Source organism: Pseudomonas sp. SWRI50 (genome assembly GCF_014269095.1).
GTDB classification, from domain to species: domain Bacteria; phylum Pseudomonadota; class Gammaproteobacteria; order Pseudomonadales; family Pseudomonadaceae; genus Aquipseudomonas; species Aquipseudomonas kermanshahensis.
Window position 1 is genome coordinate 1 of record NZ_JABWRW010000026.1, and the last position, 57671, is coordinate 57671.

The following is a 57671-nucleotide window of genomic DNA, read 5'->3' on the forward strand; positions in this document are numbered from 1 at the left end:
GATCGTGCTTCGAACTATGCTTCTTCATGGTCTCGCCCTCGCTGCCGTTGGCTTCTTTGAACGCCACCGTGGCACTGTGATGCCTCGGCGGGGGCGAGTCCATCGATTACAGGGAGTGAGGCCAGTGCCTTAGGCGCGCTGTGGCACGCCCTTCTGGCCCGGCCGGCGGTTCGGCGCCATGCCGTTGGCCAGCAAGGTTTCCTCGACGGATGCGTACTGCTCGCCGATCCGGTAGATCGCCCGGGCTGTCCGACGGCGCCAGTGCTTGCGTGTTGATGAACGCGCGCCTGGCCGAGCAGCGCAACCTCAGGCCGCTGGGCCTGTACCGGGGCATCGCCGTGGCCGGCCTGGCGCCGGAAGAGATGGGCATCGGCCCGGTGTACGCGGTGCCGCGCCTGCTCAGGCAGCATGGGCTGAACGTCGACGATATCGGCCTGTGGGAGCTGAACGAAGCGTTCGCCTGCCAGGTGTTGTATTGCCGCGACACCCTGGGCATCGACCCTGAGCGCCTGAACGTCAACGGCGGCGCCATCGCCATTGGCCACCCCTATGGCATGAGCGGCGCGCGAATGGTTGGGCATGCGCTGCTCGAAGGTAAACGGCGCCGGGTGCGCTATGTGGTGGTGACCATGTGCGTGGGCGGTGGCATGGGGGCGGCGGGCCTGTTTGAAGTGCTGTGAACACAACCGGACCGCAAGGGCTCTCACCCCTGCCCACTCACTGAAAGATGAGGAACGCTCCATGCTAGCAACCCCTTTTTCCCTGGCCGGCAAGACCGTTTTGGTAACCGGCGCTTCCAGCGGCCTGGGTGCCCACTTCGCACGCTTGGCCCAGGCCGCTGGCGCCCGTGTGGTGCTGGCGGCGCGGCGGGTCGAGCGCTTGCAGGCGCTGGTCGAGCAACTTGAAACCCACGGCGGCGAAGCGTTGGCCGTGGCGCTCGACGTCACTCAACGCGACAGTGTCGAACAGGCCTTCGACAAGGCCGAGGCCCGCTTCGGTGTGGTCGATGTGGTCATCAACAACGCCGGCATCGGCGACCCTGGGCGCTTTCTCGAACTGAGCGGGCAGGACTGGCAGCGCATGCTCTCGACCAACCTCGATGGCGTGTTTCATGTCGCCCAATGCGCTGGCCAGCGCCTGGTCAAGGCCGGCCGCGCCGGGAGCATCGTCAACATCGCCTCGATCCTGGGCCTGCGCGTAGGGGCCGGGCTGAGCCACTACTGCACGGCCAAGGCCGGTGTGGTGCAGTTGACCAAGGCCATGGCGCTGGAGCTGGCCCGCTACCGGATCCGCGTCAATGCCATCGCCCCCGGTTACTTCAAGACCGAGATGAACGAGGCCTACTTCGACAGCGAGGCCGGCCAGGGATACATCAAGGACCACGTGCCGATGCGCCGCCTGGGCCAATTGAGCGAGCTCGACGGCCCACTGCTATTGCTGGCCAGTGACGCCGGGGCGTTCATGACCGGCAGCGTCCTCGCCGTGGATGGCGGGCACTTGGTCAACCCGTTGTAACAAGGAGCCTGCATGCCCACCGCCGCTTACCGGCCCCGCGTGGTCGCGCTGGTCACCCACTTGCGCTGCCCTGGAGCACCCAGCCCCATGGCCCGGCTGATCGAGCAGGTCAGCGCCGACTACCGGCAGCAGGCCCATGTCGAGGTGATTGAAACCACCCTCGGCAAGCTGCTGCCGCTGGCGCGCGAGCTGGAGAGGCGCCAGCAGGCCGACGTCATCCTGTGTTCCGGGGCCGCCGCCGACTACTTGCGCCAGCACCTGTCGACCTCGGTGCAGGCCCTGCACCTGGGCGAGCACGACCTGATCCGCGCCCTCGCCCTGGCCCACACGCGCACCCGGCGCGTCGGCGTGCTCAGCTTTGGCCAGCCCCACCCCGGGCTGGCGGCGATGCAAGCGTTGCTCAACCTCAAGGTCCACGAGCACACCTATACCCGCCTGGAACAGGCCCGGGCGCAGGTCGCGCAGCTGGTCGCGGACGGCGTCCAGGTCATCATCGGGTCGCCGACGGTGTGCCAGCTGGCCGACGCGGCCGGTGCTCAGGGCGTGCTGGCCCTGGACAGCGACAGCCTGTGCCATGCGTTCGACAACCTGCGCATTCAGCCCCGGCGCAGCCGCAAGCCGCCTGCCGCGCAGCCGTTCACGACGCGCTATCGTTTCGATCAGTTGCTGGGTGATGCCCCGGCGTTCCGCGCGACCGTGCAGCTGGCGCAGCGCTACGCCGCGACCGACGCGACGGTACTGATCACCGGCGAAAGCGGCACGGGCAAGGAGTTGCTCGCACAAAGCCTGCACCACGCCAGCGCCCGCCAGCAGGGGCCGTTCGTGGCGATCAACTGCGCGGCCCTGCCGGAGCCGCTGCTCGAGAGCGAGCTGTTTGGCTTTGAAGACGGCGCGTTCACCGGCTCGCGCAAAGGGGGCAAACCCGGCCTGATCGAGCTGGCGCACGGTGGCACATTGTTCCTCGACGAAGTCGGCGACATGCCCGCGCCGCTGCAAACCCGTTTACTGCGTGTGTTGCAGGAGCGCGAGGTGCTGCGCCTGGGTGGCTGCGCGCCAACACCGGTGGACATCCGCGTAATTGCCGCCACCCATTGCGACTTGCCAGCGCGCATCGCCAACGGGCAGTTTCGCGCCGACCTGTTCTACCGCCTGAACATCCTGCGCCTTGCCGTGCCGCCCCTGCGCGATCGGCTCCAAGACATCCTGCCCCTGTTCGAGGCGCTGCTCGCACGGCACGGTGCAACACCGCTCGTCACACCGCAGTTGCAACCCCTGCTGCCCCTGCTGCTGCGCCACCGCTGGCCAGGGAACATCCGCGAGCTCGACAACATCGCCGAGCGCGCCGCGCTGTGCGCCCAAGCCTTGGTGGGTGCCGATGGCATCGGCCTGGCCACGCTCTTCCCTGAATTTTTCGAGCATGTGCAGGCCGCCGCACAGCCGCTACCCGCTAGCGAGAACCTGCGCAGCCTGGGCAAGGCCGCCGAGGCGGCGCACGCCCGGCGCATGCTGGACAGCTGCGACGGCAACATGGACCAGGCTGCGCGTTGCCTGGGTGTCAGCCGCAGCACCCTGTGGCGGCGTTTGCGCGCATCCTACGGATGACTTATCGCGAGGCGCCCGATACCCTTGGCCTCTGGTGGCCTGACGGTTTTGGGCCCAATCCTTTTTGCGCAGACGAGCATGTCATGAAAACCGCCGCAGGTTTGCTGCTGTCGGCCATCGAGCTGGACCGTGCCAGTGCCATCCCCCTGTACCGCCAGCTGTACCTGCAGATTCGCAAGCAGATACTCAATGGCAGGATCCAGGGTGGCGTGCGCCTGCCCTCGACCCGCACCTTGAGCAACGAGTTGGGGTTGTCGCGGATCACCATTCTCAATGCGTTCGATCAATTGATTGCCGAAGGCTTCCTGGCCTCGCGCACCGGCGCCGGCACCTATGTCGGCACGGAATGGGAAAGCCGCGGCAGCGAGCCCGAGCAGCCCCAGCCGCCGCCGCGCCTGTCCGACCTGAGCCAGTCGATGCTGTCGCTGCGCAGCGATCATTTTCGCGGCGTCTCCTACACCGACTGGGACCCGGCCACCCCGACCTCGTTCCTGCCCAGCCACAGCACCTACGAAGCCTTCCCCCAGGCGATATGGCGGCGGCTGATGAACCAGCACCTGCTGAAGCCCACCAAGGCGATGCTGGGCTACGGCGAGCTGCAAGGTTTGCAGGCCTTGCGCAGCGCCATTGCCGAGTATGTGTTCGATGCCCGTGGCATCGACTGCGATGCCGGGCAGGTGGTGATCGTGTCTGGCGCCCAGCAAGCGTTCAACTTGCTGGGCATGTTGCTGCTCAACCCCCAGGACAGTGTATGGATGGAAGACCCGGGGCATATCGCCGCGCGCATTGCCTTGCAGGCGCAAGGGGCGCGGGTGACCGCGTTGCGTGTCGATGAACACGGGATCGACGTGGAGCAAGGCCTGCGCGAATGCCCTGAGGCCCGGTTGGTGTTCTGCACCCCTCGCGCCAGCACCCGCTGGGCGTCACCTTGAGTTACGCGCGGCGCCAGGCCTTGATCGACTGGGCCGCGCAACAACAAAGCTGGATCATCGAAGACGATTGCGACAGCGAGTTCCGCTACAGTGGCCGTCTGCTGCCCGCCCTGTATGCCCTGGACCAGATGGCCCGGGTGATCTATGTCGGCACCTTCAGCAAAGTGCTGTTTCCGTCACTCCGGCTGGGCTACGTGATCCTGCCGCCAGCGCTGGTCGAACCCTTCTGCACCCTGCGTGCGGTCATGGACCGCAGCCCGCCCACGCTGCTGCAGGCCACCACCGCTAATTTCATGGCGCAAGGCCATTTCATTGGCCACATCCGCCGCATGCGCGCGTTGTACAAGGCACGCCAGCAGGCCTTGATCGCACAGCTCGAACAGCACATGGGCGGCTTCTTCACCCTCACCCCGGCCGATGCGGGCATGCACCTGATCGCCTGGCTGCCTCCTGAGCTCAACGATGCCGACGTCGCCCGGCAACTGGCTGAGCACGGCATCCACACCTACCCCTTGAGCGACTACAGCATCCAGCATGCGCAACCGCCTGCGCTGCTGATCGGCTTTGCCGGCACGCCGGAAAACCAGGCCGCGGCACGCGTCCAGGCACTGGCCCAGGCCTTGCGCACACTGGGGTACCTGCCCGCAAACACCTGAGGCCAGGCAAGTGGTCCTATCGATTGGCGGATAATGGATCTATCGAACGTTCCTCACTGGCGCGATAAAGGTTGCGCCGGTAGACCCCGGCGTCTGAACCAGGAACGACGCTAATGAACAATAAGATCCAGGAACGTTTCAACGCCTTGCTGAGCCACAACGTGGTGGAACAGGCGCCAGCCCCCGTGCTGACCCAGGCACTGGCCCAGCGCTTGCTCGAACGCCTCGGGCAACTGCGCCTTTTTGCCCATGCCTACCCGCTGCTGACCAACCTCACCCACGGCCGGGTCACCCCCGCCGACCTGCTCGACTTCGCCTATCGCCATGAGTTGCAAGGCCTGAGCCTGCACGTGCTCTACGGCGAGCAGAACAGCCTGAGCCAGATGACACCCGCCCAGCTTCAGGCATTTGCCGACAAGGCCAAGGCGCTGGGGCTGGACGTGCATGTGAAAATCAGCAGCACGCTGAAAAAAGACGTCGACCAGGTGATCGCCATCGCCAAGGCCCTGGGGGTGTGCAACATCCGCGTCTACTCGCGTTACGAGGGCCCACTGTCGCGGGTCATGGACATCATCGAGAGCGACCTGCACTACCTGGCGCAACAGGCCGACGCCCACAACCTGTACTTTGACTTCGAGCAACACGAAGAGCTCAAGAGCGACGAGATCGCCCAGTTGCTCAAGCGCCTCGACCACCCTCGCCTGCATGCCCTGTTCGACTTTGGCAACATGATCAATGCCTGCGAACAACCCCTGCAGGCCCTGCGCAACCTGGCGCCACACATCCGCCAAAGCCACCTCAAGGGTGTGCGCATCGTGGCCGAACACAACGGCTTCGGCCATTACGGCGTGCTGCAAGGCAGCGCCGATGACGACCTGCCCAGTGCCCGCATGCTGTTCGAGCTGCTGATGCTGGGCGACACCGCCCCGCAGGTGATCGCCTTCATCCTCGAGCAGGAAAACCACTACGTGGCTCCGGCCTTCCGCCAACAGCAGGAAGCGGCCGACCCCTTCATCGCGTATCGGGAAATGAGCGACACCCCCCTGCCGGCCGGCTTCACCCTGGAGCGCATGCTGGCTGACGAACACCGTTGGGCGAACAACCAGGTGGCCTACGTGCGCGGCCTGCTGAACGAGTTTCGCACCCTGGCCAAGCTGACCTTGGCCAACGCTTGAACCTGGCGACCCGACTCCCTGCGGAGAACAACAATGACAGCCCAGAACAAAGCCAAATGGCTCCGATTCCTGATCCTGGTCCTTGGCGGCGGTACCGTCTACAAGCTGGCGAACCTCAAGGATGCCTTCTACGTCCCCATGCAGGAATTCATGGGCCTGAGCCACACTGAAATCGGCCTGCTACTTAGCGCCAACGCGATCATCGCCACCGCACTGTTCGTGGTCGGCGGCATGCTCGCCGACCGCTTCGAGACGCGCAGGCTCATCCCCCTGGGCCTGATCGGCACCGGCTGCCTGGGTGTGTACCTGGCCACCTTCCCGCCGTTCAGCAGCTTGCTGATCGTGTTCAGCCTGCTGGCCGTGTGTGCTGACTGCCTGTTCTGGCCATCGCTGCTCAAGGCCATCCGCAACCTGGGTAACGACCAGGAACAAGGGCGCCTGTTCGGCCTGCTCGAAGGCGGGCGTGGCGTGGTCGATACGCTGGTCGCGTTTGCCGCGCTGGGGGTGTTCGTGGCGATGGGCTCGGGCGAAAGCGGCTTGAAGTCAGCGATCCTGTTCTACTCGGTCATCGACCTGCTGGCCGGCACCCTCACCTGGTTCCTGCTCAAGGGCGACAGCGCGCCGTCGCTGGCCAAGCCGAAAAATGGCCTGGCTAACCTGATGGAGGCGATCAAGGTGCCGGGTATCTGGCTGGTCAGCCTGAACGTGTTCATGGTCTACATCGTCTATTGCGGCCTGACCTACTTCATCCCCTACCTCAAGGAGATGTACGGCTTGCCGGTGGCGCTGGTGGGTGCCTACGGCATCATCAACCAGTATTTCCTGAAGATTCTGGGCGGGCCTGCCGGTGGGTTCATTGCCGACAAGCAGTTCAAGAGCACCAGCCGCTACCTGAAGTGGGCCTTTCTGGCACTGTTGCCGCTGATGGCGGTGATCATGTTGATTCCGAAAAGCCCGACCTTCATCTATGCCGGCATGGCCGCCACCCTGTCCTTTGCGCTGATCGTGTTCTCCATGCGCGGCGTGTTCTGGGCGCCGATGGGCGAAGTCGGTATTCCCCAGCACATCACCGGTTCCGCCTTCGGTATCGGCTGCCTGATCGGTTACGCGCCGGGCATGTTTGCCTACGTCATCTACGGTGCGATCCTCGACCACTTCCCCGGCCAGCAGGGGTACAACTGGGTCTTCACCTTGATGAGTATCCTGGCCGTTGCAGGGTTCATGGTGTCCAGCCTGCTGTACCGGGCCGTTAGAAAGAATGCCCTGACTGCAGGCGGGATGAGTGCGGCGCAAGCATGAAGCATGAACACCCTCGGCCAGCTTCGACGGTGGAGGCTGGCCTAGGGTTCCCTAGGGGTAAGGTTTGCATGTCGGTCTGGCGCCTGACGCCCGCACGGGGTACAACTGGACCTTTTAGGAGGCCACCATGCTCCGTGTGTTTGAACGACGGCTAGACCCCTTCCCACCCGACGAGGCCCCGCCGCCACCGGTCGGCCTGCTGCGTTTTCTGTGGGCCTGCACGCGCGGCGCGCGTGGTTACGTACTGGCGCTGGCGCTGCTCAGCGCCGGTGTATCGATCTACGAAGCCTGGCTGTTTTCCTTTCTCGGCCAGGTTGTCGATTTGCTCTCGACCTGGCAAACGGGCGGCGCTGAAGCGGCTCAGGAAAGCCGCGTGCTGTGGGGCATTGGCATCGTACTGCTGACCAGCATTGGGCTGGTGGCGCTGCGCACGATGGTGCAGCACCAGGTACTGGCGATCAATTTGCCGCTGCGGCTGCGCTGGGACTTCCATCGGCTGATGCTGCGGCAAAGCCTTTCTTTCTTTTCTGACGAGTTTTCCGGCCGTGTCACCACCAAGGTGATGCAGACCGCACTGGCCGTGCGCGAAGTGCTGTTCACCCTGATCGAAATCGCCCCCGGCATCGGCGTGTACTTCATCGCCATTATCGCCCTAGCGGGCGGTTTTGCCTTGAAGCTGATGCTGCCGTTCATTGCCTGGGTCGCGCTGTTTGGGCTGGCCTTGCTGTACTTCGTGCCGCGCCTGGGCAAAGTCGGCCAGGAACAGGCCCATGCGCGCTCATCGATGACCGGGCGCATCTCGGACGCCTACACCAACATCACCACCGTGAAGCTGTTTTCGCATTCCAAACGCGAAGCGCACTTTGCGCGGGCGGCGATGGAGGATTTCAAACAGACCGGCTTTCGCCAGATGCGCCTGGTCAGCCAGTTCGAAATCGTCAATCAGGCCTTGGTGGTCGGGTTGATCATCGGCGCTGGCGGCTATGCCCTGTGGTTGTGGCACCAAGGCGAAGTCGGCACCGGTGCGGTGGCGGCGATTACCGCCATGGCCTTGCGCATCAACGGCATGTCGCACTGGATCATGTGGCAGATGACCTCACTGTTCGAGAACATCGGCACCGTGCAGGACGGCATGGCCACCTTGACCCGCGGCCCCAAGGTGCAAGATGCGCCGAATGCCGGGGTGTTGGTGACGTCGGGCGGCGCGGTGAGCTTCGACAAAGTCAGCTTCAACTACAACGGTGAGCGGCAGGTGCTCGATGGCCTGAGCCTGAACATTCGCGCCGGTGAGAAAGTCGGCCTGGTGGGGCGGTCCGGTGCGGGCAAGTCGACGCTGATCAACCTGCTGCTGCGCTTTTACGACGTTGACCACGGCGCCATTCGCATTGATGGGCAAAACATTGCCCAGGTGACCCAGGACAGCCTGCGCAGCGCCATCGGCATGGTCACGCAGGACACCTCGCTGCTGCACCGCTCGATTCGCGACAACATCGCCTACGGCCGCCCCGACGCGAGCGACGCGCAAATCCGCGAGGCCGCCGCCAACGCCCAGGCTGACGGGTTCATCAACCAGCTGAGCGACCGCCAAGGCCACAGCGGCTACGACACGCTGGTGGGTGAGCGCGGCATCAAGCTGTCCGGTGGCCAACGTCAGCGCATTGCCATCGCCCGGGTGATGCTCAAGAACGCCCCGATCCTGCTGCTCGACGAGGCGACCAGCGCGCTGGACTCCGAGGTCGAAGTCGCCATCCAAGAAAGCCTCAATGAGATGATGCACGGCAAGACCGTCATCGCCATCGCCCATCGGCTGTCGACAATCGCTGCCATGGACCGCCTGATCGTCATGGATGAAGGGCGCATCATCGAACAAGGCACCCATGCCGAACTGCTGGCCCGCAACGGCACCTATGCACGGCTTTGGCAGCACCAGAGTGGCGGCTTCTTGGGTGAAGACCAAGGCGTAGCGGAGGCCATGGAGTGAGCCTGCGGGGTGGCAGCCGGTTGCGGCTGCCACCTGCCCTGCGCTGTTTGCATCGGGTCAGCATCGGTTATACTTCTTAATCATTTTTTTACCCTTACCGTCGCTGACACACGAGATCGCATGAACACATCCCCTGCACTGCAACCGGGCGCCGACAGCAGCGAGGCCACTGCGCCGACCGACCTGAATGATCTGGTTGGCTACGCCTTGCGCCGCGTGCAGATGAAGGTGTTTCAGCACCTTGTCGAGTGCCTGACGCCCTACGACCTGCGGCCTGCACAGTTTTCTGCGTTGGCCATCATCGCGCAAAACCCAGGCCCTACGCAGGCCGAGCTGGCCAAGGCGTTGAACATTGAGCCGCCCCAAGTGGTGCCGCTGCTCAACAAGCTTGAAGAAGCGGGCCTGGCCCTGCGCGTGCGCAGCAAGGCAGACAAGCGCTCTTATGGCCTGTACCTGAGCAAAGCGGGTGAGAAGCTGCTGAAAACGCTGTATGGGGTAGCTGAAGAGAGTGACCGTGCCGCTACGGCCAATTTGGATGATGACGAGCGGCGGCAGTTGCTTGCCCTGCTGCGCAAGGTCTATTGAGCACCTAAGGATCCTTCGATCAACTTGCCGCGCAGCGGCGGCAAGTCGTAGTTCCCCCGTCACACAGCGCTATTTGTCGAAAAAATCGGCCACACTGGCGGCGGTGCCATGGACGTAATGAACCAGACCGGACTCCGCATCAACGCCAACATGAACCTTCATCCCGAAGCAATATTGGTAGTGATCGGAACTAGGGTTATGTGTCATACCTCTTTCATTGTGGGTATGACACATGACTTACAACATCCCCTTTCTCTATGACGGCAGAGAGAGTGTGACATTTATCCCGCTAGGGATGGCATCGCAAAACCGATTGAATTCCTCAGTAGTCAATGCATTAAGATCTTTAGTAGGCCTTAGCCCAAACTCAGCGCTTGATGCATATCCACCATCATCAATGGCAGCTATAAAAGACAAATTCAAAAAACTCCCCGACTTCATCTCCTTAATAATATCAGTTATATCATCGACATTTTGCCTGTGCACAGACAAAACCAGATTCCAACCTTTTCGAGCCGCACCAATTTGACTGTCTTTCCACGCCATGTTAATAACTCCACTTTGTTTGGTGAGTCATACAAAAGCGCCAGATGCTACCTGTCCAACCGGCATAGCATTCTAGTTAACAAAAATCGTAAGCAAGCGCCTTCGCTAGTGTGGTGTTTCAGAAGTACCACTGGGTATTTGAGCTAGGGATCCTCCGATCCTTAACCGCAACCTGCAACATCTCCCACCCCAATAATCCAAAAACGGCTTATTGATTGCAACTAGCAAAAATGATAGTGCTCACGATTTGACCGAATGACAATGCTGAGCTACTGAACGCACCTTCTTGGCGGACACATTACCTAGCGTCGCTGGAAAGCCATACAAATCCATGGCGGCATACTTTTTGAATGATGGGAACGTACTCAGTCTAGGGTCCAGACCTTTAAATACCGAATGAGGACCAGGAGAATCGCGCTGTCTAAAATGAAACCTAAGTCCATACAGGCGTAATGGGTTGCCCACACTACCGGCCCCGACTTAACGGTAGGACAATGAATCGAGCCTCGGCAACCCCACCGTTAGCGCGTCATCCCCAGTTCGGCATCATCCATCAGCGCCTTGGCCAAGGCGCTTAGATAATGTGAGGCCCAGATAAGCTGCGGGTTGTCGTCCATTACCCCTGCGATGGTCAGGTCTCGCACAACGCCCATCAGCTCTGAGGCTTGCTCACGGGCGTCTTGGCAAGGGATGCCGGGCTCGATGCAGAACAGCGGCTGGGTCTTTTTTTCGCCCTGGTAGAACTTGGTCTTGCCGACCGTGGTTGGGGCTTTGTTGGCGCCTGTGGTCATTGTTCGGTCTCCCTGAAATTTCACCGCCTGTTCGGGCCTCTTCGCGGGGCAAGCCCGCTCCCACAGGTATACACAGGCCTTGAGACCTGCGGTGTACCTGTGGGAGCGGGCTTGCCCCGCGAAGAGGCCCGAACAGGCAACTCATTACCTGTGGCTCAATGCTGAGTCCGTGGCTGATGCGCCGGCATCTGCATCTGGATCAACGCCGACTCCAGCAGCACACGCAGTGCCTCCAGCTCATGCATCGTCGCCATCATCAAGATCGACACGGGTGATTTGGGCTGTAGGAGAATGGCCTGATTTGCCACGGATTGCGCGCACAGGGCGTAGTCCGCTGCCTGGATGAGGGTGTCTTCGAGGGAATGGTGGTTGTGGGGTGGATCGGGGACTATTTTTAGCATCACTTAATCCTTTCATGGCGCAGCCACCTGCCTGCTGTCAAACAGAAGGGTGGCAGCTGTACGTGGGTTGACAGACCGGCGGATTAAGCAAAGTTCCGGCGCACGCAAGCGTGCCCGCACGTACAGCCGCCATTGAAGCGAGCTATATGCTTAATACCGTCGCGGCCTGTCAAAGCCGATCGCTGTTTTCAGCGACACGCCGAGACTAGAGCGCTGCCTGAACAGCCGCAACGGAAAAAAGGCGGCAGGAGTATGTTTGGGAAATGCCCTACAAGGAAGGGGTTAAATCTGATTTCTTCTCTCCGAAGCTTTACAACCCGGCCTCTTCGCAGTGCAAGCCCACCCCCTGCGTCACCTTCCGGTCACGCGCGGTCTGGGTAGGAGCAGCCTTGTGCTGCGAAGAGGCCGGTGGCAGCATTGAGGATTCCCGGTTTGGTCACGGGCCTCTTCGCAGCACAAGGCTGCTCCTACAATGAAATGCGTAAGCCTCGAGACCAAATAACTTTGTGGGAGCGGGTTAACCCGCGAAGAGGCCAGACCAGGCAACGCAGTAGCTGTGCTTTAGTGCTGAGGCCGCAGCCTGCTGTACCGCGCTGCCGCTTGATCACTCGGAGTGGATGTTCAGCTTTAGCTCGTCGGCGCCTGCTTCGGCTTATTCACCGGGTCGCCGTTGCAGTACACGTACGGCGAGCCATTTTGAGTAGCAAGCAGACCTGCGCCCGCAGGCACCTGATAGCGGTGCAGCTGCGCATCGTACAAACGATCGCCATTGCCCAAGTGGTACAAGCTCAAAGGGTTAAGCAGTTCGCCTTTGAAACCCAGCCAAGTAGTGGATGCTAAGTCGCGAACACGAAACCCATAGGGCAGGTAGCTGTAATAGACCGGGGGGGTAGATTGGCCATGCTTGAGGCTGGCGAACACGGTGCCCGCAGCATCGCGCAGTTCGAACGTGCAGGTCGTTGACTCCCACACGTCACCAGTGGCCTCTGTAATTTGCTGCAAAAAGCACGAGGGGCTGTTATTAAGCAGCACCATCCGCCGTTTCGCTGCCTTGCCGGTAAAGTGATCGCCCAATTGTTGAACGGCATAGATAGACCCTTCCCGGTAGTGATACACCTCCCGCTGCTCACCTAGCACCACTTCCCTGATCCGCCCCTGAGTGTCATAGGCAAACTGGTAATCCGCGCCCTCTCCCCCTGCCTGGCTGCTGTATGACTTGATCTGTCCATTCGCGTGATAACCGAGCTTGCGATTGCTGCGTTTCAAGGTGCGGCCGCGTTGATCGTTGACTTGTGGGTCACCGTTCGATGAGATCAGTGCACCTGGGCGGTCTGGGTCATAGCCGTAAGTAGAAACACCTGGCCCCTTGCTCGACTTGTGGCTGCGCGACACAACGTTGCCATGGGTGTCGTACGTAAATACCTGCTCGGTATAGGCTTTGTTGCTGCTGCTGACGGGCGCATTCTCGCCCGTGCAATACCATTTATGCAGACGCTCATCGCTGTCGTACGTGTAATGGTCGCTGCGGTGCTCCTTGTCATCGACCCTTAGCACGAACTGCTTCAGCCGCCCATCGCTGAGCAACGTTCGCTCAAGGCTTAGGGTAGGAAAGCCGTCGCCACTGAAGGTACGCGTAGTTTCATTGCCTGACGGGTCATAGGCGTAACTCACCGTCATCAAGGCGCCGCTGCAGACATCCTTGATGCTTTCCTGAGTGAGTTGGCCTTGGTCGTTGTAGGTGCTGGTTGTCTGGCATGCCGAACTGGCTGAACTGACGACGCGGTGGTTGGTGTCGTAGGTGAACGTTGTGGTAGTCCCCGTAATGTCGTCGAAGCTGAGCAACTGGCCGGCCGCCGAGTAGATGTGCAGGGAGGTGGCCGTTTGCTTCGTACCCATGAAGGTGGGGGCGCAGGCTTCACTGAATTGGCGCTTGGCAAGGTCCAGCGTGACACTGTAGCCAGCAGCAAGGTAATCAGGCATGTCCTTAGGCTCAGCGTCTTGAAACAGCGCAGTGGGCGAGCCACCATTAAGTGGCCCATCGCTGCCAAGGGTGAGTGAATGGTGGCTCGCAAACTCTAAGCGCACGTCACCTACTGCACTATTAACAAGATGCGGCTTACTTTCTGCAGATTGATTGTACATACCCAGCTATCACCTTTCGCACAAGAAGGATTTCGTCACCTTAGAAACAGTTACCACCTCAACTTTTTACGCACAGTTCCACAACGTTTACAGCGTCAGTACACCGTCAACCCGCTGCAGCACTCAGCACCTCGCTGCAGCGCTGAACACCTGTTTGATCTTGCGAATAATAAGAAAAGGAATTATACGCCATTAAACCTTCAGCCCTAGGCGCAATGCTTTTGACTGCCGCCCTCAACGTGCCATGTTCAAAGGCCATGTCTTTTAGCGTTGGATACACTTCAGCCAGCGGTGGGTTAACGTTTTCGATCGTGTGCTCGAAGGGCTCGAGATTTAACAAAAGTACAACCCTGCGCAGAATTGGAACCTCACGGCCCGTCACGTGCTTGAATCGGCACTGATTAAATTGTGCAATGGGAAGCCCAATTAATTTATCTTCGTCATTATAGAAAAAAGCTTCAACGGGAAGCGCGCCGGCTGTTTCAGCCGTCCACGAGGTCACCTTGAAGTCATTAGGCACGGTGGTCTTTTCGGACGCCCGCTCAACGACCGCCAGTGCCGTCATGAACGCCTCCGTTACATCTGGCCCCTTAAGGGAGAACGCGCACCGCTTGTCGTAGGCCTTATCATCAATGGGTGAATGGGCCTCAAACCAGGCCTTGGCACCTGTGACAATGTCACTCGACACCACACATGGCGCACTGCTGTCCTTCTTGTCCTCATACGCTCCACAACCCTTGTCTGAGCGTTTGTCCGAGGCACCATCAACGGGATAGAAGCAGGTTGGCTGCAACTGCAATTGATCCGGTTGTTCTTGACCTGGCGGTGACACAATATAACCATTGGTGTATGCATACGCTAACCGTTCAAAGGATATACCGATGCGCACGTAACTAAACGAGGTATCGTGCGTTGCTCCCTTTCGGGGGGGATCCCACGCGTTAAAATGCTTTCCACGCGGATCGCCCACACCTCTTATCAATAGACCGGAGCATTCGTAAGCCGGGCGATTATTCGGACAGGACTGCACATAAGCTTGATAGCGCAATGTAACTTTTTTCTCTACTTCCTTACCGTACTTATCCAGCTCAGGCGATGCCTGTACAGGCCCGATCATCGCCAGCATTATCAACCCTGCACAATGTACACGCATCTATTAACCTCCATTTCTCAAGAGATAATGCACTCCACTGTGCGCTTCGCACACCCTTGAATGACACACCGGATGGTGATTATCGTCTACTGGTAAAAATGATAGGTTGACGCGAATCGACTATGAGCTGGACTCCGTATAAAGGTCCGAGAAACCCGCTCCCCCTGCCTCATCCTCCGGTCATGCGCGGTCTGGGTAGGAGCAGCCTTGTGCTGCGAAGAGGCCGGTGGCAGCCCTGAAGATTCCCGGTTTGGTCACGGGCCTCTTCGCAGCACAAGGCTGCTCCTACACTGAAATGCGTAAGCCTCTTACAGGTCATCCACAAACGGCAGCGGTAGTTCGGCCATTTGCAGGCACTGCAACCGGTACTCAAAACGCAACCACAGGTGGTCAAAGAAGTACGCCGCCGTCTGACGTTTGCGCCGGTAGAACGGTTGCTCCACTTGCATCAACGCCAAGCGTGCCGCCCGGGCCCAGGCATGGCCGAGCAACACCATCGCTAACGCTTGCAGGAAGTCACCCGCTGCCCGGTAGGCATATTCCCTGTCATCATGCCGCACAAGCCCACGCACCCAAGCGCGCAATCCGTCACTGGCTACGTGCAACTGCTGCGCCCAACGCCTGCCTTCGGCGTCACTCGCCAAGCCCGCATCTTCCAGCACGTGGTCGAGCAGCGATTCCAGCGCCTCGCCACGGTCGCCCAACACCTTGCGCACGAGCAGGTCGTTGGCCTGAATCTCGTTGGTGCCCTCGTAAATCATGGCCACGCGGCTGTCGCGCACGGTCTGCTCGATGCCCGATTCGGTGACGTACCCGTAACCGCCAAACACCTGCAACGCGTCACTGGCCAGCTGGAACCCTTGCTCGGTGAAAAAAGCTTTGACCACGGGCGTGAGCAAGCCGATGCGGGCCTCCAGGGTCTGACGGGCCGCCCCTTGCGACTGCTCGGCAAGGTCGAGCAGGTGGGCACTCCAATAGCCGATGGCGCGCATGCCTTCGGTCAGCGCCCGAGACTGCCATAACACCCGCCGCACGGCCGGGTGGAAGGCCACCGGGTCCGCTGCGGCAGCTGGAGCACCTTCAGGGCGCACCACCGCACGCATTTGCACACGCGCCTGTGCATAGGCCAAGGCACGCTGCCCGGCGCTTTCAGCATGGGCCAAGCCCTGCAGCCCCACGTAGGTGCGGGCACTGTTCATCATCACGAACAACGCAGCCAGGCCGCAATGGGGCTCGCCGATGAGCCAGCCTTGAGCCTGGTCGAAGCTGAGGCTGCAGGTAGCGCTGGCGGGAATGCCCATCTTGTGTTCGATGCCGGTGCAATGAACGCCGTTGGACTGGCTTTGCTCAGTTAACTTGGGAACCAGGAACAACGACAGACCACGGCTGCCTGCAGGCGCATCGGGCAGCCGGGCCAGCACCAGGTGCACGATATTGTCGGTGAGGTCGTGCTCGCCACCCGAAATGAATACTTTGTTGCCCGTCAGCCGAAAAGCCCCTGCTTCATCCACCCGCGCCTGCGTGCGTATCAGCCCCACATCGCTGCCGGCCTGGGGTTCGGTCAGGCACATGGTGGGCAGGCATTCACCGCTGACGATCTTGCCCAGCCAGGCCTGGCGCAGCTCGGCAGAGCCAAACGTGCGCAGGCACTCGTAGGCACCATGGGCGATGCCGCTGTACATGGCCCAGCCATGGTTACAGGCGTAGATCACTTCGTGCAGCGCCGCGCCGAGCAGCAGCGGCAGGCCCTGGCCGCCGTGCTCCACTGCGCAGGTCAAACCGGGCCAGCCGCCTTCCACGTAACGCTGGTAGGCCTGGCGGAAACCTTTCGGGGTGGTCACTTGGCCGGCGTGGAAGCTACAGCCTTCGCGGTCGCCACTCATGTTTAAAGGCAGCAACTGGTGTTCTGCAAAGCGCGCGCCCTCCTCCAGCAGTTGGTGAGCCAGCGCGCTGTCGACGCCGGCGAATCGCTCGGATTCAGCCCAGGCCGCAGGTGCTTGCAGCCAGTGATCGATCACGAAACGGATGTCTTGCAGCGGAGCGCGATAGGTAGACACGTGAACCTCCTTTTCAGGTCTTGGCCAGTGGGTTTTCCAACAGCAGGGCCATGCCCTGGCCACCGCCGACGCAGGCCGATACCACGCCATAGCGCTGGCCACTGGCGCGCAATTGCCGCGCAACGCTGATCACCAGGCGCAGGCCGGTTGCGGCCAGCGGGTGGCCAAGGGCGATAGCGCCGCCACAGGCATTCAGCCGTTCCGGCGCGATGCCCAACGACTGCTGCACCGCTACAATCTGCGCGCCCTGGGCTTCGTTGATTTCGAAGCAGGCGATGGCGTCCAGCGCCAGGCCTGCACGCTTCAGCAGCAAACGGATAGCCGGCACCGGGCCCAGCCCCATCACCTCAGGCGCGACGCCCACCACACTGCTGGCCCGCAACCAGGCCATAGGCGTGCGCCCAGCCAGCTGGTCTGCCGAACACATCAGCACCGCCGCTGCGCCATCCACCACCGCACAGCTATTGCCCGCGGTTTGCACCCCCTGCGGGTAAATCGGGGGCAGTTGCTGCAAACGCTCGAACGCGGTCGCGCGCGGATGGCTGTCTTCGGAGACGGCTTCAATGCCACGCGGCAGGCGAATGCCGCGTGGCTGCAAGCCGGGCCCTTCGAACACTTCATTGCCAACGCTGACGCACTCGTCGGCAAACCACCCTCGCGCCCGCGCAGCCATGGCCCGCGCGAAGCTCTGGGCCGCCCAGGCGTCTACGGCAGCCCGGGGGATGTGACAGTGCCGGGCGATGTTCTCAGCGGTCTGGATCATGCTGATGCCAACAGCGGGGTCGAACAGGGCTTCCCAGAGAAAGTCCTTGAAGCCGACTTCGCCGCCCAAGCGAAAACCGCCACGGTGGGTGTAGGCCACGATCGGATTGCGTGACATCGACTCCGCCGCCACACACAGCACCGTGCCCGCCTCCCCCGCCTGGATTTGCTCACCCGCCTGGCGCAGCAGTTCAAAACCGGTCGCGCAGATGCGTTGCACCATCAGCGCGGGTACTGCCTGGTCGACGCCACAGTACAGCCCGATATGCCGGGGTAGCATGTAGGCGTCGAAGTCAGCCTGGGCCATGGAGCCAGCCAATACGCTGTCGACAGCACGCCCCTCCAGCCCGGCGCGCTGCAACACTGCGCGGCCGGCCTTGATACCCAGGTCGGTCGGCGAGAGCAACCCGAATGCGCCATTGAGATCGACCCACGGCGTGCGGATACCATCGAGCAACGCGGTCGCCGCAAACGCGCGGAATTGCCCCCGGGCCGTCATGGCGCGTCTACACGTAACGGCCCCGACCCGGCGTACAGGCTGTCGATCAGGCCCTGGCGCAGTTGCAGGACCGCACGCTGGTTGATAGAGCCTTTGTCGGTGATCTCGCCGCGGTCGATGGACGGCGCTTCGTAGGCCAGGCCCGCGAACTGGATGAAGCTGGCGTTACCCGTGGCGCCTCGGTTGAGGCTGGCCAGCAGACTCGACAGCCAGTCCCGCACGGCAGGCGATGCCAGCACCTGGGCATCACTGGCCTGGTCGCCAAGCCCGGCCAACTGCCGGCACTCCGGCAACCGCGGGAAGATCAGCAAGCCCAGGCATTCGCGGTCAGGGCCCAGTACCACGACGTCCAGCACATATGGGGCACCCTGCAGGATCACCTGGGTGCGCATGGGCCCGACGCTGACGAACACCCCGGAGGACAACTTGAAGTCCTCGGCAATACGCCCGTCGAACATCAGCCCAAGCTGCGGGTTGTCGGGGTCGCACAGGCGCACGGCATCACCGCTGCGGTAGAACCCTTCTTCGTCGAACGCCGCTTCGGTTTGCTGGGATGAGCGCCAGTACCCCGGCATCACATGCGGCCCGCGAAACCTCGCTTCGAGTTTGCCGTCCACCGGCACCAGCTTGACCTCGCAGCCCGGGGCCGGCAGGCCAATGTAGCCTGCGACCGACAGCGGCCCCGTGGTGAACGTGCACGACGGCGAGGTCTCGGTCATGCCCAGCCCCGCCATCATGCGGATGCGTTCACCGCAATGGGCCACGGCCACCGCGTCAAGCCGGTCCCAGATGGCCTGTGACAACCCGGCGCCGGCAAAAAAGAACAGCTTCATGCGTTGGAAAAAGCGTTCGCACAGGCTGCTGTCCTGCTCCAGCGCCTTGACCAGTTCTTCCCAGCCCTTGGGCACGGTCAGGTACGCCGTGGGGGAAATGTCTTTGAGGTTACGCAGCGTCTGGGCAAAGCCTTGCGGCGTCGGCTTGCCATCGTCGATATACAGCGTGCCGCCGTTGTACAGCACGATGCCCACATTATGGCTGCCGCCAAAAGTGTGGTTCCACGGCAGCCAGTCGACCAGCACCGGCGGCACCTCGGCGAATTCCGGAAAGGTCTGCAACAGCATCTGCTGGTTGGCGCAGAGCATGCCCTGGGTGGTGACCACAGCCTTGGGCAGCTTGGTGGAGCCGGACGTGAACAGAAACTTGGCCAGGTTTTGTGGGCGCAACGCGGCAAACGCTTGGTCGGCGCAAGGGTGTGCGGCAGTGGCCAACACCTCGGCGAACGGCGTGCTCGCCCGGCCTGGCAGTTCGCCCTCGCCCAGCACCAGTGACACCGAGGGCTCGAACACCGCATCGATGGCTCTGCCATAGGCAGCGTCGGCCGCGAAGACCAGGCCCGGTTGGAGGGTCTGGACGATATGGCGCAGCTTGCCAAAATCCTGGGACAGCAGTGAATAGGCCGGCGATACCGGGCAATACGGGATGCCGGCATACAGTGCGGCCGAGGCCAGTTGCACATGCTCAAGGTCGTTGCCCGAGAGGATCACCAGCGGGCGTTCGGCGCTCAGGCCTTGATCCAGCAACCAGGTGGCGATGGATCGAACACGCTGCAACATGGTGGCGTAACTAATGTGCTGCCACTCGCCATCGGCACCACGGCGGGCAACGAACGTTTGCTCGCCGCGCTGTTCGGCCCAATGCAGCAAGCGCTCCATCAGCCGTGCCGGGTAAGCAGCAAGTGGTTCCACAGGGTTCAGGTAGAGGATGTCGCCTTGTTGGCGCACCTGTACCTGAGGCTGCCCGATCTTGACGGCGCGCAAGGGCGCACGCTGGGCAACGGAGAGGGTTTCGCAGACCATGAAGGCTACCTCTGCCTTAGTGCGCCCGAGGGCCGAGAGGCCCCCAAGTGCATTCGCTATTGTTGTTGTGAGTGCGTGGGTTAGATCGGGTAGTGCCGGGCGCCTTGCTGCACGGTGACCCAGCGCAGCTGGGTAAAGGCGTCGATCGCCGCCGTGCTGCCGAAGCTGCCGTAACCACTGGCCTTGACCCCGCCAAAAGGCATCTGCGCCTCGTCATGCACGGTCGGGCCATTGATGTGGCAGATGCCCGACTCCAGGCGCTGGGCAAGGGCCAGGGCGCGCTGGGTGTCACGGCTGAAAATCGCCGCGCTCAGGCCAAACTCGGAGTCGTTGGCCAGGGCCAGCAGCGCTTCGTCACCGCTGGCGCGCAGCACCACCGCGACGGGGCCGAACGACTCTTCGCGGTACAGCTTCATGTCGGCGTTGACCTGGTCGAGCAGCACCGGCTGCATAACGCTGCCCATGCGCTCACCACCCGCCACCAGGGTCGCGCCCTTGCTGAGGGCGTCATCAACCAGCGCCTGTATGCGCTCACCGGCCCCGGCATCGATCAATGAACCCAGCGGCGCATCGGTTTGCGCAGGGTCCGCTGCGCGCAAGCTGCGGACTTTTTCACCGAGCTTGGCGACGAAGGCATCGGCCACGGCCTGGTCGACGATCAGCCGCTCGGTGGACATGCAGATCTGGCCCTGGTTGAAGTAGGCGCCAAACGCTGCGGCATCCACCGCGGCATCCAGGTCGGCATCGGCCAGCACCAGGAACGGTGCCTTGCCGCCCAGTTCGAGCACCGCGGGCTTCAAGTGACGCGCCGCCAATTGCCCAACGATGCGCCCTACATGGGTAGACCCGGTGAAGTTCACCCGGCGCACCGCCGGGTGCGCGATCAGCCGCTCGACCACCGCCGGCGCATCGTGCGGGGCGTTGCTGATCACGTTGACCACGCCATCGCCCAAACCGGCCGCCTGCAACACCTGGCCGATCAGGCCATGCACCGCCGGGCTGGCTTCGGAGGCCTTGAGTACCACGGTGTTACCGCACGCCAGGGGCATGGCGATAGCGCGTGTGGCCAGAATCACCGGTGCATTCCACGGCGCGATGCCCAGCACCACGCCGCAAGGTTGGCGCAGGGCCATGGCAAAGCTGCCGGGCACGTCGGAGGGGATGACGCTGCCCTGGATCTGGGTAGTCATCGACGCCGCTTCACGCAGGATGTTGGCCGCCAGCATCACATTGAAACCGTACCAGTTGGCCTTGGCCCCCGTTTCCCCGGCCATGGCCAGGAATTCGTCACGCCGGGCGTCCAGCGCATCGGCCGCCTTCAGCAAGCGCGCGCGGCGCTCGCCTGGCCCCAGCGCAGCCCACGCGGGGAACGCCGCCTGGGCCGCTTCGACCGCCGCATCGGCGTCGGCCAGGGTGGCCGCAGCCACCACCGACACCACCTCGCCGCTGACCGGATGGCGACGCTCGAACGTGCCGCCGTCGCTGGCCGCACGGGCCTTACCGCCAATTAACAATGGCACCTCGAACATCGGGCATTCCTCTTTTCTGATTATTCGGGAATGAACGCCAAGATCACTCAGCGCTTGTAGGCTTGCAGGCCAGGCTTGATGCTCTTGTCGTCAAGGAACTGCTTCAAGCCCTGCGCACGCCCGTGCTCGGGGTCACGCAGTTGCGCCTGGTCGAGCTTGGCGTACAGGTAGTCTTCGTTCTGCTCCCAGGTCAACTCGCGGCAGCGCTTGAAGCCGTTTTTGGCGGCGCGCAGCACCACCGGGTTTTTGTCCAGCAGGTCCTGGGCCAGCAGTACCACTTCATCGCGCAGTTGCGCCAGCGGCACGCTTTTGTTGACCAGGCCCATTTGCGCGGCTTTCTGCCCGTCGAAGGTCTTGCCGGTCATGATGTAGTACAGCGATTCACGGTGGCCCACGGTGTCGGCCATGGCTTTGCTGACCAGGTTGCCCGGTGGGATGCCCCAGTTGATTTCAGACAGGCCGAAGGTGGCCTCATCGGCGCAGATGGCCAAGTCGCAAGCGACCAGCGGGCTGAAACCGCCGCCGAAGCACCAGCCGTTGACCATGGCGATGGTTGGCTTGCTGTAGAAGCGCAGCAGCTTCCACTGCCATTCCGAGGCATCGCGGCGGATGCGCTCTTGAAGAATTTCCGGGCCGGCGTCCACCTCGCGGAAGTACTCCTTGAGGTCCATGCCCGCGGTCCAGGCGCTGCCTTCGCCGGTCAAGACCAGCACACGGGCGTCGGCGTCCTGCTCGATGGTTTCCAGCACATCGCGCATTTCACGGTTGAGCGTCGGGCTCATGGCATTGCGCTTTTCAGGACGGTTGAAGCTGACCCAGGCGATGCCTTGCTCGACGGTAACTTTCACGGTCTGCCAGCGGTTGTCGTATTGGCCCATCACACACCTCTTGTACTGATTGTTTGTTGTGGCTGGCCGAACATTAGCCCGGCCATTTAGTTAAGTCAATTAACCATTAATAAAATTATCTATTTGACTTCGAAGGCGTCGTAGACGACGGCATTGCCCAGGCGCATGGCACTGCCAACGCCCACCGTGCGGTTGAGCCAGGCGTACTGAGGGGCCGAGGTTTCAAAGTGCATCGTGATGCGGAACTGGTACAGGCTGGGGTCGACATCCTCGCCGGCGGCGACTTTTTTCATCACCTCGGGCGGGCCGAAGCGATAGCCCTCGGTACGCAGGTAGATCAACGCACCGTCGTCGGTCTGCAGCAGGTAACGGGTGTCGATGATGGCGACGCCCTCGGGGGTGACCACCTGCCAGTCCGCGCCATTGTTGAGGATGGTGCCCTTGAGCCGGGGGCCCTCGAAATGCCCACCCGTGATGGGGATGATTCGCCGTTTGCCTTGTCCGCTGGTGGCGCCCAATTCCCAGATCGGTGCCACCAGGTCAACGCTGAAGCGCGCCAGCGGCTCGAGCTTGAGCGGCGGCGGTTCATAGCTCGCGGCCTGGGCCAGTGCGGCGCAGCTGCTCAAGCACAGGGCGATAAGCCCTTTACGCAGGCTCATGGCGCCACCCCTTGCGAAGCCGCAGCCTCGGTGGGCGTTGCACGCCGCCCCAGCAGCGCCATCGCCGCCACAGCCGCTACCACCAAGCCCGGCGAGGCCGCCAGCAACAAGCCCCCTACCCCGGCGCCAGCGGCAAGGATCTGCCCTGCCGCCAAGGGCCCGGCCATCGACCCCAGTCGGCCCACGGCCACCGACGCGCCCACCCCCGTGGCACGCACGTGTGTCGGGTACAGCGTGGGGGCCAGCGCGTACAGCACCAACTGGCCGCCGATGGCGCAATAGCCGGCGGTAAAACCGGCCAGCAGGATCAAACCGAAGGTGGTGGACAGGCCCAGGCCCGCCAGGGAGGCGAGCATGCCAGCGTAGGCGATCAACACCGCACGCCCAGCGTGCCCACGGTCCATCATGCGCCCGGTCAGGAATGACCCCGCCGCGCCGCCCAGGTTGAACAGGATCTGCACCGCGCCGGCCTGCGGCCGCGAATAGCCCTGGCCGATCAGCAGCGAGGGCAGCCAGTTCAGCAGCATGTACAGCACGGTCAAGGTGAAGAAGCATGCCAGCCACAGCAGCAGCGTGCGGCTCGCCCGGCCGGGGCCAAACAGTTGCGCTGCCAGCCCGTTCTGCGTGCCGCTGGCGGCAGCCTGGGCGCGAAACGCTTGGGACTCCGGCAGCCAGACCATCAGCACGAAGGCAATCGCAATCGGCGCAAAGCCGCCCACGTAGAACACCGTGCGCCAGCCCTCGCCCAGGCCCGCCATCCCAATCACCGAAGCGATGGCGCCACCCAGCGGCACGCCGCAGTAAGTCAGGCTGACCGCCGTGCTGCGCAGGCGCTCGTGGGCGGCTTCACTGGCCATGGCGATAAGGATCGGCAGCGCCGCGCCCAGCCCCAGCCCGGTCATCAGCCGCGCCACCAGCAGCGATGGGTAGTCCCAGGCATGCGCGGTGGCCAACGAGAACCCCCCGAACAGCAACACGGCCAGGATCAGGATGCGTTTACGCCCCATGCGGTCCGCCAGCCAGCCGCCGACGAAGGCGCCCGGCAATAAGCCGAGCAAGCCGGCACTGAACACCCAACCCAGCATGGCGGGGGTCAAGGCGAATTCCTTGGCCATGTGGGGCGCGGCAATGCCGGTGGCTTGCAGGTCGAGCCCTTCAAGCAGCGCGACGAGAAAACACAGGCCGATCGTCAGTACCGGCCGGTGCGATGGTGCGATTGAACCACTCATGTGCAGCCCTCTTGTTGTTATGCGAATAGGAGTCAGAGCCTGAAGGTCGCACGTACCGACACCAGCGAGGCGTCGTCGCCCCCGGCATCGCGGATTGCGGCGCCGATGTCGTAGTACTTCAGGTCCAGGTCGAGCGTCAGGTTAGGCGTCGCCAACCAGCGGGTATTGACGCGGTAGATGGTGCCCACGTGTCGGCCGGTGTCGCGGGTGTTGGCGAGGATGCTCATGCCGGGCATGTATACGCCGTCATGGGTGTTCTGCTTCCACACCTCGAAGATACCGGGTTCGAAACGCAGGGTGCGCCAGGGTGAAAAGCCAAAGGTCGGGCCAATGACGAGGATGTTGCTCAAGGTGGTCAGGCTGGCCTCGCCGTACACGCCGTTGCGCGGGTATAACGGGTCGAAGGTACCGACCTTGCCATCGCCCAGGTCGCCGTCACCGCTGGCCGCGTCCAGACGCATGGCCAGGCGTGGGGCCCAGGGGTGGTTGAAGGTGTAGCCGGTGTCGCTGGACACCGCCCAGGCACGAATGGAGGCGTTGCCCAAATGCCCATTTTGGCCGGCCAAGTCCCAACTCCAGTCCAGGGCCTGGAAGCGGCCGAACAGGCGGGTGCCGAACGTGTAGCGTTGTTCATCACCGGTTTCCCCCGCCAGGGCGCGGTCGTCGGTTTCCAGGCCAAAGGCGAACAAGTCGATGTTCCAGGCCTGGGTCAACGGCAGGGTGCCGTACAGGCCATAAAACTTGACCCCATTATTGCTGCCGTCATCCCAGCTGTCCTCGCCGGTCTTCACCGGCCGTACCGCAAAGGCATCGAGCTTACGCCCGTCCTTGAGGTTGAGGCTGGCGCGCAGGCCGTCGAAGGTCTGGCGGATGTTGGGGGAGTCGCGGTAGGTGACGAACACCTGGTTGCCGAACGCCATCTCCTGGCGGCCGACACGGGCCGTGTAGCGCCCGCCGTCAATGTCATGGTTCAGGTCGATAAAGGCCTGGCGCACTTCGTTGCGGCTTTCGTCGTTCGGTGAGTACAGGTCCTTGCCGAACGCGCGGGTGTTCTCGACTTGCACAAAGGCACGCAGCGCATCGTCGAACAGGTGCAGGTCGGCATGGGCTTGCAGGCGCTGCATCAGGTAGGAGTCGTCTTTGATCCCGCGCAGGCCGAAGAAGGGTTTGTCCAGTGAATCGGCGCGGTAGCGCGCTTCCGCGCCCAGTTGCAGCCATGCGCTTTCGGACAGGCGATGGTAACGCAGGCCATCGAAAGGATCGCGGGCTTTACCTGGGTCATCCAGAAAGCGGTAATCCTCGACCCAGCGCGGCGCGCCAGGCCGCCCTGGGCGGCTGTCTTCCAGGGGGCTCGCCGCTTGTGAAAGCTGGGCGATTGATAACAGCGCCAGGGACAGACATGCCCCCGTCAGCGGCTTCGTCATCAGAATATCCTTTCTTGTTGTTGTGAAAATGGATAACTCTGTTAACGATTATTTTGTTTAACGATGATGGCGTCAATAGCCGTCAGCGCTTATCGCATACAACGAGGCGCGATCACTGTTCGCTGATCGAACAGTTTTTAAACCCGCTATTTAGGCGGATTGCCTGGATGAACCCGGACAGAAGCGTTTCAGCCAGGGTCGCCGCCGGTCTTCATTCCTTGACAAGATAATTAAATAAAAAAATCATGTAGTGCACCCAACCCACAATAATAAAGAGAAACCCATGATCCCCTCCAAGCCCTTGCTTGCTTTCAGCCTACTGCTGCTCGGCGCCAGCCAAGCGTTCGCCGCCCCAACCGTTAAACAACCCAACATTTTGCTCGTGGTCGCGGATGACCTGGGGTTCTCCGACCTGTCTGCGCTGGGCAGCGAGATCGCGACCCCGCACCTGGACAAGCTGCTGGCCGACGGACGCCTGATGCTCGACTTCCATGCCTCACCCAGCTGCTCGCCCACCCGCGCCATGCTGATGTCCGGCAACGACCCGCACCTGTCCGGGGTCGGCATGATGGCCGAGTCGCGTGGGCGCCTGCCGGCGGGCAGCGAGGTGCAACCGGGGTATGAAGGGGTGCTGGGCGCCAATGTGGCCACGCTCGCCGAGTTGTTGCGCGATGCCGGTTATCGCACCTACATTGCCGGCAAGTGGCACCTGGGCATGACGCCCGCGCAGCAGCCGCAAAACCGCGGCTTCGACCAGGCGTACGTGTTGCTGGAAGGCGGCGCGGCGCATTTCAAGCAAACCAACATGGGCCTGCTGCCCAACTACAGCTGGAGCTTCCGCCACAACGGCGAGCCGGTGGAACTGCCCAACGACTTCTACTCGACCCGCTGGTTCACTGACCGCCTGATCGACGTCATCGACCAGGGCAAGGCAAGCCAAAAGCCCTTCTTCGCGTTCGCCGCCTACACCGCACCGCACTGGCCGCTGCAAGCGCCCGACGCGTACCTGGCGCAGTACCGTGGCCGCTATGACCAAGGCTACGAACAGATCGCGCGCGAGCGGCTGCAGCGCCAGCGCAAGGCCGGGCTGGTGCCTGCGGACTTCCCGATGGAGCCACAACTCGAAGGTGTGCCCAGCTGGGCGTCGCTGACCCCGGAGCAACGGCAACAGTCAGCACGCACCATGGAGGTGTATGCCGCGATGGTGGCGGCACTGGACGCCGAGGTGGGCCGCCTGGTGGACCACCTGCGTGAAACCGGCGAGCTGGACAACACCTTGGTGTTGTTCATGTCTGACAATGGCCCGGAAAACGCCAACCGCGTCGACCCAGAATGGATCAAACGCAATTTCGATAACCGCCTGGACAACTACGGCCGGCCTGATTCGTTCCTGATGATCGGCTCGGCATGGGCCCAGGTCAGCGCCCTGCCCAGCCGCCGCTACAAAATGACCACCTACCAGGGTGGCATCCGCGTACCGGCCTTCGTCCACTACCCTGCCACGATAAAACCCGGGCGCAGCGAAGAACTGGCCAGCGTGCGCGACATCATGCCGACCTTGCTGCAACTGGCCGGTGCTTCACCGCCTGGCATCAAGTACCGCGACCGTGACATCGTGCCACCGCAAGGCACCTCGGCCCTGGCTTACCTTGAAGGCCGGGACACGCAGATCCACCCCCGCGACGAGGCCATGGGCTGGGAAATCAACGGGAACGCTTCACTGCGCAAAGGCAACCTCAAACTGCTGTTCGACACCACCGACGTAGCACCGGCGTGGCGCTTGTTCGATTTGAGCAAGGACCCAGGCGAGCACCATGACCTGGGCGCACAGCAGCCCCAGCAAGTGGCCGAACTGCTGCGCGACTGGAAAAGCTACGCCCAGCGCAACAACATCGTTATCACGACCGAGGGCCGGCCTGTTTCCCCCGCGCTGGTCAGCAAGCCATGACAACCCGGCTGCTCGGGGGCGCGGCACTCGCCCTCGGCGTGCTTGCCGCCGCCTATGCGGCATGGCCCGCAGCCCCTGCACCGGCGCTGCTGTGCAGCGGTTACAGCGGTGTGCCCGCGCCCCGCGAGGGGCCGTGGCGCGACGGCATGGTGCAGCTGCCCGGTGGCACCTTCAGCTTCGGCTCAAGCCGCTTTTACAGTGAAGAAGGCCCACCGCACCCGGCCAAGGTTTCGGCCTTCTGGATCGATGTGCACCCGGTCACCAATGCCCAGTTCGCCCGCTTCGTGCAGGCCACCGGTTACGTGACCCAGGCTGAACAGGGCATCGACGCGCAAGCGGCCCCTGACCTACCTGGCACGCTGCGGGTGCCGGGGGCGATGGTGTTCAAACAGGGTGCCGAGGTATTACGGCCAGGCTGGCAGTTCGTTGCCGGGGCGAGCTGGCGCCACCCCCTGGGGCCCGATAGCCATTGGCGTGAGCGGGCAAACCACCCGGTCGTGCAAGTGACCCTGCGCGATGCCCAGGCTTACGCCCAATGGGCCGGCCGCACACTGCCCACCGAGGCCCAGCTGGAATACGCCATGCGCGGTGGCCTGCAGGATGCGGATTTCAGTTGGGGCGCTACCGAGCAGCCCACAGGCAAACCCATGGCTAATACCTGGCAGGGCCAGTTCCCCTATCACAATCAAGCGCTCGATGGCTTCACGGGCACATCCCCGGTGGGCTGCTTCGTGGCCAATGGCTTTGGCGTGTTCGACGCGGGGGGCAATGTCTGGGAGTTGACCCGCAGCGGCTATCGCCCTGGGCATGATCAGGCCCGCGATGCCGCACTCGACCCACAAGGCCCGGCGCTGGACGACAGCTACGACCCTGCCCAACCCGGCACACCAGTGGCGGTGATCAAAGGCGGGTCACACCTGTGCTCGGCGGACGCGTGCATGCGCTATCGGCCTTCGGCACGGCAACCGCAGACGGTGTACCTGGCCACGTCCCATGTCGGGTTTCGGACGGTACGGCAAGCAGAGGGCGAGTGAAGCTACCTATAGCGCTGCCGCCTGCGCCAGCCGCTGGGTGGCAAGGCGGATTTCATCCACATCCAACGAGGCAAACCCCAGCCGCAAGGCATTCTCGCGGTGGCCAAACGGTGAAAACTGGCCGCCGCCACGCACCACCAGGTCCAGCTCCAGCGCGTTGGCCGCCAACTGGTCGACGTCGAGGGTGTCGGCAAACTTCACCCAAAGCGCCAACCCGCCTTCCGGCTCCTGCACCGCTATCTGCTCGCCAAAGGCATCGCGCAGGCCACTCAACAGGGCTTCCCGTCGCCGCCGATACTCCGTGGACACCCGGCGCAGGTGCTTTTTCAGTTCGCCGTCATTGATCAGGTCGGCCAACATCCGTTGCATCACCGCATCGCCCTGCCCCAGGGTCAGCACCGCTGTGCGCTCAAGCACCTCGATCACATTCGGTGGCGCCACGATAAAGCTGCAACGGAAGGTACTGCCCAACGACTTGGACAACGAGCCGATGTAGATCACGTGGCGTTGCGAACGGTCGCTGGCCAGCGGCAGATAAGGGCGCCCGGCAAAGTGGTACTCATGGTCGTAGTCTTCTTCGATCACGCAAAAATCATGCAGCCGCGCCAACTCCAGCAGTTGCTGCCGGCGTGCCGCATGCAGGCTGACCGTGGTAGGGAACTGGTGATGAGGGGTGAGGTACATCATGCGCACGTCGTGCACTCGGCACAGCGCGTCGATCTGATCGACCCGGCAGCCTTCCTCGTCCAGGTCAACGGTGACCAACCGCGCGCCCAGCTGGCGGAAAATCTCCCACGCCGGCGGGTAGCTCAGGCGCTCGACCAGCACCACGTCACCCGGCTTGAGCAAAGCGCTGGCCGTGAGGTACAGCGACATCTGCACGCCTTGGGTCAGGCAAATATGCTCGGCCCCCACATTAAGGCTGCGGTTATGGCGCAGCATGTCGGCCAATGCACTGCGCAGGCACTGGCTGCTGCTTTCGCAACCATGGCGCACGGTGTTGGTGGTGAAACTGTTGCGCAAGGCCTTGCGGTAATAGCGGTGCAGTACAGCCTGGGGCAACAGGCGGTGGTCACAGGCGCCGTTATCGAAAAACAGCGCGCCAGGCCGATGTTGCAGCGCCGTCACCTGCTCGCTGTTGGTGAAGTAGGGAACGGCAGGCGCCTCGTGCAGCGCCAGGGCAAATGACGGCGGCGCGCTGTGGGCGGCCAGGGTGCCGGCAGCGAGCCGGGTGCTGACGAAGGTGCCCCGGCGTTGCACGCTCTCCAGCCAGCCTTTGGTAACCGCCTCTTCATAAGCGAGGATCACCGTCTTGCGGTTGACATCAAGCAGTTGCGCCATTTCTCGCGTGCCGGGCAGCAGTGTGCCGGGGCGCAGGCGGCCCTCGACGATCGCGGTCACCAGGCCCTCGACGATCTTTCTGTACGAAGCCTGCGGCTGAGCCCCGTCGAGCTTGAGCAACGGCCGCCATTTGCGAAGCTGGACCATGTGAATTATCCAGAACTGGAGGTTCTTATGGTCCTAGTCTAACGCAACAATCAGGCCTCTCTCGCCCCCAATTCAGCCCTGAGGTGTGTATGCAGCAACGCCATGTCATTGAACTGTCGCCCTCGGGCAAACGCTTCGAAGCCGCAGAAGGCTTGCTGCTCGACGCGATGCTCGCCAGCGGCCTGTCGGTGCCTTTCTCGTGCCGCCGCGGGGCCTGCGGGTCGTGCAAGGTCAAGGTGGTGTCGGGCCAGTACCGGGACAAGCAGCGCAGCGCAGACATGCCCGCGCCCTGCTACCCCCTGGCTGCCAACGAGATGCTGCTGTGCCAGAGCCATGCCTGCAGCGACATGCGCCTGGAAATCCCCGGCTGGTCGCTGGACACGCCAACGCTGGCCATCACTGCCCATGTGCTGAGCCAGCGCGCGCTGAGCGTCGACATCATCGAACTGGTGCTGCAGCCCACCCAGCCTCTCGAAGTGCGCGCCGGCCAATACGTCAGGTTCTGCCTCGACAATGGCGACAGCCGCTGTTTCTCCATCGCCAACCTGCCAGCGCAGGACCAGGGGCGCTTGGTGTTCCATATGCGCAAGGTCAGCGGCGGGCTGTTTACCGAGCGCGTGCTGCCCGCGCTGCAGGTGGGCGATGCGCTGCAGTTGGAAGGGCCGGTGGGCGCCTGCACCTGGCAGCACGAAGAACAACGCCCGGTCGTGCTGTTCGCCACCGGCACGGGCTATGCCGGCATCAAGCCGTTGTTGCTGACGGCGCTTGCGGGCCATGCCCCGGTTACGCTGTATTGGGGCGGTTCATCGCTGGCCGACTTCTATGACGGCGCGTTCCTCGACCAGGCCAGCCTTGCCCACCCACACTTTCGCTGGCACCGCGTGCTATCGGCCCAAGCCCGCGTACAACAGGTCGCACTGACCCATGCCCACCGGTGGGCCGATACCCAGGTCTATGCCTGCGGCAACAGCGCGATGATCACCAAGGCCCGCGAACAGTGCCTGGCAGCGGGCGTGCAGGCTCACCGCTTTGTCGCCGAGGCTTTCGTTGCCAGCGGCGCATCGGCGCCGGCGGCTGCGTCGCTGAGCACGCTGGACCCGGTGCTGGAAAAAGTCGGCCCACGTTACTCGTTGGACGGCATGCTCGCAGCCCGCGAGCAATCGGTGCGGGCCCTGGCAGCCATTGTCAGCCAACTGAAAGTCGGCATGACCACTGCCGAGGCGTTGCAGATGGCGGCCGAGACGTTGCAGGCGATGGGCGCGTCGCACACCTGGCACCCGACCTATATCCGCTTTGGCGACGACACTGTGCGCACACCCCGCCAAGGCATCGACCCACAGCGCCAACTGCGGGCCAGCGACATCGCCGTGGTCGACCTCGGCCCGGTGTGGGATGGCTACGAAGGCGACTACGGCGACACCTTCGTGTTTGGCGAGCACCCGCTGTATCACGCCTGCGTCAAGGCCCTGCACGACGTGTTCGAAGAAACGCGCCAAGCCTGGTGCGCGGGGCTGACCGGCCGTGAGCTGTACGACTTCGCCGAACGCAGCGCCCACGCCAAAGGCTGGCAGCTGGAGCGCAATCTAGCCGGGCATCGCATTGCCGACTTCCCGCATGCCCTGTTCGGGCAGGACAAACTGGCCGAGTTGGACATCGTGCCGAGTGAGATGGTGTGGGTGCTGGAGATTCAGCTGTGCCACCCTACCGAGCCGGTAGGGGCGTTTTTCGAGGACATTCTGGTTGGCCAAAACAGCCCACTTATCAATGAACAAAGGTCATAAGTACGTGCCGATTCAGCTTGCCCGATTAGCCTGACCCAACATCATGAAAACAAGGCAAACAACTGACTGCGAAAGTGAATGCCAAGCCGGTCAAACGCCCGGTTGCGGTAGGTTTTCACCGTGCTCTCCTTGATGCCCAGGTCGGCGGCAATGCCGGCGTGGGTCATGCCCTGAAGCAGGCGGATGCAGATGTTCAACTCTTGCGTGGTCAGGTCGGGGCAGCGCTGGAGCAGCTGCTGCCGAGGGTCCTTGACGGGGTTCAGGGCTTTCAGCGCCAGGTGCCCACGCAAGAGCTGCAACAACGCTGGGCTGAGCGCTTCGCACATTTGCAGTTCACGGTCGTTGAAATAGCCTTGGTCGTGGTGGCGGTAGAGGTTGAACTGCACCGGGCGCGCCTGCTCGTCCAGGTACACACTGGACAACCGTTCGATCATGCCGTTGCGCTGGTAGATCGCCTCGCGGTAGGGCCCGTGGCGGATGTCCTGTGCGACCAGGTGGCCGACTTGCCCAGGGGCCGCCTTCAAGGGTTCGAACAGCGGGTCGTAGCGATGGTAGTGCTCGATGTACGCCTGGCCGCACCGCAGCACCAGGTTGGTGTCCGGGTGGCGGGTGCCGGCCGCCAGTAGCTGCGGCCGCGCGCCGTCCATGCGCAGCACGGAAAAATGCTGGCAAGCCGCCCATTGGCCCAGGCAGTCCAGCAACGCACCGGGAAAACCGGGCGTCCCCAGCGTACGGGTCAAGTCGCTAAATGGGCGTATTTCCGCTGGCAAGGTCGATGCCTGTGGGGTGCTGAGACGAATCATGGCGGCACTCGGCTATTTATTGTTTTTGGATCGAGCGAACAGGGCCCGATAAATAGTTAACCTATTAACTATCAGTCTGCCGCCAATCATTGTCCTTGTCCACCTCACGGGTGACAGCCCTGCCAGACGCTCGTCCGTAAGCTGGCCCGACAACGACAATGAGCGCAAATACCCATGGACCTCCACCCCCTCGACCTGCGCGTCACGCGCTACGCAGCCGAAGCCAAGGACGTCGTTCTGATCGAACTGCGCGCCGCCGATGGCCGGGCGCTTCCGCCCTTCAGCGCGGGTGCACACCTGGAAATCCGCGTCGCCGGCGACCTGCCACGCCACTACTCACTGCTCAATGCCCCCCATGAACGCGACTGCTACCAGATCGCTGTCGGCCTGGCGCCTGACAGCCGCGGCGGCTCGCGCTTCCTGCATCAGCAACTGCGCCTGGGCGACACCCTCGCCTGCAGCCTTCCCCGCAACCATTTCCCGCTGGACGAGCACCTGCAACGTTACTGCCTGGTAGCAGGCGGCATCGGCATCACCCCGATACTGGCGATGCTGCGCTGGTGCCAGGCGCACGACAAAGACTGGCGGTTGGTGTACTGCGCCCGCAACCGGCAACGCGCCGCGTTCTATGAAACGTTGCGCGAACTGGACCCTGCACGGGTGCACCTGCACTTCAACGACGAAGCGGGCGGCCATCTGGATACCGCTGGGCTGCTCGACACCCTGCGCGACGACGAGCACCTATACGCCTGCGGGCCGGCGCCAATGCTCGATGCCCTGCAAGCCGCTGCGGGGCCGCGCGCCGAACGCCTGCACATCGAACGCTTCAACGCCGCGCCGGCCAGCACCGAGGGTGACAGCGGCTTCACCGTGCACCTCAGCCGTAGCGACCGCAGCCTCTGGGTCGCGCCCCAGCAAACGATCCTCGAAGCCCTCGAGCACCATGGCATCGAGTTGCCCTTTTCGTGCCGCGCCGGCCTCTGCGGCAGTTGCGAAACCCGCGTCTGCGCAGGTGTGCCAGACCACCGCGACCTGATCCTCTCGGACGCCGACAAGGCCGAAGGCCGCAGCCTGATGATCTGCGTTTCTCGTGCCCTCGGCGACAGCCTGGTGCTGGACCTCTGAACCGCCCCACCCTTCTTGAAGGAGCAACCCCATGTCACTGCCAAGCAGCAACCTCATCGCGCATGCGCGCAAGGCCAGCGAACCGATGGCCAACCGTGAAACCCCGTTCATCTACAACGAATGGTACGTTGCCGCCTTCGACGATGAAGTCGGCCGGCATTTGTTGGCCCGGCGCCTGCTCGGCCGCCGCGTGGTGATGTACCGCACAGAAGCGGGTGAACCGGTGGCCCTGGAAGACCGCTGCGCGCACCGCTCGTTCCCGCTTTCGCGCAGCCACCTGCAAGGCGACACCATCGTCTGTGGCTACCACGGTTTTCGCTACGACGCCGCCGGCGACCTCATCGAAGTGCCCTCCCAGAAAAACTGCCCGCGCGGCATTGGCGTACGCCGCTATCCGCTGGTGCGCCAGGGGCCGCTGCTGTGGATATGGCTGGGCGAGCAAGCCCTCGCCGACCCGGCGCTAATCCCCCATCAGGCGTGGATCGACGACCCAGCCTGGGCCTGCACCTCCGGGTATTTCCATCACCCGGGCAACTACGTCAGCCTGCATGAGAACCTCATGGACCTGACCCACCTGAGCTTCCTGCATGCCAACACTATCGGCACCCCGGACTACGCCAGTGCCCCGTACAAACTGGACCTCAAGGAAGGCCATTACACCCTGATCCGCGAAGTGGTACCGACCACTCTGTCACCGGTCTGGGGCAAGACCACAGGCCTGGAAGGCTGTGCCAGTGCAGCCCGCATTGCCACCTCGGAGTTTCTCTCCCCGGCCCTGCACCGGGTCAGCGTGACCTTCTACGACAGCGCGCAACCGGCCGAGCAACGCCAGCAGTTTCACATTCGTACCGCGCACATCCTGACCCCGGAAACCGCCAACAGCCTGCACTACTTCATCGTCCATGGCCGCGACTTTGCGCAACACGACGAAGCCTTGGGCGACTACATGCACGAGCAGCTGTTCGCCGCCTTCAACGAAGACGTCGAAGGGCTCGGGGCACTGGAAGCCGCGCTCGACGACCGTGACGACCACCACTACGAGATTTCCGTGGCCAGTGACGCGCCGGCCGTCGCCACCCGCATGTACCTGAAGAAACGTGCCGATGCCGAACGCCTGCACACCAGCCGCAAGGTCGGCTGAAGGCAGCGCAGGCCGCCGTCCATAACAACAATAAAAGGGACAACACATGTTCAAGCCTGAACGGGGCATCACCTGCCTGCGCCTGGCCCTGCTGGCAGCACTGGCTTTGCCAGTGCATGCCCGCGCCGACTTCGTCGCCGACAGCCAGGGCAGCCTGGAGCTGCGCAACTTCTACCAGAATCGCGACTTTCGCCAGAGCGGTGCCAAGGCCTCGCAAGTCGGCAACTGGTCGCAAGCCTTCATGCTCCGAATGCAGTCGGGTTTCACCGACGGGCCTGTCGGGTTCGGGCTGGATTATCTCGGCCTGCTGGGGGTCAAGCTCGACTCAGGGCGTGGCCGCAGCGGCGACGGCACGCTGCCTTTTGGCTCGCAATCAGGCCGGCCGGTGGACGACTTCAGCCACATGGGGGTTACCGGCAAGCTGCGCGTGGCCAAGACCCGACTCGATGTCGGCATCCTCACGCCGACCTTGCCCGTGGTCTTCCGTGATGACATGCGCCTGATGCCCCAGACGTTCGATGGCGCGCTGCTGCAGTCGCAGGACGTCGAACGGCTGACCCTCACCGCCGGGCAACTCTGGCGCTCGCGCACCCGCGAATCGTCAGGCAGCGACCGCATGTACCTGGCCGGGCGAAGCGCCGACTTCGACAGCGGCGCCTTTGATGTACTCGGCGCCAGCTATGACGTGGGCCACGGCTTGATCGCCAGCGTCTTTCGCGGCGAACTGCACGACGTCTACCGGCAAGACTACTACGGCCTGGTGCACACGCTGCCACTGGGGCCCGGGATGTCGCTGCTCACCGACCTGCGCTACTTCGACAGCAACAGCGCCGGCATTGCCAAGGCCGGCAGCGTCGACAACCGCAACTTCAACATGATGAGCACCTTCAGTGTTGGCGCGCACAAGGTTGGCGTGGGCTACCAGCGCATGTACGGCAATGACGCCTTCCCCACCCTGAACGGCTACACCCCGCCGTACACCGCCAACCTGGTCACGATCGGCACCTTCACCAGTGCCGGCGAGGTCTCCTGGCAGGCCCGCTATGACTACAACTTCGTCGCCCTTGGGCTACCGGGGCTGAGCTTCATGACCCGCTACGTGCGGGGCGAGGAGATCCGCACCAGCGCTGCCGACGGCCATGAGTGGGAACGCGACACCGACCTCACCTACGTGATTCAGGCCGGCTACTTCCAGGGCCTGGGCCTGCGTTGGCGCAACGCGGCCTATCGCTCCAGCTACGCCAGCAACATGGACGAGAACCGGCTGATCCTCAGCTACACCCTGAAACTCTGGTGAATCCCCCTACACCTGCCCTTCGAGGTACTTCCATGAGCCAGACCTTCGAGACGCTGCAACACACGCAGAGCACTGCCAGCACCCACCGCCAGGTCAGTTGGCGGATCATGCCGCTGCTGCTGATCAGCTACGTGTTCGCCCACCTGGACCGCATCAACATCGGCTTCGCCAAACTGCAGATGAGCAACGACCTGCAATTCTCCGACACCGTGTACGGCCTGGGGGCCGGGCTGTTCTTCGTCGCCTATGCGATGTTTGGCGTGCCGGCCAACCTGGTGCTCGACAAGCTCGGCCCGCGGCGCTGGATCGCCCTGATGATGGTGACCTGGGGGCTGCTCTCCAGTGCCATGCTGCTAATTGAAAGTGCCCAGGGTTTCTACGCCCTGCGTTTCGGCCTCGGGGTGGCCGAAGCCGGTTTCTTCCCTGGCATTCTGGTCTACCTGTACCGCTGGTTCCCGGCTGGGCGGAGGGCGTCGATCACGGCCCTGTTCACCCTGGCGGTGCCCATGGCCGGCGTAGTCGGCGGCCCGGTATCGGGCTGGATCCTCGAACACATGCAAGACACCGCCGGGCTGCGCGGCTGGCAGTGGATGTTCCTGATCGAAGGCCTGCCAGTCGTGGCGCTGGGCCTGGTGATACTGGCGCGGCTCGACGACCGCATCGAAGACGCACGCTGGCTCAGCGACGCGCAGAAGCAGGCGTTGCAGCAAACGCTGGCCGGCGAAGAAGCGCGCAAACAGATCAGTTCCTGGCGCGGCATCTTTGCCAATGGCCAGGTCTGGCTGCTGGTGGCGATCTATTTCGCGGTCATGCTGGCGGTCAACACCCTGGCCTTCTGGATGCCTGCGCTGATCCACGGCTCGGGGATTGCACACGACAGCCAGGTTGGCCTGCTCAGTGCCCTGCCCTATCTGGCGGGCTGCTTCTTCATGATTGCCGTGGGGCGTTCTTCAGACCACCACAAAGAGCGGCGCTGGCACTTGTGCGTGCCGATTCTGATGTGCGCGTTGGGCTTGACCCTGACCGGCCTGCAGCCGCAGTCACCGCTATGGGTCATGGCCGGCCTGGCCATTGCCGGCATGGGCGCCAGCAGCGCATTGCCGATGTTCTGGCAGTTGCCACCCGCCTATCTGGCCGGCCCGATATTGGCGCCGGGGCTGGCGCTGATCAGCTCGCTGGGCAGTGTCGCCGCTTTCGTGGCGCCTTACCTGATCGGCTGGATGCGCGACAACACGCAAAGTGCCAGCCTGGCGCTGTACCTGTTGTCGCTGGTGATCGCCTTGGGGGCGCTGCTGGTGCTGCGTACCTCGGCTGCGGTGGTCAACCCACGCTGAGGCGAGGTACGCAGGCAGGCGTGGCTAGGCCGCGCCAGCCTTCAGCAACTATCCCTCTCAGGGACGAACTGCAGTCACTTCGATCTCAACACGCCAGGCTGGGTGAGCCAAGCCTGCAATCTGGAACGCGGAACGTGCAGGCAGGACTGGCTGCTTGGCGTCTGGGCCGAAGAACTGGGTGTAGCCGGCCATGAAGCCGTCGAAGTCCATCTTGCCGCCGTTCTCCGGGCCGCCTACCAGGAATACCTGCATCTTCACCACATCCTTCAGGCCCAGACCGAGGTCTTTGAGCTGCTTCTGGATGTTCTCGAGCACATTGATGGTTTGTGCTTTGGTATCACCGAAGGATTCCAGCGAATCCTTGGCTGCCTCTGGGTGGATAGCCGACGGAACCGAGCCGCTCAGGTAAACGACGGTCTTGCCTGCGGGGACTTCGACAGCTGCCGAAATGGGGAAACTGCCTGCGCTATGGCGCACGACGTCCTGTGCATGAACGCTCCCGGCACCAGCAATTGTCAGGGCCAATGCAGCAACGGTCTTGAAAGCGACCTTCATGTGTTTCTCCTAATTGATTACCACGGGTGATGTGCACGCCTCGACGAGGCGTGCACGGTCATTCCATTGTCGTAGCGGGGTTTAGAATCGATACAGGCTAAACGGTGTTGGGTCCAGCACCGGGGCTTTGCCCAGCAGCAGGTCGGCCGTCAACTCGGAAGACACCGGGCTTTCTGTCATGCCCCAACCGGTCGCGGTATTGATGACCAGGCCAGAGTATTCCTTGACGGTCGAAATGATCGGGTTTTCGTCCGGGGCGATCGCCATGGCGCCGCTCCACTGATCGATCAGTTTCGACTCGGCGAAGGCTGGGAATTCGACCTTGAGTTTTGCCAGCGAGGCATTGAGCTCTGGAAGATCAGGGGCCGCCGTCATCAGCCTGTTTTTCTCGAACGGCGACACTTCATCCAGCTTCCAGCTGGTTGGCTGCAGGAACGAATCGATCAACTGCTTGTTGAGCGAGACGTGAACCGGGAAGTCCGGGATGGCCAGCAGTGGCAGGTACTTGTAGCCATACATGAAGGACTCTTTGACCACCGGCGCAACCACGACGCGCGGCGAGGTGGCGTAGGTGCCGTCAGCTTGCTCGCGGAAGTAGATGTTCCCTGGCAACGCAACGTTACCGCCCGGTGCACGAGGTGCCGCGCTGATGATCTGCTGGGACTGGTAGGCAGGCAAGGTCGGTACATCGACACCCAGGTTCTGCATGAACAACCTGGACCAGGCACCGCCGGCCACGACGACGCGAGAGGTCTTGATGGCGCCCTTCTCGGTGACCACGTCGGAGATGGCACCTGCTTGGGTTTCCAGCCCACGCGCAGCGCAGTGGGTGTAGATGCGCACGCCCATTTTCTTGGCGTACTCGGCCATAACGTACGAGGCACGCTCGGCGTCCAGGCTGCCCGAGTCTTCCTCGAAGCCTGCGATCTTCCAGCTGGACGAGGCACCGCGCAGGCGCTGCTCAAGTTCAGTGCCTTGAATGATGCGGGTCTTGAAGGGGATGTCGGAGCCAACCTCACGGGTTTTGAGGTCGATCCACTTTCTGACGCCTTCCAGGTCCTCTTCATCGAAAGGCACTTCGACACGGCCTTGGGTGCGGTAGCTGGTGTCAGCACCCACCTTGGCATTCATCTCGCGCCAGCGTTGCTTGGCAAGGTGGTGCAACTGGAAGGTCGCATCCGGCATCTTGTAGGTCATGACCTGGCCATAGAACCGGCAGGACTGCTCGCCGGCAATATCACCTTTCTCAACGATGACGACCGACAGGCCACGCTCGACCAGGTTGATCGCGGTGGTAAGACCGAGAATGCCCGCGCCGATGACGACCACGTCTGCTTGCTTGGGCAGCACACCCTCGGTGCCTTCGACAAAACCGAACCGCGGTTTGCCGGGAATCAACCGACCCTCGCGCGTCAGCATAGGGGTAAGAATCCCCGCACCTGCCGCAGCTGCCACAACGCCGCCGCCAATCAAAAACTTACGCCTGGTCATTCCCATGACACTTTCCTTACCTAGCATTCAGTATCGGTTACATCAGCCCGAACAACGGGCGCATGCAAGGCCGACAGCCCACCTGGCCAACTATGCGGCCATTGTGTGAGGCTGACGGTTCAAATTGAGGGCGGCTATTCTGGTGATGCAGCACTGCGGGAGGAATCGCTGGGGGCAAATACTTAGTTCATGTATTTCGTAACTTTCACACAAAGGACATAAATAGTTGATATGGCGACGCGGCGACTGCGTAAGTGGCGCTGTCCATACGTTGGCAATTAGCCGACCACACCTTCTTTGAACTAATTGGTTAACCCTGCGCCCTAAGCCTGAGCAGCAAGACCATTGCCACTCACTAGAAAGGTTCGATCATTTATGAAACGTGAACAGATTGAAGGTGTTGCAGAGCAGGTAACCGGTAAAGCACAGAGCGCGGTGGGTCGGCTGATTGACGACCCTGCCCTGGCAGCTGAGGGTGATGGGCGCCAGCTCGCAGGCCAACTCACCAAAAGCTACGGTGACGCATTGAATAACGTTTCTACTTTTGTGAAAGAGAAGCCCATCGCAGCGCTGGCCATTGGCGCAGCCATCACGTTAGTTCTGAGCCGCCTGTTGCGGCGTTGAGGTTCAAGCGCGTGATGTTCAGCTTCCTGGGTTGATGAAGTACCCACGGCAACTAAGCCCCTAACCAAAAGGCCCGCCATTTCAGCGATGCGCGGGCGCTCTATCGTGGTAACAGGCCTTGCCGCAGAATGGGGGCTGCTGTGCAGCCCATCGCAGCGGCCCCCAGGCCCTAACTGACTGAAACCCAAGGAAGAAAGAATGTCGGACCACTGTGGGATGCTTGCTCAACAAAAATACCAGCTGACATCAAAAAAACTGTTCCTCGTTTTACTAGGGGTTTTATCGCACACGCAAATACCCCACGCCTTCGCAGAAAACGCCAATGGCAAAAATCTCTATGTGCAACGATGTGCGGTATGCCACGGAGCAGATATCAAGGGAACCGGGGCGTTAGCCACTAAAAGCAACCCTCCCACACCTGACCTTACAACGGCTGCCTTCAAGAAACGCCTGAACGATTACCCAGGCGTTATTGTGGCGTCAGTGATACTTCGACCAAACTAAAACGCCGGCACCACATCACCGTGATAGCGATCGAGGATGAACGCCTTCACCTGCGGCGAGTTCAACAACGCCCCCAGCTTTTGCACCGCAGGGTCGTTGGCCTTGTCCCGGCGCACATACAGGTAATTGGCATACGGCGACTCAGCACTTTCGATAAACAGCGCATCCTTGTGCGGCACCAGCTTGGCCTCCAGCGCGTAGTTGGCGTTGATCAGCGCCATGTCTACCTGGCCCAGTACGCGCGGCAGCATGGCGGCTTCAAGCTCCTTGAACTTCAGGTGCTTGGGATTGCTGGTGATGTCGGCGGCGGTTGCCATGATGTTGCTCGGGTCCTTGAGGGTGATCAGCCCCTGCTTGGCGATCAAAAGCAGTGCGCGCCCGGAGTTGGTGGGGTCGTTGGGGATCGCGACGGTAGCGCCGTCCTGCAGTTCGGCGACCGATTTGATCTTGCTGGAGTAGGCACCAAACGGTTCGATATGCACGGCCACGACCGGTACCTGATCGCTGCTCGGGCGGTCTTTCTGGTACGCCTCGTAATAAGGCTTGCTCTGGAAGTAGTTGGCGTCCAGTCGGCCCTCGTCAACCTGGCGGTCCGGCTGGATGTAGTCAGTGAACACCTTGACCTCAAGCTCCACCCCCTGTTTGGCCAATTCGGGCTTGAGGAACTCGAGGATTTCGGCGTGAGGCACGGGCACCACGGCGATCTTGAGCGTTTCGGCCTGTGCAGTACCGAGGGTGGCCGCCAGCAGGGCAAGGGAAAGTGCAATGCGCTTCACGAGAGTGTTCCTTCGAATCGTTTGAGGGTGAAAGAGGACAGGTCAAGGTCGGTGGAGCCGCGGGTGCACCACTGTGCAAAGGCTTCGCCCAAGGCAGCCGAGTGTTTGAAACCATGACCAGAACAGGCCGACACCACCAGGGTGTGCTTGAGCGTGGGGTGTTGGTCGATGATGAAGTGCCTGTCCGGGGTGACGGTGTAAGCGCACACGGCCGACTTGAGGACTTTGTCGGTAACCCCGGCAATACGGCCTTGCACTTGCTGCTCGTACATTGCGCGAGCTTGTTCGGCAGACACACTGCGGTCCAGCAAGTCGGGCTGCGAAGCCGTGTGGTACTGGGCCGTGGCAATTTTCAAGCTGCCCTCGCCGGGCTGCGCAGGGAAGCCGTAGTTGATGTTGTTGTCGCCGCGCCCATGGGTGAGGATGAACGTGGGCGATGCGCCCTCCAGGCCTGCACCCGGCTCAAGCTCAAACCAGAACAGCATTTGCCGGTACACACTCAGCAACCGGTCGAAGGGCTCACCCAACAACCCGCCCGCCCAGTTACCGGCGCTGAACACCAGCTTGCCGGCCTTGACCGTGCGCAGGTTGGTGGTAACCGTGACGCCGTGCTCATCCGAACTGATGCCGGTCACCGTTTCGCCGGTGTGCAATGTGGCGCCGTGCTGCGCTGCCAAACGCAACTGCACCTCGATGCAGCGCTCGGGGCGCACGAAGCCGCCACCGGGCTCGAAGTAACCGATCGCGTCATCGCGCACGTGTGCGAATTGTGGGAAGCGCTGGCGGATTTGCTTGGCATCGAGCACTTCGTGTTCGATGCCATAGGCCTTGGCCAACCCGATGGTGCGCAGGGTGAAGTCGCTTTTATCGTCGGGGTCGAAGTCGGGGCTGGACGTCAGTGCGAGCAGGCCAGACTGTTCGAACAACGACTCGCCGGACAGCGCTTCCAGTTCTCGCCAGAGCTGCTGGGCCCGTTTGACGATGGGCACATACTGCGCGCCCTCGCCTACAGAAAGCCGGGTGATGCGTGTATCGCCGTGGCTTGAGCCAAGGGTATGCGGGGGGTGATAGCGGTCGATACCGACCACATCAACACCCGCCTTGGCCAACTGATACACGGTGGCGGCGCCCATGGCGCCCAGACCGATGACGATGACTTCACAGTGCTCCACGGGCAGCGCTCGCTCAAAAAGGCGCTAGTTGAAAGCAGGCAGGCTCGGGAGACAAAGAATTAAAGGGTATATCGTTATGCCTATGTGCTCACTGGAAGGCCTGAGCCAGAGCGGGTCAAGACTTTCAGGGGCCGGCTTGCCCCACAGGTAACTGCGCAGGCTCAGACCTTGTGAGGACTCTGTGGGAGCGGGCTTGTCCCGCGAATGGGGCTACGCGGTGCATGGCACCGGCTTCGCCGGTGTTCGCGGGGCAAGCCCGCTCCCACGATGCGTCAATTTTTAGAAATTGCGCAAGACAGTTGCTCCCATAGGCCTCACCTGAATCAATTCTTGGGGCGGATGCTCTTAACCGTGGCGCCTTCAATCCAGGTGGTTGATGCACACCACCTTAGGCTGGGTCATGTCCTCATAGGCAAACCGCACCCCTTCGCGGCCCAGGCTGCCGTACTTGAAGCCCCCAAACGGCATGGCGTCGAAGCGGTAATCGGAGGAGTCGTTGATCATCACGCCACCGGCCTCGATCCGCCGCGCCAGCTTCAGCGCCGTCGACAGGTCTCGGGTGAATACCCCTGCATGCAGGCTGTATTCCGGGGCATTGGCCAGGGCAACGGCCTGGTCGAGGGTGTCGAACGGCTCCAGGATTACTACGGGGGCGAACACTTCCTGCAGCCAGATACGGCTGTCGTGGCTGACCGTTTCCAGTACCGTAGGTGCGTACAGAGCACCTTGCCGGCGATGACCGCAAAGCAGCGTCGCCCCCTGCCCCAGCGCTTCTTCTACTAGTTGCTCGGTACGGCGAGCCGCCTGCTCGGTAACCATCGGGCCAACATCCGTGTCCGGGCTGGCGGGGTCACCCAGCTGCAAAGCCCTGGATTGCGCAACGAACTGCTCGCGGAAGGCTTCGTACACTGCGCGCTGCACCAGAATCCGTTGCGTGCCGATGCAGTTCTGCCCCGCCGCCCAGAAGGCCCCAGAGACACAGGACTCCACGGTCGGCCCCAGGTCGCAGTCCTCCAGCACCAGTACAGGCGCATTGCCGCCCAGGTCCATGGCGAGCTTTTTGAGCCCTGCGCTGCGGGCGATCGATTCGCCGGTGGCAAAACCGCCGGTGAACGAAATCATGCGCACCTCACGCAGCTCGACCAGCGCCTTGCCCAGTTCGACTCCACCGGTTGCCGTGGTCACCACGTTTTCGCCAAGCCCGGCCTGCACCAGACAATCGACCAGTTTCAACGCCGACAACGGCGCAAGTTCAGACGGTTTGAGGATCACCGCATTGCCCCCGGCAATCGCCGGGCCCAGCTTGTGCGCCACCAGGTTCAGCGGGTCGTTGTAGGGCGTGATCGCGACAATCAGGCCCAGCGGTTCGCGGCTGAACCAGCCTTGGCGGGCTTCGGACCCTTCATAGGCTTCGAACGGCACCACCTCCCCGGCATTGCGTCGGGCTTCTTCGGCGGACAGCTTCAGCGTGTTCACACAGCGCTTCACTTCCTTCTGGGCCTGACGCAGGGTTTTACCGGCTTCGGCCACGATCAAGTTGGCGAACGCAGCCGCATCGGCTTCGACCAACCGCGCCGCTTCTTCGAGAATGCGCGCGCGACGGTGCCGGGGCATCGCTGCACTCTCAAGGCACCCCGCCCGTGCGCGTGCCAGCAAGGCGGGCACGGCCGTGGCGTCCAGATTGGGCACACGCCCCACCAGACGGCCGTCGAAGGGGCTGAACACGTCGATGTGGCTCGGCGCTACAGCGTGAACACTGGCCATGCGAGATACGCTCATAAAGGCTCCGTTACTGACGCGGGGTGGTGTGCAGGGCGATGATGTCGGAGAGCAAGGCATAGGCAGTTTCGATACGCCCTGCGCCCGGCCCGGACACCGTGACCGCCCCCAGCAGCGCGCTGTTGAACGACACCGCATTGACCGCGCCATTGATGCCGGCAAGCGGATGATCGAGCGGCAACAAACGCGCTTCGACACTCGCGGACACCATGCCGTCAGCGCCCTTGGTGGCAGCGCCGATCAGTTTCCAGCACTGCCCCGTGGCATGCGCTTTGACGATATCCGACGCACTGATGCCGCTGATGCCCGAGCACATCACGTCGCTGACGCTCAAGCGCGCATCCAGCAACTCGTTGGCCAGGATCACCACCTTCAGGCGCACGTCAAAGCCTTCGACATCTGCCGTAGGGTCGGCCTCTGCGTACCCCAGTTGCTGCGCCTGGGCCACCGCATCCGCGAACGACATGCCGTCTTTCATGCGGGTCAGCACGTAATTGGAGGTGCCGTTCAGAATGCCTTCGAAGCCTTGAATCTGCGAACCTGCCAAGGCCTGCTTGGCCAGGCGGATCACCGGGGTGCCGCTCATGACCGCGCCTTCGTATTCGAACGCGACATTGTGGCGGCGCGCCAGCGCCTTCAGTTCGGCGCCGTGCAATGCAATCGGCCCCTTGTTGGTGGTCACCACATGAATGCCGCTCTCCAGCGCCCAGCGGCAGAAGGTGGCTGCCGGCTCGCCATCGACCGGGTTGGTGAAGGTAGCCTCGGCGATGATATCGGCGCCGGACTGCTTGATGACGGTCTCGTTGAATGCCTCGGCAGTGCCCCCTGCAATCAGGGCGAGCGCGCCCTTTTCGGCGGGCAAGGCTGCCAGCGCGGCAGCGTCCAGGCCATTGCGGTCGACCACCGAACCGAGGAACAGGTCGGTGACGCCGACGATCTTCAGGCTGAAGCCGAGGGTGGCCTGCCAGCTGTCATTATGCGTTGCGATCAACTGGGCCAGGCCTCTATTGACACCGCCAAAACCGACCAGGGCAATGTTGTATTCAGTCACGAAGGCATTCCTTTTTGCTGTTGTTTGATGGGCCTAGCGTACGAGCCAGCTACGGGCAGTTGAATAGGCCAAAGTGCCGTATTTATTGGGCGTTCTGCCCACACGCGAAATGGCCACTTTACGGATGCCACAGGTAGCTCGCGTTCCCTGTAGGAGCGGCCTTGTGTCGCGAAAGGGTCGCAGAACGCCCCCCAGGTTTCAGCATCGCCGCCTGAATTGTGGGGGCTGCTCTGCAGCCCTTTCGCGACACAAGGCCGCTCCTACAGAAAGGGGCACGCGCAGGGGAGAATGGGGATTAGAAGACAGCGGAGAGAACAAACGAGGTAACGGTGTTTTCAACACCCGGCATGCCGGCGATTTCTTTCCAGACGGCGTGGACCCGTTCCGGGGTCGCCGCAGCAACCCTCAGCATCAAGTCGAACTCGCCACTGAGCACTTCGCACTGGATCACTTCAGGTAAGGTGCGCAATTTGGCCAGCACGTCGTCCCCGCGCATGCGGTCGTAGCGATAGACGAAAATCGCCGCGCTAATCAACGATGAAGGGCGGCGGGAATCCCCCAGCCGAACGGTGTAGCCCTGTATCGCGCCATCGCGTTCAAGCCGTTCGATACGCTGGCGCACCGCATTGCGCGAGAGGTTCACCTTGGCCCCGAGTTCGGCATGGGCGATCCGCGCATTGGCAGTCAATTCGGCAAGAATGCGCTCGTCCAGCGGGTCGAGGATGCGCTTCATGTAGGCCTCGACTGCGCTGCCAGCAGGGCCTGGCACAAGCCATCAAGGTCCCCTCTGCACAGGGCTGGCGGCCCGTCTTGCACCTCGGGCTGCGGTGCAAGCTCACCCTCCCACACGCCCAACTGCGCCAACAGCGCAGCCGACTTGGCCGGCGCGATCTGGCCCAGGGTCACCATCGGTGCGCCCAGGCTGCGTCGATGCATGCGGCCGGCCAGCGCGCCGACAGCCGTGTGCGGGTCGACCAGCGCTGCGGCTTGCGCGCGCAGCTTGATGACTTCGCGGCGCACCTCGGCCTCATCCACCGCATAAGAGTCGAACAACACCCGCGCCTGAAGCCATTGCGCATTGCCGATGCTTAATTCACCGCAAGCCTCGAACTGCGCCATCAGTGCCGCAACGCTGCTGCCACTGCGCCCGTACAGCTCCCAGATGAAGCGCTCCAGGTTCGAATAGAGCGAGAAGTCCATGGCCGGTGACAATGTGCGCTGACTGGCGTGCGGCGCGTAGCGATTGCGGTGCAGAAACCGGTGGAGGGCATCGTTGCTGTTGGTCGACACGATCACCTGGTTGATCGGCAGGCCCATTTTCTGCGCAATGAAGCCGGCGTAGATCTCCGCGAAACTCGCTGCGGGCACACTGAACCCGACCGGGCGGGTGCCGCCCCCCAGTTGCAGCCCCGCGTGGAAGTAGAACACGATCTGGGCAAGTACCCCGACCCAGTTGGTGGAGTTGAAACACACCGGTATCAACCCTTCCAGCGGCCAGGCACGGAACAGCCGCGCCACCAGGGTCTGGCAGTCATCGAAACTGCCATCGACGGGTATCAGCTGAACACTGGCGGGGTCACCCGCCTGCAAGGCGGCCAGGCGGTCTGCCGGGATCTCGTTGCGGGGGTAGAGAATCGCCAAGCGCACCTTCGGCCTGGAAGCGAAGGCTTGGATGGCGGCAATGCCGGTATCGCCATTGGTGGCACCGACCACCAACGCCGCTTCGTCCGACTGCTCGAGAAAGTGGCTGACCAGCCGCGCCTGAAGCTGTGCGGCAAAGTCCTTTGAGGTGTGGGTAGGGCCATGAAACAGCTGCAGGATCCATTCGTTATGGCCAATCTGCTGCAGCGGCGTGATGGCGCGATGGCTGAAGGCCTTGTAGCTGTCGCTGAGCAGCGCACGCAAGGCTTGATTATCGATGGCATCGCCGACAAAAGGCGCGATCACCCGCCAGACCAGCTCATCGAACGGCAGCCATGACCAACTGGCGATCTCCTCAGGGCTGATCACCGGCAAGTGTGCTGGCACATACAGCCCGCCATCAGCGGCAGGCCCCGACAGCACCACCTCACGGAAGTCCGCCCGTACATCACCGTTGCGGGTACTTACGTAGTGCATGAAAACTCCACAGGGTTACGAAGGCCGGTGCGCGTGTGCCACCAGCCAGGAAGAAAACAGCGCGGCATCGGGCGGCAATGGGCGGCCCTGCTCGCGTACCAGGTAAAACGACTCGCTCGCTTCGATGCGCTGGCTGAACGGCGCGACCAATTGGCCGTCCCTGAGCAGGTCCTCGACCACCGAGGACCGCGCCAGCGCCACCCCCTGCCCCAGCTCGGCCATGCGGATGGTCGACACCAGGGTGTCGAACTGCAGCCCGCGCGAATAATCGACATCGTCCGCGCCCACCCGCTTGAGCCAATACCCCCAGCCCTCCTCATAGCCCAGCACATGCAGCAGCGGGTGGTGCCTGAGGTCGCGTGGTTCGCGAATGGCCGAGCGCGCCATCAGTGCCGGCGAGCACACCGGCACCAACACGTCCCAGGTCAAGCGTTGGGCATGCAGGCCGGGCCATTCGCCATTGCCCCAGCGCACTTCCAGGTCGTCCTCGCCATCGGGCGCCTTGACCCAGAGATTGCTGATGTAGCGGATATCGATGTGCGGGTGCTGGCGGCTGAAGTCCGGCAGCCGCGGGGCAAGCCAGTACTGCAGAAACGACAGGCTGCCACGCACCTTCACGGGGCCGCGCTTGTGCTGGCCGAAAATCTCGTTGGTGCCCACCGCCAGGCGGCTGATCGCATCCTGCACCACCGGCAGGTACGACTGCCCTTCTTCGGTCAGGCCCAGGCCCCTGGGCAAGCGCTTGAACAAGGCCACGCCCAGGTGGCTTTCGAGTTGCCGAATCTGCTGGCTTACCGCGCCTTGGGTAAGGTGCAGTTCCTCCGCCGCGTGGGTAAAGTTCAAGGCGCGTGCCGACACTTCGAACGACCGCAGCCAGTTGAGCGGCGGCAGGGATTTTTGCTTCATCGACACGACCTCGTTCACCGTTGAATCTGTGCATCATGAACCGGTTTGTTCAGGTCGCGCCAACACCCGCGCCTGCCGATGCCGCAGCCGCCAGGCGCTGTGCACGTTTGTTGCGGGTCACCCAGTAGACGAAGTAGCACCAGGCAATGAACGGGATGCCGAAATACAGGGCAACGCGCTGCTCCGGGTCGAAGGCAATGCCGACACACGCCAGCACGCAACAGGCAATCGCGCCCAGCGGCACCCACGGGTAGCCGCGCACCCTGAAGTGCAGGTCTTCGACCCGGCCACCATTGGCCACATAGTGTCGGCGGAAGGCGATCTGGCTGGCGGCGATGCTCATCCACACCACCACCACCGCCAGGCCGGAAATCGACACCAGCGCCAAGTACACCGTGTCTGGCGCCAGCACGCTGCTGAGCAACGACGCCGCGGCGCCGGCCATGCTCAGCATGATGGCGTTGACCGGCGTGCCGCGTGGCGACAGGCGGGCGAAGCACTTGGGCATATGGCCCTGGTCACTGAGCGTCCACAGCATCCGCGAGGCCGCGTACAACCCGGAGTTTGCGGCCGACAGCAGCGCGGTGAGGATCACGAAGTTCATGATGTCTGCCGAGTACGGAATACCGATCAGGTCGAAGACCATGACGAACGGGCTTTCGACCAGGCCTGCCTGTTCACGCGGCAGCAAGGTGGCCAGGACAATGATGGTGCCGACGAAGAACAACGCCAATCGTACTACCGTAGTACGTATCGCCTTGGGCACGCTGTCCTGTGGGTCTTTTGCCTCACCGGCGGCAATGCCGATGAGTTCGGTGCCGGAGAAGGCGAACGACACCGCCAGCAACGTCATTGCGATCGGCAGCAAGCCGGTCGGGAACAAGCCTTCGCGGGTGAAGTTGGACAGCCCGATGCCCTGCACGTGCTGCACATCGAGCAGGCCAAAAATCGCCGCCCCGCCGATGGCGATGAAGGCGATCACCGTCAGCACCTTGACCAGCGACAGCCAGAATTCGGTTTCGGCAAACAGGCGTACCGACACCACGTTGCTGACCAGTACCGTGATCGCGAACAACGCGCTCCAGATCCACACCGGCGTGTCGGGGAACCAGCGCACCATCAGGATACCCGCCGCGGTGAACTCCGAGCCGATCGCTACCGTCCAGGTCAACCAGTACAGCCAGGCCACCGTGTACCCGGTGCCAGGCCCCAAATAGCGGGTTGCATAACTGCTGAACGAGCCGGTTTCGGGCATCTGCACCGCCAGTTCACCCAGGCAGACCATCACCAGGTAGACCATGACCGCGCCGACGATATAGGCGATGACCGCGCCCAAGGGCCCGGCCTGGTTGACCGTGTAGCCTGACGTCAGAAACAGGCCAGTGCCGATCACGCCGCCCAGCGCCAGCATGACGATATGGCGCGTGTGCATCTCTTTCTTGTACCCGGCCGGGTGGCCCGACGCCGCGTTTGAGTGTTCGGTGGACATAGTTGAGTTCTCATGAAGTGGCTGGCACAGCAGCCGGCAGGCGACCCTGAGGCCGCCACCGTCGCTGTGTCAGCGGCTGTTATTGTTATGGCTTTCATGAATCATGAAGGGCGTGCCCGACGCCTCAGGTGGACACTTCGACGTGCCGGCCACAGGTGTCGCTGCCCTGCCCCTGCGCGCGTTCGACCTGCACAGCGGTGAACGCCTGGCGCAGGTCTTCCAGCAGGTCGGCGGTATCCTCGATGCCGACCGACACCCGCACCAGGCCTTCTGAGATGCCCAGTGCCTGGCGCTCTTCCAGGGTGTTTTCCACGTGGCTGGTTGTCCGTGCCGGCCCGTAGATGGTTTCCACTGCACCCAGGTTGCCGGCGCGGTGGGCGTAGCGCAGCTTGGGCAGCAACTTGACGACAGTGCCCATCCCGCCCACCAGCACGAAACTGACGATGGCGCCAAAGCCGCGCATCTGCGCACTGGCGATCGCGTGGCCTGGGTGCCCAGGCAACCCGGGGTAGTTGACCGACTCGACCAACGGCTCGCTGCACAGGTACTCAGCCAGAGCCTGGGCGCTGGCCTGCTGCTGGCGCAGACGCAGCGCCAGGGTCTTGATGCCGCGAATGATCAGGTACGCGGAAAACGGGTCCAGCGAAGCGCCGTTGATTTCGCGGTAGTGACGCACCTGCGCCATCAAGGCTTCGCTGCCGCAGACCACCCCGCCCAACACATCGCCATGGCCGGAAAGGAACTTGGTCGCACTGTGCACCACCACATCGACGCCCAGCAGCAGCGGGTTCTGGTTCAGTGGCGTGGCGAAGGTGTTGTCGGCAACGACCAAGGCACCCACACGCTTTGCTGCAGCCACCAAGCGGCGGATGTCGAGGATTTTCAGCGTCGGATTGCTCGGGGTCTCCAGGTAGACCACATCGCAACCCTGGGCGATTTGACGCTCCATGGCGTCGGTGTCGAGGGTGTCGCACAGCGTCACCTCGACGCCCTGACGGGGGAGGAATTCTTCGAAAATCTTGTTGGTGCCGCCGTAGCTGTCGCGGGTCGAGACCACGCGTTTGCCATTGCACAGGAAGGTATGCAGCACACCGCTGATGGCCGCCATACCGGTGCTGAAGGCCACGGCCGACTCGGCGTGTTCCAGTGCACAGAGCTTGTCCTCGAGGACCGCAACCGTCGGGTTGCTCATGCGGCTGTAGATGAAGCCCGGCTGCTTGCCCAGCGCAATGTCGTACCAGGCGTCGATATCCTGGTAGCCGTAGGCGGCACTGGCGATGATCGGGGTTTGGGTGGCATTGAAGGGGTGCTCGACGTGTTCCCCCTCCCACACCACCCGCGTCCCGATACCCGGCTGCACGCCGTTAGCGACCTTTGCTTGGTTATTCATGTCATTGTCTCGCATCGATGAAACACGGCGGTGTTTCGACTGGTCTGCGAGGACTATAGAGCGCACCTGCGCCCATGAAAAACGATGCAATTGGGCCCTAAGGGGCGCTTATTTTAATGGCTTACCAAGCCGCCTGAGCCGGGCATGCCATCCGGGTTTTACGCATTACCCGGTAGGAGCAGCCTTGTGCTGCGAAGAGGCCAGTGATAGCAACGAACATTGTTGTGTTTTCACCGGCCTCTTCGCAGCGCAAGGCTGCTCCTACACAGATTGGGGGCGCAGCGCTATTGCACATGAGCCTGCAGCGCTTGCTGGTCGGCATGGTAGGAGGACCGCACCAGCGGCCCGGACGCCACGTTCTTGAAGCCCATCGCCAAGGCCTGTTCGGCAAACCAGGCGAAGGTGTCCGGGTGCACGAAGCGCTGCACCGGCAGGTGGCTGCGCGACGGTTGCAGGTATTGCCCCAGGGTCAGCATGTCGACCTGGTGCTCGCGCATGCGCTGCATCACCTCGATCACTTCTTCATCGGTTTCACCCAGACCCAGCATCAGCCCGGATTTGGTCGGTACGCTGGGCACACGGCGTTTGAAATTCTCCAGCAGGTCCAGCGACCACTCGAAGTCCGAGCCCGGCCGTGCCGCCTTGTACAGGCGCGGCACGGTTTCCAGGTTGTGGTTGAACACGTCCGGCGGCTCCTGCGCGGTGATGGCCAGGGCCACGTCCATGCGCCCGCGGTAGTCCGGCACCAGGGTTTCCAGCTTGACGCCCGGCGACAGCGTGCGGATTTCACGCAGGCAGTCGACGAAGTGCTGGGCGCCGCCGTCGCGCAGGTCATCGCGGTCCACCGAGGTGATCACCACGTACTTCAGGCGCAGGTCGGCAATGGCAATCGCCAGGTTCTTCGGCTCATCGGCATCCAGCGGTTTCGGCCGCCCGTGGCCGACGTCGCAGAATGGGCAACGGCGGGTGCAGATGTCACCCATGATCATGAAGGTCGCCGTGCCACCGGAGAAGCACTCGCCCAGGTTCGGGCATGAGGCTTCTTCGCAAACACTGTGCAGCTTGTGCTTGCGCAGCAGCGCCTTGACCCGTGCGACCTCGGGTGACGTGGCAATGCCCACGCGAATCCAGTCAGGTTTGCGCGGCACCTCCTCGGTGGGCAGGATCTTCACCGGGATGCGCGCCACCTTGTCGGCGCCGCGCAGTTTCACACCGGTTTGCAAGGGCTGCGGGCGCGTGGCGGCAGGCAGGGTCTGGTTCATGTTCATGCTCCGGCAATCAAGGCTTCAGCCACGGTAATAACGTTGAGCCACAAAGGGTGTGCGTACCACCTGCATCGGCACCCGCTTGCCTCGCACCAAGGCGAAGACTTCGGTTTCCAACGCTGCGTGCGCACTGTGCACGTACCCCATCGCCAACGGCCCGCCCAGGCTGGGGCCGAAACCGCCGCTGGTGACACGGCCGATTTCCTGGTCGTTGGCATCGACGATCAGCGCCCCTTCGCGCACCGGTACACGCGCTTTGGGCATCAAGCCCACCCGTTTACTGGCCACGCCCTCGCGTTGCTGGGCAAAGAGGCGTTCGGCCCCCGGAAAACCGCCGGCCCGCACGCCCTCGGCACGTCGCGCCTTGGAGATCGCCCAGGTCAGGCTGGCCTCGATCGGTGTGCTGCGCGCATCCATGTCATGGCCGTACAGGCACAGCCCGGCCTCCAGGCGCAGCGAATCGCGGGCACCCAGGCCGATGGCCTCGACCTCGGGCTCGGCCAGCAGCGTGCGGGCGAGCATTGCCGCCGCCTCGGCCGGCACCGAGATCTCGAAGCCATCCTCACCGGTATAACCCGAGCGGCTGACGTAGCAGTCAACACCCAGCAGCTTCACACGGGCGAACTGCATGAAGGTCATGGCGCCGACCTGGGACGCCAGGCGGCCCAGCACCTTGGCCGCCGCAGGCCCCTGCAGGGCCAGCAAGGCGTGGCTTTCGAACAGCGATTCGACCTCGCACTGCCCTTCCAGATGCTGCTTGAGGTGCAGCAGGTCCTGGTCCTTGCAGCCAGCGTTGACCACCAGCAACAGTTCGCCACCGCCCAGGTTGGCCACCATCAGGTCGTCGAGGATGCCGCCGTCGTCGTTGGTGAACAGCGCATAACGCTGCATGCCCACCGGCAGGTCGAGGATGTCGACCGGCACCAGCGCCTCCAGTGCCTTGGCAGCGCCGGCGCCGCGCAGGCGAATCTGCCCCATGTGCGAAACGTCGAACAGGCCGGCCTGCTCACGGGTATGCAGGTGCTCCTTGAGCACCCCCAGCGGGTATTGCACCGGCATGGCGTAGCCGGCAAAGGGCACCATGCGCGCGCCGAGTTTCAGGTGCAGGTCATGCAGTGGCGTTTGTTTGAGTTGTTCTGTGGACATGAACGATTCCCCGTAGTCGATTCAGGCGCGATAGACCGGATATTCCGCGCACAGCCTGGCCACCGACGCGGCAACTTGGGCCTCGACATCGGCATCGCCAAGGTGGTCGAGGATGTCGCAGACCCAGCCGGCCAGGGCCACGCATTCGGCCACCTTGAAGCCACGGGTGGTGACCGCCGGGGTGCCGATACGCAGGCCCGAGGTCACGAACGGCGACTGCGGGTCGTTGGGCACGGCGTTTTTGTTGACGGTGATGTGCGCGCGGCTCAAGGCGGCGTCGGCATCTTTACCGGTGAGGCCCTGGCGGATCAGGCTGACCAGGAACAGGTGGTTGTCAGTGCCGCCGGAAACCACGTCGTAACCGCGGTCGATGAACACCTGGGCCATGGCCTGGGCGTTTTCGATCACTTGTTGCTGGTAGGCCTTGAAGCCTGGCTCCAGCGCTTCCTTGAAGCACACGGCCTTGGCGGCGATGACGTGCATCAGCGGGCCACCCTGGGCGCCGGGGAACACGGCAGCGTTGAGCTTCTTCTCGATCTCTGGGTTGGACTTGGCCAGGATCAAACCGCCACGTGGGCCGCGCAGGGTCTTGTGGGTGGTGGTGGTGACCACGTCGGCGAACGGGATCGGGTTCGGGTACAGGCCCGCAGCAACCAGGCCGGCAACGTGGGCCATGTCGACGAACAGCAGCGCACCGACCTTGTCGGCGATGGCGCGGAAGCGTGGGAAGTCGAGGGTCTTGGAGTAGGCCGAGAAGCCGGCGACGATCATTTTCGGCGTGTGCTCGACCGCCAGGCGCTCGACTTCGTCGTAGTCGATCAGGCCGGTCTTGGTGTCGATGCCGTATTGAACCGCGTTGTACAGCTTGCCCGAGGACGACACTTTGGCGCCGTGGGTCAGGTGGCCGCCGTGGGCCAGGCTCATGCCCAGGATGGTGTCACCGGCCTGCAGCAGGGCCAGGTACACCGCGCCGTTGGCGGAAGAGCCGGAGTGCGGCTGGACGTTGGCGTAGTCAGCACCGAACAGCTGCTTGGCGCGCTCGATGGCCAACTGTTCAACCACATCGACATGCTCACACCCCCCGTAGTAACGCTTGCCTGGGTAGCCTTCGGCGTACTTGTTGGTCAGCTCAGTGCCCTGGGCCTGCATCACTTGCGGGCTGGTGTAGTTTTCCGAGGCGATCAGCTCGATGTGGTCTTCCTGGCGTTGTACTTCGCGGCTGATGGCCTCCTGCAGCGCAGGGTCGAAGTCGGACAGGGTGAGGCTTTTATGGAACATGTGGGTGCTTCCTTATTGTTGGGGGCAGGCAAGGCCCGGACGGGGTCCGGGCATGGGCAGTCAGGCGTCTTGGTAGACCGACATGGGCGGGCAGGCACAGGCCAGGTTGCGGTCACCGTAGACGTTGTCCACGCGCCCCACCGGCGGCCAGTACTTGTTCTCGCGCAGCGTTTGCAACGGGTACACCGCCAGCTCCCGGCCGTAGCGATGGGGCCATTCGCCCACCAGTTCGCTGGCGGTGTGTGGGGCGTTTTTCAGCGGGTTGTCGAGCGCGTCGAAGGTGCCATTTTCCACGGCGCGGATTTCCTCGCGGATGCAGATCATCGCCTCGCAGAAGCGGTCCAGCTCTTCCTTGGACTCGCTCTCGGTCGGCTCGACCATCAGCGTGCCAGCCACCGGGAACGACATGGTCGGAGCATGGAAGCCGAAATCGATCAGGCGCTTGGCCACGTCCTCGACGCTGATGCCGCTGCTGTCCTTGAGCGGGCGCAGGTCGAGGATGCACTCGTGGGCGACCAGGCCGTTCTCGCCGGTGTACAGCACCGGGTAGTGCTCCTCCAGGCGCCGGGCAATGTAGTTGGCACTCAAAATCGCCAGCTGCGAGGCACGCTTGAGCCCTTCGCCACCCATCATGCGGATGTACATCCAGGTAATCGGCAGGATGCTCGCACTGCCATAAGGCGCTGCGCAGACGGCACCTTGTTTATGTTCCAGGTGCGCGTGGCCAGGCAGGAACGGCGCCAGGTGCGCCTTGACCCCGATCGGGCCGACACCGGGGCCACCACCTCCGTGGGGGATGCAGAAGGTTTTGTGCAGGTTGAGGTGCGACACGTCGCCGCCGAACTTGCCCGGGGCGCAGAGACCGACCATGGCGTTCATGTTGGCACCGTCCAGGTACACCTGGCCGCCGTGCGCATGGATGATGTCGCAGATGCGGGTGATGCCCTCTTCGAACACCCCGTGGGTCGAGGGATAGGTGATCATCAGCGCGGCCAGTTGCGCCCGGTGCTGCTCGGCCTTGGCTTGCAGGTCGGCCACATCGACGTTGCCGCGCTCATCGCAATTGACCACCACCACGCGCAGGCCGGCCATCTGCGCCGTGGCCGGGTTGGTGCCGTGGGCGGACGAAGGGATCAGGCAAACATCACGGCCCGCTTCACCACGGCTGGCGTGGTAGGCGCGGATGGCCAGCAGGCCTGCGTATTCCCCTTGCGAGCCGGCGTTGGGCTGCAACGACATCGCGTCATAACCGGTGGCCTCGCAGAGCATCGCCTGCAGTTCGTCCGTCAGTTGCCGATAGCCGAGCGACTGTTCGGCCGGGGCGAACGGGTGCAGGTTGGCGAACTCGGGCCAGGTGATCGGGATCATCTCGCTGGCGGCGTTGAGCTTCATGGTGCACGAGCCCAGCGCGATCATGGTGCGGTCCAGCGCCAGGTCCTTGTCGGCCAAGCTGCGCAGGTAGCGCATCAGTGCTGTTTCAGAATGGTAGCGGTTGAACACCGGGTGCTGCAGGAACGGGGTTTCGCGCAGCAGCTGCACTGGCAAGCAATCGCCACAGCCCTCTGCCAGGGCGACGAAGGCCGGAAGCGCCTGGCCCGGGGCGGCGAACACCTGCCACAAGGCCTCGACACTGGCCTGCTCGCAGGTTTCATCCAGTGACAGGCCGACCCGCTGGGCGTCGATCGGGCGCAGGTTCAGGCCGGCCCCTTGGGCGGCGGCCAGCACATCGGCCGCAGGCCTGGCAGTGACCACGCTGACGGTATCGAAGAAGTGCGCTTGCTCCACTGCGTGCCCGAGCTGCAGCAGCCCTTGCACCAGCACTGCCGTTAACCGGTGCACACGCTGGGCGATCTGCGCCAGGCCTTGAGGGCCGTGGTACACCGCGTACATGCTGGCGATGTTGGCCAGCAGCACCTGCGCGGTGCAGATGTTGCTGGTCGCTTTCTCGCGGCGGATGTGTTGCTCGCGGGTCTGCATGGCCAGGCGCAGCGCCGGCTTGCCAAAGCGGTCGATGGAGACACCGACCAGGCGGCCGGGCATGTCGCGTTTGAACGCATCGCGCGTGGCGAAGTACGCCGCGTGCGGGCCGCCAAAGCCCAGCGGCACGCCAAAGCGCTGGGCGCTGCCCAGCACCACATCGGCATCGAACTCGCCCGGCGGGGTCAGCAGGGTCAGCGCCAGCAGGTCCGCGGCCACCGCCACCAAAGCGCCGACGGCATGGGCGCGTTGCACCAGGGCGCCGTGGTCGGCGATAGCGCCAGTGCTGGCCGGGTACTGCAGCAACAGGCCGAAGTAGGCCTCAAGGCCCTGGCCTTCCAGTGCCGCTTCATCACCGATGACCACCTCGATACCCAGCGGCTGGGCACGGGTGCGCAGCACGTCGAGGGTTTGCGGGTGGCAGTGGCGGGAGGCGAAAAAGGCCGGTGCCTTGCTCTTTGCCAGGCGCTTGCAGAAGGTCATGGCTTCGGCCGCAGCGGTGGCCTCGTCGAGCAAGGAGGCGTTGGCGATCTGCATGCCGGTGAGGTCGCAGACCAA

Annotated in this window: 44 protein-coding genes and 5 pseudogenes (1 of these 49 running past the window's edge); 17 read left to right on the plus strand and 32 right to left on the minus strand. The window is 63.0% G+C overall.

Features of this window, described 5'->3' with window-relative positions; translation table 11 throughout:
- Window positions 1-129 precede the first annotated feature (129 nt).
- Window positions 130-252: pseudogene (locus HU750_RS22230) on the minus strand (3-keto-5-aminohexanoate cleavage protein); the annotation flags it as partial.
- On the opposite strand from HU750_RS22230, the pseudogene HU750_RS22235 reads away from it, so the two are divergent.
- The 8 genes and pseudogenes from HU750_RS22235 to HU750_RS22270 all read left to right on the plus strand — a co-directional run.
- Window positions 240-680: pseudogene (locus tag HU750_RS22235) on the plus strand (thiolase family protein); the annotation flags it as partial. The pseudogenes HU750_RS22230 and HU750_RS22235 overlap by 13 nt on opposite strands.
- Window positions 681-741: 61 nt before the next feature.
- Window positions 742-1515 carry an SDR family NAD(P)-dependent oxidoreductase gene (locus tag HU750_RS22240; RefSeq protein WP_186682389.1) on the plus strand — a complete coding sequence of 258 codons (774 nt, stop codon included), beginning with the start codon at window positions 742-744 and terminating at the stop codon, window positions 1513-1515.
- Between the two features lie 12 nt (window positions 1516-1527).
- Entirely contained in the window at window positions 1528-3117 is a 1590-nt protein-coding gene (locus HU750_RS22245) for a sigma 54-interacting transcriptional regulator (RefSeq protein WP_186682391.1), read from the plus strand.
- Window positions 3118-3200: 83 nt separating this feature from the next.
- Window positions 3201-4705: pseudogene (gene pdxR, locus HU750_RS22250) on the plus strand (MocR-like pyridoxine biosynthesis transcription factor PdxR).
- 113 nt (window positions 4706-4818) lie between these two features.
- Entirely contained in the window at window positions 4819-5880 is a 1062-nt protein-coding gene (locus tag HU750_RS22255) for a TIM barrel protein (RefSeq protein WP_186682393.1), read from the plus strand.
- Between the two features lie 33 nt (window positions 5881-5913).
- Entirely contained in the window at window positions 5914-7179 is a 1266-nt protein-coding gene (locus HU750_RS22260) for an MFS transporter (protein ID WP_186682395.1), read from the plus strand.
- A gap of 127 nt (window positions 7180-7306) precedes the next feature.
- A complete protein-coding gene (locus tag HU750_RS22265; protein ID WP_186682397.1) occupies window positions 7307-9160 on the plus strand; it encodes an ABC transporter ATP-binding protein in 1854 nt (617 codons plus the stop codon).
- 120 nt (window positions 9161-9280) lie between these two features.
- On the plus strand, window positions 9281-9745 hold the full coding sequence (locus HU750_RS22270) for a MarR family winged helix-turn-helix transcriptional regulator (RefSeq protein WP_050580787.1): 465 nt from the start codon (window positions 9281-9283) through the stop codon (window positions 9743-9745).
- A gap of 84 nt (window positions 9746-9829) precedes the next feature.
- On the opposite strand, the pseudogene HU750_RS27350 reads toward HU750_RS22270, so the two are convergent.
- The 14 genes and pseudogenes from HU750_RS27350 to HU750_RS22340 form a co-directional block, all read right to left on the minus strand.
- Window positions 9830-9979: pseudogene (locus HU750_RS27350) on the minus strand (transposase); the annotation flags it as partial.
- Window positions 9980-10000: 21 nt separating this feature from the next.
- Window positions 10001-10291, minus strand: coding sequence for a hypothetical protein (locus HU750_RS22280; protein ID WP_186682399.1), 291 nt, complete (start codon window positions 10289-10291; stop codon window positions 10001-10003).
- A gap of 521 nt (window positions 10292-10812) precedes the next feature.
- On the minus strand, window positions 10813-11082 hold the full coding sequence (locus HU750_RS22285) for a DUF3077 domain-containing protein (protein ID WP_186682401.1): 270 nt from the start codon (window positions 11080-11082) through the stop codon (window positions 10813-10815).
- 155 nt (window positions 11083-11237) lie between these two features.
- Window positions 11238-11483, minus strand: a complete 246-nt coding sequence (locus tag HU750_RS22290) for a hypothetical protein (protein ID WP_186682403.1) — start codon at window positions 11481-11483, stop codon at window positions 11238-11240.
- A 627-nt stretch (window positions 11484-12110) separates the two neighbouring features.
- Window positions 12111-13625 (minus strand): RHS repeat domain-containing protein, encoded by a 1515-nt coding sequence (locus HU750_RS22295; RefSeq protein WP_186682406.1) that lies wholly within the window; start codon window positions 13623-13625, stop codon window positions 12111-12113.
- A 106-nt stretch (window positions 13626-13731) separates the two neighbouring features.
- The gene (locus tag HU750_RS22300; protein ID WP_186682408.1) at window positions 13732-14751 is read right to left on the minus strand and encodes a hypothetical protein; all 1020 of its coding nucleotides are present in this window, start codon (window positions 14749-14751) and stop codon (window positions 13732-13734) included.
- Window positions 14752-15086: 335 nt separating this feature from the next.
- Window positions 15087-16835, minus strand: coding sequence for an acyl-CoA dehydrogenase family protein (locus HU750_RS22305; protein ID WP_186682410.1), 1749 nt, complete (start codon window positions 16833-16835; stop codon window positions 15087-15089).
- 13 nt (window positions 16836-16848) lie between these two features.
- Entirely contained in the window at window positions 16849-18096 is a 1248-nt protein-coding gene (locus tag HU750_RS22310; RefSeq protein ID WP_186682412.1) for a thiolase family protein, read from the minus strand.
- Entirely contained in the window at window positions 18093-19952 is a 1860-nt protein-coding gene (locus HU750_RS22315) for a feruloyl-CoA synthase (protein WP_186682414.1), read from the minus strand. The genes HU750_RS22310 and HU750_RS22315 overlap by 4 nt, the downstream gene beginning before the upstream one ends.
- Before the next feature lie 80 nt (window positions 19953-20032).
- On the minus strand, window positions 20033-21481 hold the full coding sequence (locus HU750_RS22320) for an aldehyde dehydrogenase (RefSeq protein ID WP_186682416.1): 1449 nt from the start codon (window positions 21479-21481) through the stop codon (window positions 20033-20035).
- A gap of 47 nt (window positions 21482-21528) precedes the next feature.
- A complete protein-coding gene (locus tag HU750_RS22325) occupies window positions 21529-22359 on the minus strand; it encodes a p-hydroxycinnamoyl CoA hydratase/lyase (protein WP_027596364.1) in 831 nt (276 codons plus the stop codon).
- Window positions 22360-22448: 89 nt separating this feature from the next.
- Window positions 22449-22988, minus strand: coding sequence for a DUF3237 domain-containing protein (locus HU750_RS22330; RefSeq protein ID WP_033694340.1), 540 nt, complete (start codon window positions 22986-22988; stop codon window positions 22449-22451).
- Window positions 22985-24217 carry a 3-(3-hydroxy-phenyl)propionate transporter MhpT gene (gene mhpT, locus HU750_RS22335; RefSeq protein WP_186682418.1) on the minus strand — a complete coding sequence of 411 codons (1233 nt, stop codon included), beginning with the start codon at window positions 24215-24217 and terminating at the stop codon, window positions 22985-22987. Before mhpT ends, HU750_RS22330 begins: the two co-directional genes overlap by 4 nt.
- A gap of 32 nt (window positions 24218-24249) precedes the next feature.
- Complete coding sequence (locus tag HU750_RS22340) at window positions 24250-25641, minus strand: alginate export family protein (protein ID WP_186682420.1); 1392 nt, start codon at window positions 25639-25641, stop codon at window positions 24250-24252.
- Window positions 25642-25924: 283 nt separating this feature from the next.
- On the opposite strand from HU750_RS22340, the gene HU750_RS22345 reads away from it, so the two are divergent.
- A complete protein-coding gene (locus HU750_RS22345; RefSeq protein ID WP_186682422.1) occupies window positions 25925-27589 on the plus strand; it encodes an arylsulfatase in 1665 nt (554 codons plus the stop codon).
- A complete protein-coding gene (locus HU750_RS22350) occupies window positions 27586-28623 on the plus strand; it encodes a formylglycine-generating enzyme family protein (RefSeq protein ID WP_186682424.1) in 1038 nt (345 codons plus the stop codon). The genes HU750_RS22345 and HU750_RS22350 overlap by 4 nt, the downstream gene beginning before the upstream one ends.
- A gap of 6 nt (window positions 28624-28629) precedes the next feature.
- Here HU750_RS22350 and pdxR (HU750_RS22355) read toward each other — a convergent pair whose 3' ends face one another.
- Window positions 28630-30111, minus strand: coding sequence for a MocR-like pyridoxine biosynthesis transcription factor PdxR (gene pdxR / locus HU750_RS22355; protein WP_186682426.1), 1482 nt, complete (start codon window positions 30109-30111; stop codon window positions 28630-28632).
- 89 nt (window positions 30112-30200) lie between these two features.
- Here pdxR (HU750_RS22355) and HU750_RS22360 point away from each other — a divergent pair, with 89 nt between their 5' ends.
- Window positions 30201-31892 carry an NAD(P)H dependent flavin oxidoreductase family protein gene (locus tag HU750_RS22360; protein ID WP_186682428.1) on the plus strand — a complete coding sequence of 564 codons (1692 nt, stop codon included), beginning with the start codon at window positions 30201-30203 and terminating at the stop codon, window positions 31890-31892.
- A gap of 41 nt (window positions 31893-31933) precedes the next feature.
- On the opposite strand, the gene HU750_RS22365 is transcribed toward HU750_RS22360, so the two are convergent.
- A complete protein-coding gene (locus HU750_RS22365; protein ID WP_099429662.1) occupies window positions 31934-32695 on the minus strand; it encodes a helix-turn-helix transcriptional regulator in 762 nt (253 codons plus the stop codon).
- 174 nt (window positions 32696-32869) lie between these two features.
- Here HU750_RS22365 and HU750_RS22370 point away from each other — a divergent pair, with 174 nt between their 5' ends.
- The 4 genes from HU750_RS22370 to HU750_RS22385 are packed head-to-tail and all read left to right on the plus strand — an operon-like array spanning window position 32870 to window position 37592.
- Window positions 32870-33820 (plus strand): PDR/VanB family oxidoreductase, encoded by a 951-nt coding sequence (locus tag HU750_RS22370; protein ID WP_186682430.1) that lies wholly within the window; start codon window positions 32870-32872, stop codon window positions 33818-33820.
- 31 nt (window positions 33821-33851) lie between these two features.
- A complete protein-coding gene (locus tag HU750_RS22375) occupies window positions 33852-34961 on the plus strand; it encodes a Rieske 2Fe-2S domain-containing protein (RefSeq protein ID WP_186682432.1) in 1110 nt (369 codons plus the stop codon).
- A 46-nt stretch (window positions 34962-35007) separates the two neighbouring features.
- A complete protein-coding gene (locus HU750_RS22380; protein ID WP_186682434.1) occupies window positions 35008-36258 on the plus strand; it encodes an OprD family porin in 1251 nt (416 codons plus the stop codon).
- A 32-nt stretch (window positions 36259-36290) separates the two neighbouring features.
- Complete coding sequence (locus HU750_RS22385) at window positions 36291-37592, plus strand: MFS transporter (protein WP_186682436.1); 1302 nt, start codon at window positions 36291-36293, stop codon at window positions 37590-37592.
- 57 nt (window positions 37593-37649) lie between these two features.
- Here the strand turns inward: HU750_RS22385 and HU750_RS22390 are convergent, their stop codons facing one another.
- Together HU750_RS22390 and HU750_RS22395 are read right to left on the minus strand one after the other, a co-directional pair.
- Window positions 37650-38147 carry a RidA family protein gene (locus HU750_RS22390; RefSeq protein ID WP_033694339.1) on the minus strand — a complete coding sequence of 166 codons (498 nt, stop codon included), beginning with the start codon at window positions 38145-38147 and terminating at the stop codon, window positions 37650-37652.
- A gap of 81 nt (window positions 38148-38228) precedes the next feature.
- Window positions 38229-39620 carry an NAD(P)/FAD-dependent oxidoreductase gene (locus HU750_RS22395; protein ID WP_202883856.1) on the minus strand — a complete coding sequence of 464 codons (1392 nt, stop codon included), beginning with the start codon at window positions 39618-39620 and terminating at the stop codon, window positions 38229-38231.
- 393 nt (window positions 39621-40013) lie between these two features.
- Here HU750_RS22395 and HU750_RS22400 point away from each other — a divergent pair, with 393 nt between their 5' ends.
- Complete coding sequence (locus HU750_RS22400) at window positions 40014-40262, plus strand: CsbD family protein (protein ID WP_186682438.1); 249 nt, start codon at window positions 40014-40016, stop codon at window positions 40260-40262.
- Between the two features lie 216 nt (window positions 40263-40478).
- A pseudogene (locus HU750_RS22405) lies at window positions 40479-40763 on the plus strand (c-type cytochrome); the annotation flags it as partial.
- On the opposite strand, the gene HU750_RS22410 reads toward HU750_RS22405, so the two are convergent.
- From HU750_RS22410 to gcvP, 13 genes are all read right to left on the minus strand, one after another.
- Complete coding sequence (locus HU750_RS22410) at window positions 40763-41542, minus strand: MetQ/NlpA family ABC transporter substrate-binding protein (protein ID WP_186682440.1); 780 nt, start codon at window positions 41540-41542, stop codon at window positions 40763-40765. The pseudogene HU750_RS22405 and the gene HU750_RS22410 sit on opposite strands and share 1 nt — an antisense overlap.
- Window positions 41539-42714 (minus strand): N-methyl-L-tryptophan oxidase, encoded by a 1176-nt coding sequence (gene solA / locus HU750_RS22415; RefSeq protein ID WP_186682442.1) that lies wholly within the window; start codon window positions 42712-42714, stop codon window positions 41539-41541. Before solA ends, HU750_RS22410 begins: the two co-directional genes overlap by 4 nt.
- 360 nt (window positions 42715-43074) lie before the next feature.
- A complete protein-coding gene (locus HU750_RS22420) occupies window positions 43075-44493 on the minus strand; it encodes an aldehyde dehydrogenase family protein (RefSeq protein ID WP_186682444.1) in 1419 nt (472 codons plus the stop codon).
- A gap of 10 nt (window positions 44494-44503) precedes the next feature.
- Window positions 44504-45544, minus strand: coding sequence for a homoserine dehydrogenase (locus tag HU750_RS22425; protein ID WP_186682445.1), 1041 nt, complete (start codon window positions 45542-45544; stop codon window positions 44504-44506).
- A gap of 295 nt (window positions 45545-45839) precedes the next feature.
- Window positions 45840-46277, minus strand: a complete 438-nt coding sequence (locus HU750_RS22430; RefSeq protein WP_027596349.1) for an Lrp/AsnC family transcriptional regulator — start codon at window positions 46275-46277, stop codon at window positions 45840-45842.
- Window positions 46274-47662 carry a threonine synthase gene (gene thrC / locus HU750_RS22435; RefSeq protein ID WP_186682447.1) on the minus strand — a complete coding sequence of 463 codons (1389 nt, stop codon included), beginning with the start codon at window positions 47660-47662 and terminating at the stop codon, window positions 46274-46276. Before thrC ends, HU750_RS22430 begins: the two co-directional genes overlap by 4 nt.
- A 15-nt stretch (window positions 47663-47677) precedes the next feature.
- Complete coding sequence (locus HU750_RS22440; protein ID WP_099454474.1) at window positions 47678-48568, minus strand: LysR substrate-binding domain-containing protein; 891 nt, start codon at window positions 48566-48568, stop codon at window positions 47678-47680.
- A 49-nt stretch (window positions 48569-48617) separates the two neighbouring features.
- Window positions 48618-50057 carry an amino acid permease gene (locus HU750_RS22445; protein WP_186682449.1) on the minus strand — a complete coding sequence of 480 codons (1440 nt, stop codon included), beginning with the start codon at window positions 50055-50057 and terminating at the stop codon, window positions 48618-48620.
- A 124-nt stretch (window positions 50058-50181) separates the two neighbouring features.
- Window positions 50182-51447, minus strand: a complete 1266-nt coding sequence (locus tag HU750_RS22450) for a cystathionine gamma-synthase family protein (RefSeq protein WP_186682451.1) — start codon at window positions 51445-51447, stop codon at window positions 50182-50184.
- Window positions 51448-51731: 284 nt separating this feature from the next.
- Entirely contained in the window at window positions 51732-52709 is a 978-nt protein-coding gene (gene lipA / locus HU750_RS22455) for a lipoyl synthase (RefSeq protein ID WP_225935661.1), read from the minus strand.
- 24 nt (window positions 52710-52733) lie between these two features.
- Entirely contained in the window at window positions 52734-53858 is a 1125-nt protein-coding gene (gcvT, locus tag HU750_RS22460; RefSeq protein WP_186682455.1) for a glycine cleavage system aminomethyltransferase GcvT, read from the minus strand.
- Between the two features lie 21 nt (window positions 53859-53879).
- Window positions 53880-55136: a serine hydroxymethyltransferase gene (glyA, locus tag HU750_RS22465; protein WP_186682457.1), complete on the minus strand. Its 1257-nt coding sequence runs from the start codon at window positions 55134-55136 to the stop codon at window positions 53880-53882.
- A 60-nt stretch (window positions 55137-55196) separates the two neighbouring features.
- A protein-coding gene (gene gcvP, locus HU750_RS22470) for an aminomethyl-transferring glycine dehydrogenase (protein WP_186682459.1) crosses the window boundary here: on the minus strand, window positions 55197-57671 show its 3' portion. It continues 396 nt past the right edge of the window; the window shows 2475 of its 2871 coding nt (coding positions 397-2871); its start codon lies beyond the right edge, outside the window; it ends in the stop codon at window positions 55197-55199.

What these genes read in the sequence shown, in the direction of transcription:
- HU750_RS22340 (WP_186682420.1), bottom strand. Translation starts at nt 25,641, where the DNA reads ATGACGAAGCCGCTGACGGGGGCATGTCTGTCCCTGGCGCTGTTATCA.
- HU750_RS22255 (WP_186682393.1), top strand. Translation starts at nt 4,819, where the DNA reads ATGAACAATAAGATCCAGGAACGTTTCAACGCCTTGCTGAGCCACAAC.
- HU750_RS22365 (WP_099429662.1), bottom strand. Translation starts at nt 32,695, where the DNA reads ATGATTCGTCTCAGCACCCCACAGGCATCGACCTTGCCAGCGGAAATA.
- thrC (WP_186682447.1), bottom strand. Translation starts at nt 47,662, where the DNA reads ATGCACTACGTAAGTACCCGCAACGGTGATGTACGGGCGGACTTCCGT.
- HU750_RS22270 (WP_050580787.1), top strand. Translation starts at nt 9,281, where the DNA reads ATGAACACATCCCCTGCACTGCAACCGGGCGCCGACAGCAGCGAGGCC.
- HU750_RS22375 (WP_186682432.1), top strand. Translation starts at nt 33,852, where the DNA reads ATGTCACTGCCAAGCAGCAACCTCATCGCGCATGCGCGCAAGGCCAGC.
- HU750_RS22430 (WP_027596349.1), bottom strand. Translation starts at nt 46,277, where the DNA reads ATGAAGCGCATCCTCGACCCGCTGGACGAGCGCATTCTTGCCGAATTG.
- HU750_RS22385 (WP_186682436.1), top strand. Translation starts at nt 36,291, where the DNA reads ATGAGCCAGACCTTCGAGACGCTGCAACACACGCAGAGCACTGCCAGC.
- HU750_RS22330 (WP_033694340.1), bottom strand. Translation starts at nt 22,988, where the DNA reads ATGAGCCTGCGTAAAGGGCTTATCGCCCTGTGCTTGAGCAGCTGCGCC.
- HU750_RS22440 (WP_099454474.1), bottom strand. Translation starts at nt 48,568, where the DNA reads ATGAAGCAAAAATCCCTGCCGCCGCTCAACTGGCTGCGGTCGTTCGAA.
- HU750_RS22285 (WP_186682401.1), bottom strand. Translation starts at nt 11,082, where the DNA reads ATGACCACAGGCGCCAACAAAGCCCCAACCACGGTCGGCAAGACCAAG.
- lipA (WP_225935661.1), bottom strand. Translation starts at nt 52,709, where the DNA reads ATGAACCAGACCCTGCCTGCCGCCACGCGCCCGCAGCCCTTGCAAACC.
- HU750_RS22390 (WP_033694339.1), bottom strand. Translation starts at nt 38,147, where the DNA reads ATGAAGGTCGCTTTCAAGACCGTTGCTGCATTGGCCCTGACAATTGCT.
- HU750_RS22445 (WP_186682449.1), bottom strand. Translation starts at nt 50,057, where the DNA reads ATGTCCACCGAACACTCAAACGCGGCGTCGGGCCACCCGGCCGGGTAC.
- HU750_RS22325 (WP_027596364.1), bottom strand. Translation starts at nt 22,359, where the DNA reads ATGGGCCAATACGACAACCGCTGGCAGACCGTGAAAGTTACCGTCGAG.
- HU750_RS22295 (WP_186682406.1), bottom strand. Translation starts at nt 13,625, where the DNA reads ATGTACAATCAATCTGCAGAAAGTAAGCCGCATCTTGTTAATAGTGCA.
- HU750_RS22310 (WP_186682412.1), bottom strand. Translation starts at nt 18,096, where the DNA reads ATGACGGCCCGGGGGCAATTCCGCGCGTTTGCGGCGACCGCGTTGCTC.
- glyA (WP_186682457.1), bottom strand. Translation starts at nt 55,136, where the DNA reads ATGTTCCATAAAAGCCTCACCCTGTCCGACTTCGACCCTGCGCTGCAG.
- HU750_RS22380 (WP_186682434.1), top strand. Translation starts at nt 35,008, where the DNA reads ATGTTCAAGCCTGAACGGGGCATCACCTGCCTGCGCCTGGCCCTGCTG.
- HU750_RS22350 (WP_186682424.1), top strand. Translation starts at nt 27,586, where the DNA reads ATGACAACCCGGCTGCTCGGGGGCGCGGCACTCGCCCTCGGCGTGCTT.
- HU750_RS22320 (WP_186682416.1), bottom strand. Translation starts at nt 21,481, where the DNA reads ATGTTCGAGGTGCCATTGTTAATTGGCGGTAAGGCCCGTGCGGCCAGC.
- HU750_RS22420 (WP_186682444.1), bottom strand. Translation starts at nt 44,493, where the DNA reads ATGAGCGTATCTCGCATGGCCAGTGTTCACGCTGTAGCGCCGAGCCAC.
- HU750_RS22265 (WP_186682397.1), top strand. Translation starts at nt 7,307, where the DNA reads ATGCTCCGTGTGTTTGAACGACGGCTAGACCCCTTCCCACCCGACGAG.
- HU750_RS22450 (WP_186682451.1), bottom strand. Translation starts at nt 51,447, where the DNA reads ATGAATAACCAAGCAAAGGTCGCTAACGGCGTGCAGCCGGGTATCGGG.
- HU750_RS22245 (WP_186682391.1), top strand. Translation starts at nt 1,528, where the DNA reads ATGCCCACCGCCGCTTACCGGCCCCGCGTGGTCGCGCTGGTCACCCAC.
- HU750_RS22400 (WP_186682438.1), top strand. Translation starts at nt 40,014, where the DNA reads ATGAAACGTGAACAGATTGAAGGTGTTGCAGAGCAGGTAACCGGTAAA.
- HU750_RS22370 (WP_186682430.1), top strand. Translation starts at nt 32,870, where the DNA reads ATGGACCTCCACCCCCTCGACCTGCGCGTCACGCGCTACGCAGCCGAA.
- HU750_RS22360 (WP_186682428.1), top strand. Translation starts at nt 30,201, where the DNA reads ATGCAGCAACGCCATGTCATTGAACTGTCGCCCTCGGGCAAACGCTTC.
- HU750_RS22315 (WP_186682414.1), bottom strand. Translation starts at nt 19,952, where the DNA reads ATGGTCTGCGAAACCCTCTCCGTTGCCCAGCGTGCGCCCTTGCGCGCC.
- mhpT (WP_186682418.1), bottom strand. Translation starts at nt 24,217, where the DNA reads ATGAGTGGTTCAATCGCACCATCGCACCGGCCGGTACTGACGATCGGC.
- HU750_RS22240 (WP_186682389.1), top strand. Translation starts at nt 742, where the DNA reads ATGCTAGCAACCCCTTTTTCCCTGGCCGGCAAGACCGTTTTGGTAACC.
- HU750_RS22280 (WP_186682399.1), bottom strand. Translation starts at nt 10,291, where the DNA reads ATGGCGTGGAAAGACAGTCAAATTGGTGCGGCTCGAAAAGGTTGGAAT.
- gcvT (WP_186682455.1), bottom strand. Translation starts at nt 53,858, where the DNA reads ATGTCCACAGAACAACTCAAACAAACGCCACTGCATGACCTGCACCTG.
- HU750_RS22300 (WP_186682408.1), bottom strand. Translation starts at nt 14,751, where the DNA reads ATGCTGGCGATGATCGGGCCTGTACAGGCATCGCCTGAGCTGGATAAG.
- HU750_RS22290 (WP_186682403.1), bottom strand. Translation starts at nt 11,483, where the DNA reads ATGCTAAAAATAGTCCCCGATCCACCCCACAACCACCATTCCCTCGAA.
- HU750_RS22345 (WP_186682422.1), top strand. Translation starts at nt 25,925, where the DNA reads ATGATCCCCTCCAAGCCCTTGCTTGCTTTCAGCCTACTGCTGCTCGGC.
- HU750_RS22260 (WP_186682395.1), top strand. Translation starts at nt 5,914, where the DNA reads ATGACAGCCCAGAACAAAGCCAAATGGCTCCGATTCCTGATCCTGGTC.
- pdxR (WP_186682426.1), bottom strand. Translation starts at nt 30,111, where the DNA reads ATGGTCCAGCTTCGCAAATGGCGGCCGTTGCTCAAGCTCGACGGGGCT.